Here is a 57,671-nt window from a genome sequence, read left to right on the forward strand (position 1 = left end):
ATTAACTCTAGGCCCTACCTCTGGTGGACTTTGATCATAGGCGATTGCAATATACGCTTCTACATTTTGGTTGAGAGCCGCAGCAACATCCAACTCACTTGAACCAAGAGTCAAATCAACATTTGTCCCGCCCACATAGTCACTGTTTATCATTCCTGCTGGCTCTGCTTTACCACTGAGCGCAATTATAGGTCTTTCCGGAACAGGATAGCCCATATTTTGATAGTATCGATACATTCGCCGACGTTGTTGCATTAAACGAACATCACGGTTAATACTTGAAATGTTCACTATATAGTCTGAACCATCAAATGCAGGTCTAGCTCCTAAATAAGGCGATGCAACCACCGGAGTCCCTGCGATATAAGTAACCACCCGTTCATCCGCAACCAAAGCTGTAGGATAAAGTCCAATGAATTCAGGATGTTCCTCTGGGGCATGTACGGTTAAGTTAGATGGATGATACTTGATCTTTTTCTGTTCTTGGGGCTGCTTTTTATTGAGCTTTTTACCAAAGCTTGATGTTTGTTTTTTTATTATTTTTCTATCGTTTTTAATCGAATTATTAGCCGTTTTAGCTGTTAATTGCTTTTGCAATGCATCGAGTTGAATTTGTAGTTTCTGTGCTTGTTTTTGCAGTTGTATGATTTGATGATCAACTTGTTGTTCCTCCCCAGCATAAAGCGTTTTTGAAAAACAGACTAAAGCCAATATCATTTTTTTGTACTTCATAGAGACCTCTACTTATTATTTTACTTCTACCTCAAGGCACATTAGTTATTTATTTGCAATAACAAGAGAATGCGCCATACACCGTTAAAAACTAATTGACTAATTCCTTCGCTAAAGTAAACAAAATATTTCTGGCTTCAATTTGTCCAGGAAATACTTGTAGAACAAGATGTTCACTAAAAACTCTCTATCTGAGGTTATTCTAAAGATAAGTATGCTTGTTAAAGTAGCGAATCCTAACACAAATGATATTGATAATCATTCTCATTTAAAAAAATAAATGATATTTTTTGTGCCCCAATGATGTAATGTTGAGCATAATAAATAAATTTATAACATGAGCGCACTCTGCATAACCAGTAAGAGTGTGCAAGTTATCCATGGAGAGGCTTTCAAAAAATTAAGGTTGTTGGAAAAATTACCCAAAAGCCGATTGTTGAGCATTAAAACAATGTTATTATTTTAATATTAAAGTATTTGCATAAGGATAATTCTTAAATGGACTTTCCGGGCATTACAAGAATTCAAATAGAAAATAAGCTTATAGCTGAGTCATATAAGAATTTTTATGTTTTAATTATTGCTGATTTTTTTGCAACCCTTTTATTTGTCGCTCTAGTCTGGAGTCAAGTAAATAACAAGCTTTTGGTAATAATATGGATTTTGTTGATGTTTGTTTTCAATCATGTGCTAAGAAGTTTATTTTTATTTCATTATTATCGTCGAAAAAAACAAAATAGTTTATTTCACCCAACATTTTGGAAAAACTATTTTATAGTAAATAACCTTCAATCAGGTATTTTGTGGGCTTTAGGGGGATCGCTGTTTCTCTATATAGATAATCCACTGCATCGTATGGCAATTTTCGTCTATCTCATTGGTTTGCTTGGAGCACCTGCCGCTAAACTGTTAATGATGCATAGCGCTTACATCGCGTTTATGATGCCAATTTGGTTGCTCTTGATTTTTTTATCAATATCTATTACCCCTTCACTATCATTTATCTTGCTTATGGCGGTATTGCTTTATGTAGTTATAGTAATCTATGGAACGAGGGATGCGAATCAATTTTTGATGAAATCAATATACCTGGAACTATATAGCTCAAATCTTTTATCTGATTTAAGGCGCAGCGAAGAGAGTTTTCGCAATACTATAGAAAATGCCCCGATTGGCATGGCTATTGTCTCACCCGAAGGAAAATTTATCCATGCCAATCGTATATTGCAAGAAACTCTGGGCTACACTGACGAAGAGTTGCTTAACAAAAACATGATTGCAATCACTTATCCTGATGATATTTCTATGACTCAAGATGCAGTGAATAAACTTCTTCAAGGTGAATTGCGTATTTCTCATATGGAAAAACGTTATATTCGAAAAGACGGCAGTATTATCTGGGGAATGGTTAGTTCAAGCCTAATACGTGATGAGCAGGGAGATCCGATTAATTTCATTATACAAATGAAGGATGTAAGTGATCGCATACAAAATGAAGAAAAAATGCGACAGTTAAATAAAAAAACGGTCGAAACTTTAAATGAATTGAAACTATTAGAACATGACGAAAGTTTATTAAACAAACTAAATCGTTCACTACAAATTTGCATTACAACGGAAGAAGCTTATCCGCGAATTAATTTAATTGCTCAAGATCTATTTCCTGACTTAAGTGGCGGTCTATCAATTTACAATAAAACGATCAAGCAAATGGAAACTGTAGTAGAGTGGGGAAAAGAACTATTATTACCCAAAATATTTCTCCCTATAGACTGTTTTTCAATCCGTGAGGCAACTACTAATATAGTGGATGATCCCAATAAATCAGTGCCTTGCGCCCATTATAAAACGCCTCCGCAAGGAGGATATATGGCGTTACCGCTTATGGTACAAAATGAGTTAATTGGCGTTATCCACCTGTTGGCGCCAAAAGACAAGAGATTAACCACACACCAACAAGAAATAGCTCATTCTTTTGGAAATATTGTGAAACTTGCCATTGCCAATATTAATCTGCGCGTGTCATTGAGTGAATTGTCATTACATGACCCATTAACTAATTTATATAATCGACGTTATTTAAATGATATTTTGTCACGAGAATTAATTCGAATCGCTCGGGAAAAAAAGACATTATGCGTTGCGATGCTAGATATCGATAATTTCAAGAAATTTAATGATACTTACAGTCACTTGGCTGGAGATGAATTACTCAAGGCTATAGGAAAATTATTAAACGACAGTTTCCGTGAAAGCGACGTTTCCGTACGTTTCGGTGGAGAAGAGTTTGTAGTCGTATTATTGAATACAACGTTAAACAATGCCGTGATTAAAATGGAAGAGCTTCGTGAAAAAATAAAAAATATATCCATATATTTTAAAGGCAATTTGCTAAATAACATTACCATTTCAATTGGTGTAGCAGAAGCATTAAAACATGGTGCTTCCATTGAAGAAATAATAAAAGCCGCTGACCATGCACTTTATGCGGCGAAACAAGCAGGTAAAGATAATGTAAAAGCCTACAGCCATAACACATAGTCATCTCATTTAAGTAGTTTCTAATTTTTGAGCACCAAACTGCCAAGACCTTAATTAATAAGTATTTGTGACTGATTTATTTGAATTAAATATTTTGAACCAATTACTGTTTCACTTGCTCCTAGGAATGGAATCTTCATGATTAATTTATGGAATAATACTTATTTATAGCATTTGCCTTAAAACCTAAGTAAAAAATACAAATAATTCAAGTTACTATCCTAATGCAAAAAATGAACGTACTTGTTTATTTTTATATTAAATGATAATTATAATGATTCATTGTGTCATAATATGGGGCAACTACTATGGACAGTAAAATTGAAAATCAACCATTCACACTTACAATACTAGGAACGTTGACTGACTTTTTTCCTGACTTAAAAAAGACCCCCAAACCCACTCCTTATACAAAAGGAGCCAAAGTAAAAGATTATCCTAAAGGGGAATCGTTAAGTGTAGTTTCTTCTTTAATTAAAACAAACACTCCTGCTAAAACGACAAAAGTAGACGCCAAAAATCCTTATCCCTTTCAATCAGATGAAATTACTGTAATTAATGGACCTAAAACCGATGGTGCTAATGTAGGAGAGAAGATTGCCCTCGGTCTTGCAGCACTACTAAAAGCGGTAAGCCGTGAGCAAACACAAATCAACATAATTGCTCATAGTAGAGGAGCTGTTGAGTCGATTTTGATAGCCCATGAATTAGAAGCCATCCAAAAAATTAGTGCAACATGCACTACTTTCGACGAAGTATTAAAACAGCTGGCGGAGCAACAAACTAAAAGACACAAGGGAACACCGACTAATAATACACCAGATATCATTGAGCCTCTTAAATCGCAAATGAATCTAATACCCAAAGAAGAACAAGAGTCGTGGTTTAATAAGCTAAAAATATCATTGCCTAATACCTCAATAAACTTTTTTGGTATAGACCCTGTCCCAGGTGATTGTTTCCCAATTACTTGGTATGACGAACGCTATTTCATATTGCCTGAAATTATAAAAAATACCGAATTAATTTATTATGCAAACGAACATTCTGATTGGGGATTTACTCCGATTTTTCCTGAAGTAGTTTCTAAAGAGAAACAAAATTTCGTTCGTTACTCCATGCCTGGACATCATGGAACAGGATCCAGTGGGAATAATGGCTCCCAACAAGGAATAATTGTTTCCCCTGACGATTATAAAACCACCCATGTCCAAAAATTAATAATCTATAAACTACTTCATTTCTTAAGCAAGCAGCATGTAGAATTTAATGATGGTATCCAAATATTTAATCAACACAGCGCATTAGGCAGAAAATATTTGGAGCCCCATATCGAAACAGACTCAATTAATGTATCTGCGCTCGATTTTCCTACTATTTTACGAACCCTTTATGCCGCCATTGCCAAGAATCAAATAGGTTATGATGCATATAACTCAACCCATTATTCCTACATGGGTCTCATCAAACAACGCAGAACATTACTTAAAGGGCATACCTATGGTCTTTTCAATGATATCTTCACCACCTACTCCGGCTATGTGAATGAAGAGCATGCTTTGTTAATGCAAGCGCATTTTTTTAAAATTTTTGGCCTCGATACTCAAAGAAAAAATCTTGCGGAGATGATCAATACCGCAAGCTTAGTCTTAGAAGAAAGCATAAAAAAAATCGATTATAAGGAGGCATCCATCCTGGATTCTGAAATTACTCGCAAAAATGTATTAGAAACATTTAGTATAGTAATTCGTCAAGTAAGCCAGCAATATTTGACCGAGGATTGGTGTTCTATTGAAAAACAAAAGGAAAAAGAAATTCTATATCAAGCAATTATTGATATCTTGACTAAATTTAAAGAACTCTCCGCCTCCGATAATCCAACAATTCAACAGTTTGTAGCAGAAATTCTCCTCTTAAGTTTCACTAGCATAAACCATACACTGATCGCTCAATCTCAAGGTTTGGAAAAAGATTTTAATTACTTACAAGAGTCAACGGATAATCGCTTAACTCATTTTTTTAATGCATTACTCATGCAATTAAATCACCTTGAAAATAGCTCCTCAGTAACTCTGGATGAAATTATAAATTCCGAAGAATATAAAATACTACCCAACCATCCGGCAGCAATCAAAATAACGCACATCTATACAAAACTGACTGAAAAAGGCCTAGAGAAATACACTATAGAGCAACTCACTAAAAGCTACGAAGAACAATTCGCTGATACTATTGATGATTTTGCCAAACTTTACCAACAAATTCAGACTTTTATTTATGACTTAGCTGCCTTACGAAGTATAGTTCCTAGTGATAAAATTGAAGTTGATGAACTGGATTTACTAAAACTAGCTAATGGATTAATTGCAACAGCTGCAGAACGATTTTACAAGGACAGACCTCAAGCACTTCCTCCCGTTGCTGAAACAGATTCATTCTTAAAATTGGCAGAGCAACACGCTATTGAGCATTTTGGTGTAGTTGATCGCAGCAAAGAAAAAAATGAAGAATCAGAAAAAGTAACTGTGGAAACCAGTGGTGTCTTTTCAAGAACGCTTTCTTTCTTCTGGAGCCCGGTGTCAAGAATGATATATGGCACTCAAGTTACTGCGCCTACTAACGGAGAAATCACCCCCAAAGAAAATAGTACGCCCAGTCCTAGATAGTAATAAGTGGTCAGACTTTAGGAGTTACATTTATCACCACGTAAAAATTTTGTGCAATTCTATTTGAAAATAGGATTGCACCTATTGAAAAACTTCTAACTAACGTTCGTTATTCCGTAAAATGCGCAGCATTTATACGGGATCCAGTTCTAAATAAAAACAGTTCGATATAAAAAATCACTTTATTTTTTATATCGAACTCACGTTAATTATCATTATATTGATTTATTTTGGAGACAATTGCCCGTACAGACCATTTTCCATTTCCTCCACTTCAGGAATAAAAGGAGCTTTAGCGAGTGTAAACAGAGTGAATTGGGATTGAACGCCTACTGCTTTTCTTACCGAATTAGTGGCACTAATAAATACATTAGCAAATGATTTTAAAAGATTGGTTAAATAATCTCCCCACCCTAATTCTTTTTCTAATAAAAGCTTGGCATTATTTATTACAGTAGTGCACGTATCCATAAATAATGTTTTTGCATGCTCCTTTGTCATCGCTGAATTTGCTTTATTGCTTTTATAAGTGTCAATCGCCTCGGCTAACTGAATTCTTAATTGATCCGCTAAGCTTAGCGCATTTAGATTTTGTTTAGAAGTATTCCGCAAATTAGCCACTTTTTGGGCAAATGTACTATGGATTTTTAATAATAAATCATGTTCCTTATCTTCCTCAAAGACTTCATTAATTGGTAATGATTGCTCCGACTCTTCTGCAGGAATCAATCGAATTGGAGGTAACGGTTGATTTTTTTCTAATAATTCAATCATATTCGGAGCAAGCTTGAAATCTTCAGAACTTATTCCTCCTCGTCTATTTCTATACGCAATTACTTGAGTAACTAGCTCATCAAAAGCCTTGGCTTCTCTCGGTATTACTAAAGGTAAAACCTCATTGCGTCGCTCTCTAAGAGCTGTTAGCTCTTCTTTGATATGGCTTAATGCTTCTGAATAGGGATCGTCTCTCTCAAGTTTAGGTATTACTATTTCTTCTAAATAACGTAAGCAATTTAATCCCCACTTGATTGAGTCTTCTAGAGGTCTAAAATGTCCTGCGAATACAGCACTGGTCATATGCACCAAACTTACCAAGTGTCCTTTTGCTGCACCTTTTTGCAGATAATCGAAGCTTCGTTGCGAAAGGATTCGATCATTCCTGGAAATTAAATAAAGTGCGTAAAACTCGCCTCCAGTAGTGGCTAGTTCCTCAATTCGAGAAAACAGATAAAATTGTTTGTTGATTACATCTACAGTTACAAACGTGCCTTTATAAATTTTACTCAGATCTAGAGCTATTTGTTCCAAACTATCATGAACTTCTAAAATAGGAACGTTTTTCAAATCTACAGAAGATGCAGGCTTATTTAGTCGATTTAATCGATCAATTAATTCGTCTAATTGACTACTTTTTATATTGAGCTCTTCTAACAAAATATCAATATCTGAATAAACAAAGTTGATATCAAAAGCAAATTCTACCCTTTTGTCCAATAAGTATTGCTGGCGTTTAATAGGATCTGACAAAACTTCATAAGCTTGCTGTATTCTCTGAAATACTATTCCAGCACGTACACTGCCTCCATTTTTATCGGGGTGAAACTCTGCAGCTAATTTTTTCCATTGGCTTTTTAACCCATTCAAACCTAATTCATTAAAAGAACCCTCACTTATTTGCAAAGCTGCAAAATGATCCATACTTTTAACTTCATTATTGTCTTCTAAGTAGTAACTAAATTTATCGGTCATGATTAATCTTTAAAATTAAATGAGCAATAATTATACTCCTGCTGATCATTAATAGCAAACTATGTCTTATTTTTACTCTTTAAAGATTTATCGTAATCTCACGTCATCCCAAGCACATACTGTCTCTTGATCATTAACTACATCCGCGACATATCTGCGAGGTCCAGTGTTTTGGCAGTGCTCCTGAATTCCTCGGATATGCCGCGGAACATTGAAGCAAGAACTGGACTTTTAGAGATGGGTAGAAGACTCAGGTTTTAGCTAGGGGCAAGCTTTAGAAAATAATATTCGTTTAGCGACAGCTCACGTTAATTTAAAAGCAACCTGTGTCCATTAACCTGTTCAATTTCACCATCTTGTATTGATTGACCTATCTGACCTACAATACCCAGCGACGCTTTAGTTAAATTCTCTACTTCTTTAAGACCATTTACTGTCTTAATTGCCCAATTTCCTGTTACACCAAGTGTTACAAGTTGGGTTGCAATCGTACTCAATCCTGCTGTCAATAAGCTGGTTGCGATAAAAGCAACTCCAATTAACTCTCCTGTCGATGGAGCTGCTCCAAATCGAAACAGGTTATAAAGCATCGTTCCCAAATTTTTTAACGCAAGGGGAAAGCCAACCAATAAAGACACGTAGGATGAAGCTAACGAAATAGGGACCATAACCGAAGCTAAGGGTGGAATAAATGATAAAGCAGTTGCACCTATGGCAATAATGGTTGCGGCTAAAGCTACTTTAGAGCCGTAATTTTGTACTGCATTCACTAATGTAGAAAAACTTCTTGATGGTTTTTGTGCGTATTTGAAATTCAAGTCGTTAATTTGATAATAAAAGATTTTAGTCTTGGCTAAACTCTCTTGTAATCTATGAGCATTGACTCGTTCGCTTGAAACTTTATTGACACCGAGCTTGAGTTGTTGCTGAATTTCAGAAAACAGTTCATCAAATTTTTTGCGACGACGAAGCACTTCGAATCGAGATGATTCTATGGCCAAACTTTCTTGTTCAATCAATTTGTTAATATCAGTAAGTATCTCTGTAATTTTTGGAGAAATTGATGTTCTTTTGCATTCTTTAAAAAAATACAAACATGCTGATTGGGAAAACAGCAATTGACCAAAAAGAATAATGCTCTCGAACTGTTGTAGCTTTTGTTCCCGAATAGTTTTGTCTTTTTCTTTTTTAATTTCTTCTCGGAGATGGGCAACAGCTTTCTTCTCAATCTCTTCAAAATCTACTTTAGTTTTTAGGGTAGATATCCTTAGCGGGTTGGCAAGAATTTCAGGACCAAGCACAGAATGAATTACAGAGGAATTTGTTTGAGGAAAGAGTTTTTGAAGTTGAAAAATAACTTCTTTTGCAATGGCATTATATTCATTTCTGTTCAATTTTTCGTGCATATTGATAGGAAAAATTAGAATTTAGTTAATATTAATCAAATTGATCAATTAATACAAGTTGTTGTATCAATTTCATTATTCCACAATCTGAGAAATTGTTACACGGTAAAGAGTGGCACAACAGTCACCGCCATTTTTAAAGTTTCTTTAAAATGGATTTTATATTGCTAAGAAATAACCGCAATCTTATAATTTACTTTTAATTAAGTAACGTGAACTCGACCTATAAATTCATTTTATTTTTATATCGAGCTCACGTTAAATAGGAAAACAAAACACAATGGGGCAGTTAAAATCCTATTTCCTACAAGGCACCACACTTAGAACCGAAATCATCGCTGGAATTACTACTTTTTTAACGATGGTGTATATAGCATTTATTAACCCAGCGATACTCCACGATGCCGGTATGGACCAAGGTGCAGTATTTACTGCTACTTGTCTTATTACTGCCTTTGCATGTTTACTCACAGGCATCATCGCTAATACCCCCATAGGCATTGCCCCAGGCATGGCCTTAAATGTCTTTTTCTCTTTTACGGTGGTCAAAGGGATGGGGATACCATGGCAACAAGCTTTAGCCATTGTATTTCTCTCGGGAGTCTTATTCACGTTCGTATCACTTACACGCTTAAGAAGACTGCTTATTGAAGCGATTCCTTATAATTTACAAATCGCTATCTTAATTGGCATTAGTTTGTTGATTGCCCTTATTACCTTAAAAAACAACCAAATCATTATCACTGATCCACATCATTTGATGCATCTTGGTGCAATGAATCGCCCAGAGAGTGGCTTATTTTTTTTGGGATTTTTGCTCATACTGACCTTAGATTATTTTCTGATACCAGGCGCAATTATTATAGGTATTCTTAGCATCACGGCATTAAGCTTATTGACAGGATTATCTACCTGGCAAGGATTGATGTCTTTCCCTCCTTCGATAATGCCCACATTTTTAAAACTCGATTTTTCTGGCCTAAACACCATTTTAGCAATGAAAGCAATGTTTACCTTTTTTTTAATTGCCGTATTTGATGCTACAGGAACTTTAATTGGTTTACTAAATCCTACATTATTCAAACAACAAAAAAACTATGCTAGACGTCTAAGTAATTGTTTGACTGCCGATGCAGTGGCCTCAGCGGCAGCAGGATTATTAGGCTCAGCAAGCACTTCTCCTTATATCGAATCTGCAGCAGGAATAGAAGCGGGTGGACGTGGCGGATTAACAGCAATAGTCATTGGGATTGGTTTTATTCTCATGCTATTTTTCTCACCTCTAGCGAAGATGATCCCTAATTTTGCCGTAGGCCCTGCGCTCTTGTATGTGGCTTGTTGTATGATGAAACATTTAACTGACATGAAATTGCCCGATATAAGTGAAACTGCTCCTTCTATGGTGACCATCATGATGATTCCATTTACCGCATCCATAGCTGATGGAATTGGCGGTGGTATTATCCTCTACACGCTATTAAAATTATTGACCCGACAAAAAATCAATCTTTTACTCTTTATGTTAAGCATTGTTTTTATCATATTCTTTCTTATCAGTTAAAATGCTTAACTTCTACGCTGTAACTATTTATTATTTAACATAACCTTAATCCCTATTTAATTAGGTCCTGGCTGTTCGTTATTGGTCTCTCTCCCCCATTAGGATATTTTAAAACAACGAATTCTGGCCGACTTGTCCAAATAAAATATCGTATTGGCCATGGAGTTGTTGACGAAACAACTCTATTCGTGTAGAAATTGCGTTAAGTGCGTTACTATTTAACAACAAACACTCCTAGAAAAAGTAGTTGGGCCCGTAGTGAGCTAGTAAAAAGTGCTGCGCTGCTGGATTTTTTAGGATTATAGTAAACACTAAGAGACTTTTAAATGGAGACCATAATGAAATTTTTTGATAGCAAATCCAAGACATTATTTATTACTGGAGGAAAAACAAGCGTAACTGATTTATCAAATAATCCATTAATACAAATAGTCGAACCCCAGGAGGGAGTACCATCATTTTATAAACTTCGTCGGCAAAATGCAGGTTTAGGTAGCCATCTCGAAAAACACTATATTAGTAATAGCACCCACCAAGAGTTCAACGGTAATTATGATTTAAATCATTCTAGTAATACTGATCTTGAAGAAGTTCAAAACATTATTTATTGTCCTTAATTATAGAAATTCAGACCATTATTTAACCCCTATTCTGCAGTAGAGGATATTTTTGTTTAATCAAAATCATTTTTAAAGAAAAATAGCCTACTGCATATGAGATTTAATCAAGAGAATCTGGTTTCTATCCTCTCATTGGAGTGATTCCAGCCTCCATCTCAAACGATTCAAAGTAAAGCCACATTCTCTTCTACGAAACTCACGTTCAATTAGGAAAAGAAATATATACATTAAGAGAACTATTTGCATATAATGCAGGATGATGATATTTAAAATAGACAAATTTAAATCATCATTCTCTTTGTAGTTGAAATAAAAAATTAACTCTTTATTCTTATAAGGATAAACTATGAAACACGTATCAACTTCAGGAAATACTCACACCCACTCAACAACAACTCACGTACATACTCATCAACCTACAATCGTTGTACATGCGCATACGCCCACACTCGTCGTACATGCGCATACGCCCACACCCGTCGTACATGCGCATACGCCTACACCCGTCGTACATACTCATACGCCTACAACCAATACAGCCGTTATAGTGACACAACCATCACAAACAACAGTTCAAGTAACCCCAAACCCCTATGCTTTTTTTACTCCTTCTTATCAAGTGCAGCAGCATCATCACTACCATACGCCCACTACTAGCCAGTATCCTGATCCAAATACACACACTCATTACCGATAGTGGAATCAATGCCGCCTATTCAGCGGCTTGTTCTAAAAGACCGTCACAAAATTTATACTGAAGAATTCAGTGCTGTTTCAAAATACCTTAATTACTCATCAAAAAAACTATGGTAAGTTAGTAATTTTAGTTATTATGTTACTTACTTATGATTTTGCGGTTTTTCAATGCGCTCTATAGTTATTATTTTTTTAATATTTATTTGCTCTACATTTATTCATGCAAATGAAATTAATATTTCCACAACAACTAAGAATGGAAATACTATTTTTTTTCTGCAAGCAGGAGCCTTCAATTTAGAAAAAGATGCACAACAACGTCAAAAAGAACTTTCTTCTCTTGTGAATGAGCCTGTAGAAATTAAAAATTTATCCGATAAAAAACTTTATCTTGTACAAATTGGCCCGATTAGTGATTACCTCGCCGCGCGAGATTTGCAAAATAAATTATCCAAAAAAGTAAATTCGAGCACAAATCAGCAAAATACTTCCTTAGTCCCACAAAATCAAACTGGAACTACTGAAGAGCAAGCTCAAACATCATCTGTTAACAGCAAATTATGGAACTTAAGAAATGCTGATGTTCGGGCAGTCATTGCGGAAGTATCGCGGGTTACCGGCAAAAATTTTGTCATCGATCCTCGAGTCCAAGGAAAAATATCTATTATTTCTTCAACGCCAATGAATAATGAGGAGCTCTATCAAGTTTTTCTCTCGGTATTGCAAGTATCTGGCTATGCAGCTATCCCAAGCGGTGCTGTTATTAAAATTATTCCGAATATCGATGCTAAAACACAATCACCTGATCTTTTGAGTGAAATGAAACATCCCCCTAAAGGGGATGACATGATGGTTGCTGTTGTACCTGTTCACTACGTCCCATCAGAACAATTAGTTCCTGTTCTACGACCATTAATGCCTCAGTGGAGTAGTATTTCTGCATATGCCCCTTCAAATATGCTTATTTTATCAGGACGAGCCAATAATATTCATAGCCTTGCCGATATCATCAGACAAGTAGATAACTCATCTACAAGTGGCATCGATATGGTCCATTTACGACATTCATTAGCCATGGATATTGCAGCTACCTTGAAGGACCTTATAAAATCGCAACCCAATATGGGTGGATCTCGGACACAGATGACTATCGCTGCTGATGATCGATCAAACTCCCTTCTAATCAGTGGCTCCAAAACAGACCGGATACGAATTAGGATGTTGATCTTAAAACTGGATAGGGAAAGCTCCGAGGGTCTTAATGCGAATACTCAAGTCGTCTATCTTAATTATCTCAGAGCAGAAGATTTAGTACCTATTCTTGCGGGTATCGCACAGGCAAATTTCAGTGGTAATGTTGGCACAACTATAGGAACAATAACACGTCCTGCATTAGACAGCACAAACCCCGCCTCCAATCTTGCCAACAACAGTAATAACGCAACCACACAAAGCGCTACATCTCTTTATCCGGTATCTGGTGGTTCATTAGCTTCATCTGAGGCAACTGCAAATACTACATCGGCAACAACTCAAAATGAAGGAACAACCAAGCCTACAGTACAAATTATTGCTGAACCTAATACAAACTCAATAATTCTCAATGCCCCGGCATCGGTAATACGTATTCTAAAACGAGTCATTGTACAGCTGGATATTAAACCCGCACAGTTACTCATCGAAGCACTTGTAGCTGAAATTAATCAAGATGACATCAATGACTTAGGCATAGAATGGGGTAGCAATCAGCAAACAGGTAAACCAAGCAGCTTTAAAAATGGTTTTGCAATCATTAATAGCAAAACGCAACTTGAAGATTTCCAAGCACAAATCTATGCTTTAGCAAGAGCTCATAAAGCCAACATTTTATCTACACCCTCTGTTGTAGTTCTTGATAATCGCCAAGCAAAAATTTTGGTTGGAAAACAAGTTTCTGTTGCCTCCACGAACTATCCTAATAATGCGGGAGGTACCACACCTGCAAGCCCCTATACGACTTTTGATCGAGTAAATGTTGCCTTGCATTTGTATGTCAGACCTCAAATTACACGCGGAAATGGAATCCAACTGCAAATTGACCAAGGCAATGATACTCTGGACCCACCGGTTGTTTCAGAAAGCTCTGTTACCCCTACTTTTAGAATCAGCAGTATCGTTACCTCTGTTCATGTTGAAAGTGGCGACATTGTTGTTTTAGGAGGATTAACTCAAGACAGATTAGATAATGACAATAACCGATTACCTATTCTAGGCGATATACCTGGGGTTGGGCGTTTATTCAAGCGCAACACAAATAGCCGAGAAAAACGAGTGCTCATGGTGTTTATTAAACCTATTATCTTACGTAATGAACGAGAAAATATGTATATGACAGGGCAAAAATATAATAATGTTCGTCAATATGAGTTAGATTGGCTAAGATCACAAGATGCATATGTACAAAGTAATAATGCAACGGTTATGCCTGCATTAAAACGGGCTGAGTTACCTAAACCGTTTAGTCGTCCACCTTTATTAGTGACCAAGTAATGGAACATGAAGAAAGATCACTACAAATCCCTTACAGTTTTGCAAAAAACAATGGGATTGTAGTGGCTAATGAAATGACCAATAATCAAGCTACTGTTTATTATTTATCGCATACATCACTGCAAGCTCTAGCAGAAGTGAAACGTTTATTACAATGCGAGTTTTCTTTAAAAAAAGTTGATGAGTCTGTTTTTCAACAAGAATTGGCTCACGTTTATCAATCCAAATCCTCCATATTAGATGCTGCAGGAGGCATGGAAGAAGATATGGATCTTTCATTACTCGCCAGTCAGCTACCTGTTAGTGAAGATTTATTAGAAAATCAAGATGATGCGCCAATAATCCGTTTGTTAAACGCTCTATTTACTCAAGCAATCAAGCAAAAAGCATCTGATATTCATATTGAAACGTATGAAGATAGAGTCTTGGTACGTAATCGTATCGACGGTGTGTTGCATGAAGTTTTAGAAATTCAACGCGCCATTGCCCCTCTGGTAATTTCCAGAGTTAAAGTAATGGCAAAATTAGATATTGCGGAAAAACGCATACCACAAGATGGACGTATTTCATTACGCATTGGTGGGCATAATATCGATGTCCGGGTCTCTACTCTTCCTTCTAATCATGGCGAACGTGTAGTTTTGAGGATCTTGGATAAACAAGCAGCCCAATTAGATTTAAATCTATTGGGGATGCCTGAAGCGCCCCTAAAAGCAATGCGGAAGATGATCGCAGAACCTCATGGTATTATTTTAGTTACTGGGCCAACGGGTTCAGGAAAAACGACTTCATTATATGCCATGTTGACTGAATTAAATCAAGTCACACGAAACATTCTTACTATTGAAGATCCTATAGAGTATGATCTTGAAGGTATAGGACAAACTCAAGTTAATACTAAAGTACAAATGACCTTCGCTAAAGGTCTAAGAGCGATTCTGAGACAAGATCCTGATGTAGTCATGATTGGCGAAATTCGCGATCTAGAAACCGCCGAGATTGCAGTTCAAGCCAGTCTTACTGGACACTTAGTACTGTCTACGTTACATACAAATAGCGCGTTAGGCGCTTTAACTCGCTTACGCGATATGGGTGTAGAGTCTTTTCTTTTATCATCCAGTATTGTTGGGCTTATCGCCCAACGTCTGGTTCGAAAATTATGTTCCCATTGCAAAACCCCGCATCAGTTAAGAGATGATGAAAAGGAACTCATGGGCCTTCCCTCGAATGCAGACATATCCAAAGTTTTTGAGCCTAAAGGTTGTGACTTATGCAATCACTTAGGTTACAAAGGGAGAACTGGTATTTATGAACTTATTACCATCGATGAAGTATTAAGAGGAATGATCCATCGTCATGAAGATTTACAGACCATGGAAGAATACCTACGACCAACAAGTCCTAGTATTCGAGATGATGGTTTTAAACGGGTACTAGCTGGAGATACCTCGCTTGCAGAAATACTTCGAGTAACAACGCAAAATTAAAGAGATCATATCCTAAGCAATTTAGAATGTGTCAAGAAGACTCCTAAGATTTTATATTGAAAATCTCTATTGAAACCCATACGTGAGATCCAAATAAAATTCAATTTGGTCTATAATTATACCATTAAAGCCCAAATATTAAATAGGAGATTATGTTATGTCTCGATCACGAACTGAAATATTACAAGATATTGGAAGTGTTAAAGAATCCACGGCACAAAGACGTGTAGGAAGAGTTTCCAAAAAGGCGCAATTATTAGAAGACAACAATCGAGAAACAAAAGAAATCTCTAGGGCGGTAATGAGACACCCTGACACTGAGGTGATACAACAGCTTGAATTTACTCGTCAAAGAATGGCTGAAGAGTTTGGCAATATGTCAGACGAAGCGCTTACATGGCTCTTGGGAGGATCATCTGAAATGTCTAGAGGTGGTTTTCAAGACAGCTCAACAAAAACGGCAGCACAAAAATTTAGAGAATTCTTAGAGGCTGATCCAGGTACCATCCCTCCACAAAGATTAATTACTGGAATTGAAACAATTGGAACAGCCATGGGCTATAGAGCAATTCATGCTTCCTGGGTAGAGCCGCCATTTACTCCTCAAACATCTGATCAACAAATGATGGATGACAAAATTCAAGAGATCATGAAAGATAAACTAACTAGGCCTATTGGAGATATTTATACTGCTCGTGGCAAAGATGATATTGCTAAAGAGCTCACTAAACCTACCCCCTCATACGAAGGTCATATAATTACAGGAGAGCAAGAAGATGTGTCCTCTGCGAGTGAAAATGAAGAAGAAGATCAATTACCTAGAAAATCATTAGACTCAAGGAAGTTTAGAAGCGAAGTTCGTAAAGGTTTTCCCTCATGGATAGGTGCAGCTGTGGAAGGTGGAATAGAAATCAGGGGTCATACCTCAGGGACTTGTCCATTAACGCTGGCTGCAATTGATGGCTTATGTTCCTCTGGAAAAGGACCAAGAAGTACGTGGTTAGATGATAAATCTAATTTTGAGTCACTTGCAGGAGCTCTCACTGTCGCTCCCTTTCAACGTGGTGATTATCATACTATTGCGGAAACAGCTGCGGGAGTCAACCACTATTTAGTTGAAAGAGCAATAAAAAAAGGAGAAGATATCGAGAATACTCCATTACAACCATACGACGCATTTAAGTATGGAATGTCCATGTTAGTAAAAGCATCTTCAAATGATAAGGCATTACAAACTGATAATTTATCAATACGAGAAGCAATTCAAGAGCAGTCAGAAGTAGTCATTTCTCGTACTAAGAAAATAGACTCGAAAATGAAAGAATATAACCCTCAAAAGCCACAAGAGTTTTATGAGGATGCCCCTAAAAAATCACGTTCCTTTAAGTCTAAACTAATAGAGGTCGTCGGCCATAAAGAAAAGGACTATGAGGATGGTTATGAAGCAGATGTGGAAAAATCACATTCCTCTCGTTTTTCGGGTTTTAAAGAAAAACTGAAACAAACTTATAAAGAACGTGATAATAGTCATAAAGTAGATCTTGATGATGGATATGAAGCAGATAACGAAAGACATTCTTATTAGATTGTGCAGACTCTAATGTCTGCACAACTTATTTTTGATAATTCTTGCCAGTGAATGCTACCGAAGCAGAATTATAAGACTCTGTAGCTAAAATTTTATTGATTTTAGCTGAAAGTTTTGATCCTACAGCATCTTGATAATTAAGATAATTATTCCAACAATAATCCGTTAATTTTTGTAAAATTTGCTTATAATTGTCTTTTGATTCAGCTTTATCAACAATTAATTTAATACATCTGTAATCTCCTGATGATGGGTCAGAACGCCTATCTTTCAACAAAAGATCCACAGTATCTACATGACCATTATAACAAGCTTGTTGCAATCCAAAAGAATCAGTGATACTTGGCGAAAATGAATATTCTATGGCTTGGATAGAAGGAGATGTTGGATCTACTCTATTATCGTTTAAAAAAAGTTCTACTAAATTACTGTAACCTAAACTACAAGCCTCCTGAAAAGCTTCATTTATTTCTTTATCTTCAAAGTAATTTTTTGATAATCTATTTTTAACTTCATTAAAGTTATTAGAACGTACATAATCAATTAACTTCATAAAATTTCCTTTTATGTAGAAATGGAGAACAATTATAACATTGAAAAGATCAATTTGTAACTAATATGAGCAAATTATTGTCTATTTTAATGGGGCTCTGCATTTAAAAAAATAAAAATATTGGTCTTCTTAATCAACTCTAGTCTAGAATTTTTATTCTCTATCTAAAGAACGTAATAAAAAAAGTTACCTATTTAATCTACTGTAATAGAACAGTTATCTCCAAGAACTACCAAAGTTACAGTACTGTCTTTTGTTAAAGTCGTAGAACCACAGATGATATCAGCACCAAAGGGAGTGTGTTTTCTATAACCAAATACATATTTCTTATTTGAAGGCCCTTTACCGGAATAAGACTTTCCTGCAGTACCCGATTTTTTTCCTTCCACAACAAAACCCAATGCAGCAGTCGTTTTTTCATTTGTTTTCACATGAACTCTAATAGTATCATTGGCAAAAATCTCAGTTGAAGAAAAGAAAATTGTAAGACTGCTTAATGTTATTAATGAACTCCTTATCATAATAGCTCTCCTTATAATTATGATATTTTACTATAGCTCATTTTTTGCAATGTAAATATTAAATACCATCAGTTCGACATAAAAAATCACTTTATTTTTATCTTAATGTCGTTTAGCTCTTAAATTTAAGCCCATTGGTAATTTTGATATGCAATTTTTAATTTCATTGATATAGTAAAAAAATCTAATCCATGGAGCATTTAGTGATAAAGAATACATTAAAAAGTTTTGGTACTATGACCAAACTAGTGCATTGGCTGATTTTCATTCTGATTACTTTTCAATTTTACTTAATATGGATTAGTGTTCCTAACGATCCTTCTAGGCAAGCATTCTATATAATGCTCCATAAGTCCATTGGTATTACTGTTCTGCTGCTCGGTTTATACTTTATAATATGGCATATAATCACTACAAAACCCCTACCTCCAGAAACTCAACCTTATTGGCAACACATAACAGCTAAGATAGTTCATTATCTACTTTTTATTCTTTTAATCGCCATGCCAATCGTAGGTTATTTATTAGTATGTGCTAATGGTAAAACGGTGAATTTTTTTGGTTGGTTTAATATTCCCTCTCTCATTTCTCAAAATAAACATCTTGGTGATATCATGTTTTCTATCCATCAAAAACTTGGTTATTTAATAATAGCTTTGGTTGGCGTCCATGTTTTTGCTGCTTTCTATCATCAATTCATCATAAAAGACAATGTACTAAGACGTATTCTTCCATTCAACTCAAGAGATCAGAGGAAAGAATAGCTTAATAGCGTATTTACGAATATCATCGAGTTATATAGTTTAAATAAAAAGAAAAATTGAAGTTCCAGATAACATCAAATAACAAATTTGCTTATTAACGTAAGTTCGACATAAAGGCATAGAAATACCTTTTATGTCACTAAACGAACGTCATCCTGTACAGACATGCTGAGCAGTATGATCTAGTCTTAAATAAAAACAATTCGATATAAAAAATCACTGTATTTCTTATATTGAACTGACGTTTATTAATAAACTTAATGCCTCACAATTTTGGCATAATTCATTAAACTTTTTACATACAAGTCATAATCCATCATTCCATAGCTTGCTTCAATCTGTTGAATCAAACTATCTTGCTGCTCACCATCTAAATCACTCAACTTTCCATCATTAATGTGTTTTAGTTTTACTATTGCATAATCGCCATTAGGTAAAACAAAACCCTCTCTACTTTCTGGTCGCAACAAATTAAATGCTTTATCGTTTATTTCCACATCTTCTTTATCATTATCTCTAGTTGCCTTTACCACAGATTTCCAGGCTAGGTGATTCGAATTAATGAGATCATGCTGCTGCTTATCTTCAACCGGATTTAATAAATTCATTCCAATTTCTTTAGCTTTAGATTCAGCAACTTTTTTCACTAGAATTTTATTAATTTGATCTTGCACTGCTTCTAAATCCTGTTCCTTTTCAGCCCAGTGCTGATTAACTCTTATTACTACAACTGAATCATTATCAAGCTGTATTGGGTCGCTATTATTTCCTAAATCAAGAACATCATGGCTAAACGCAGAATTAATTACTTGCTTATTTTTTGTAATATTATCATCTTTATTGCCCTCTCTAGAAAAAGGTTGAGTCCTTTCTATTTTTAATTTCAAAGCATCTGCAACAGGTTTCAGTGAATCTGGAGATTGATAGCTTAAATCAGATAATTGCTCCATGGCTTGTGTATATTGAGTCTGAGCCATTTCCACAATTAACTGCTCTTTAATTGAAGCCTCCACCTCAGATAACTGTTTCGTTGAAACGGGTTTGTAGTCAATTAATTTAAAAATCTCATATCCATGTTTCGTCTTTTCAGGAGGTAAAATTTGTCCTGGTGTAGTTAAGTTAGATAAGAATCTACTGTATTCATTTTGTCCTGCTGTAATCCATGGAAGGACACCATTATCTGCGATAGAAAGTTTATCATCTGACAATTTTGAAACCAGCTGGTCAAATTGTTTTGGATCCTTCTGTAAAAGATCATAGGCAGAGTTTGCTTTATTTTGAATTTTTTCTAATTCATCTTTATTTGCATCTGGCGAAACAGCAAATAGAATATGAGCAACTTGCCATTGTGCTGGAGATAAATAATTATTTTGATTTTCATCATAATAACGTTTCACGTCATCATCAGACACTTTAACTTGATCTTTAATAGCGCGTACAGATAAAGTGACATACTCCAAACTGACTTTTTCGGGTGTCATAAATTCATTTTTATGCTTTTTATAATAATCAGCGATAGCCTCTTGAGAAACGTGCACATCTTTTTCAAAGTGAGATACAGGGACAATTAAATAGTCGTAATCTCTGCTTTGCATATACAAACTCACAAAGCGGTCAATTTCATTGGGTAAAGCAAAAGAATTTCCCATAAATGCAAACCGTTGTTGATTCAGAAGCATTCCTTGTTTTACTTCATTTTGAAAACTTGATTGCGTAAATAATGCTGCATTTAACGCTTGTTGATATTTTTGAGCTGAAAAATGTCCATCTTCTTGAAATTGCGGGATATTCAAGATTGCTGCATTTGCTTGCTCTGCACTCACATTAAAACCATTTCTACGAGCCGCTTGTACGAGAACTTCATTAGTAATCATTTGATCTAAAACTTGGTTTTGTAATTTTTTCTCATCTGCAGCAGTCATTTGTGACATATCTTGCATCGCACGAGCACGTCTGTAATTAGTATCAAATGCTTGTAAGGTAAGCGGTTGCTCATTAACTATAACTTTGGCGTTTGTTGTTTGGCGTGATTGCAAATAGTAATCCACACCAAAAAGTGTAAACGTAATACCGATTAAGATGACTACCAACCAAGCTACAACACCCTGTATACGTTCATTTAACTTTTGCAACATATCCGATGATCCATTTTATATTAATAAAACTGTGAATTTTTGAGGCTGATTATATCTCAATAGGATAAAGAAAAAAACAAAAACCAACACTCCGTTGTTGTAAGAAGTTCATTTTACTTAACTTGATTTCCAATATTGATCAAAAATAAAAACAGAACCTGGTTAAAAAAAGGCTCTCCATCAATCATGATAAAAAGTAAAATGACAAATTTTTGTTCTTGATGATGACCGTAGGAATAAACAAATTATTGAATTTTATTTAAAAAAAACGCGTCTTTCGACGCGTTAATCTGGCGGAGTGGACGGGGCTCGAACCCGCGACCCCCGGCGTGACAGGCCGGTATTCTAACCAACTGAACTACCACTCCATTTCTTGGTGGGTGCTGTAGGGATCGAACCTACGACCCTCGCCTTGTAAGGGCGATGCTCTCCCAGCTGAGCTAAGCACCCTGAAATCTTAAGCTTCTTGGACTGCTTCTTTCAGGTTTTTACCCGCTTTAAACTTGGCTACTCGTGACGCTTTAATTTGTATAACTTTTCCAGTTTGTGGATTTCGACCGGTACGTGCTGAACGGTTACCTGTTGAGAAAGATCCGAAACCAGGTATTACTACTTGATCACCACTTTTTAACGCATCAGTAATAGTACTAGTAAAGGTTTCCAGCACTCTACTTGCATCAGCTTTGGTTAAACCAGAACCACTTGCTATAGCATCAACTAATTCGCTCTTATTCATTGCTTCCCCTATACAGTTAATCTTCCATACTTCTAAGCTAATTTAACTTTAATAATCAAATTAACCGGTCAAGTAGTTACATCCTTGCAGAGCCCGCTATCGGCGGGCTACGAAACGAACTATACCCTGTATTAATGGGTATGTAAATCATTATTTTTAATTTTTTTTGATCGCTTACTCACTACTTTGCCAGATTGTTCATTTGTTGCCTTTTCTACCCAAGGACTACGTTGTAAAGCGAGTTCTAGCACTTGCTCAATAGTCTTAACAGGATGAATAGTTAGCTTGCGTAGCACATTATCGGGTATCTCTTCTAAGTCCTTAACATTCTCTTCGGGAATAATGACATGTTTAATTCCACCACGATGAGCTGCTAATAACTTTTCTTTAAGGCCACCAATAGGTAACACTTGCCCTCTTAGCGTAATTTCACCTGTCATGGCAACATCAGCCTTAACAGGGATTTGTGTTACTACAGAAACTAAAACAGTACACATACCAATACCTGCGCTTGGCCCATCTTTAGGAGTAGCACCCTCTGGAACATGAACATGGAAATCGTTTTTATCGTAAAAATCATCTGCTAAACCAAATTTTTTAGCTCGACTTCGAACCACAGTCATAGCAGCATGAATAGACTCTTGCATCACCTCACCCAGTTGACCTGTATGCGTTACTTTGCCTTTACCTGGCATCATTGAGGCTTCAATAGTAAGCAATTCCCCACCAACACTTGTCCAAGCTAATCCTGTAACCTGACCAACTTGATCAAATTGTTCCGCTAAACCATACCTAAATTTTTTCACACCAAGATATTTTTCAATATTGTTGAGTGATACAGCCATTTTCTTGACTTTTTTATTGGATAAAATTTCTTTTACGACTTTTCGGCAGACACTAGCAATATCTCGTTCCAAATTCCTTACACCTGCTTCACGCGTATAATGACGAATAATTTCTCGAATAGCTCCTTCACTGATATGAATTTCATCATTATTTAAACCATTTAAGACAATTTGTTTGGGTACTAGATATTTTTCAGCAATACTTACTTTTTCATCTTCGGTATACCCTGCAAGACGAATTACCTCCATCCTATCTAATAATGGCGCTGGTATTTCCAGAGAGTTAGCTGTGGCAATAAACATCACATCACTTAAATCATAATCAACTTCAAGATAATGATCGTTAAACGTATGATTTTGTTCTGGATCCAATACCTCTAATAATGCTGCCGCCGGATCGCCACGGAAATCCATAGCCATCTTATCCACCTCATCCAACATGATTAATGGATTTTTTACACCTGCTTTACAGAGTTTCTGGATAATTTTACCTGGCATAGATCCAATATAGGTTCTTCTATGACCCCGAATCTCTGCTTCATCTCGAACACCACCTAAAGCAATACGTATAAATGTTCGTCCTGTAGCATTAGCAATTGATTGTCCTAATGAAGTTTTCCCCACCCCTGGAGGCCCAACAAGACATAATATTGGTCCTTTTAGGCGTTTTACCCGTTGTTGAACAGCAAGATATTCAATAATACGTTTTTTAACTTGTTCTAATCCGTAATGTTCTTTATCTAATAATTTTTCTGCTTTTAATAAATCAAATTGTATTTTTGTTCTTTTCTTCCACGGAACATCAAGCATCCAATCAAGATAATTACGAATAACCGTAGCTTCAGCAGACATAGGTGACATCATTTTTAGTTTATGGAGTTCGGCGAGCGATTTCTCTTTTGCTTCTTTAGGCATACCTGCTTTATTAATTGATTTTTCTAGTTGTTCAATTTCATTGCCTTCTTCGCCTAACTCACCTAATTCCTTTTGAATAGCCTTCATTTGCTCGTTGAGATAATACTCACGTTGACTTTTTTCCATTTGACGCTTCACTCGACCTCGCACACGCTTCTCTACATGTAATAGGTCTATTTCATTCTCAATTGCAGACATTAAGCGTTCAAGACGAGTTCCCACATCTAAAGTTTCTAATAGCTCTTGTTTATCATCAATTTTTAAAGTGAGATGAGCCGCAATAGTATCGGCTAAGCGCCCCGGCTCTTCAATGCCCGCTAAGGGGGATAAAACCTCAGGGGGAATTTTTTTATTAAGTTTAATATATTGCTCAAATTGTGACATGAGAGAGCGCATTAAAATGCTGATATCCGGTTCAGGCATGAGTGCATTTTCGTCCTCCATCACCTCAAGCTCCGCTTCTAAATACCCTTTCAACTGGTGGTATTCTTTAGCTTTAGCACGTTTTTCTCCTTCAACTAAAACCTTCACCGTACCATCTGGTAATTTTAATAACTGAAGTACACTTGATAATGTACCTACATGGAAAATATCCGCCTCGCCAGGATCATCATTTGATGATTTTTTCTGTGCTACTAAAAAAATTTGTTTATTATCGACCATAGCCGCTTCTAAGGCTTTGATTGATTTTCCTCGACCAACAAAAAGAGGAATGACCATATGAGGGTAAACCACTACGTCTCTTAATGGTAATACTGGTATATTGGACATTCTTTCAGTCTCAATCGAATTCTCTTTATTTTCAATGGACATAATGAACCCTTATTTAAACAGAAAACTTAAAATTAATATTCATGACTACTAACTTATAATTTAAAAGGAAGGGAGTGTTATTGCAAGAAATCAACGCTTTATAATTAAGGAAATCCCTTATAAGAACTTCTCTCCCATACTATGTACGGGAGAGATACAGAGCAGAAAATCCTATTCTTGGCCACCTGCCGCACTCTTTATCCCATCTTGTTCATAAATAAGAATTGGTTTTGACGTGCTAGTAATCACACTCTCATCTACCACGACTTTAATTACTCCTTCAAGGGAAGGTAATTCATACATTGTGTCTAAAAGAATATTTTCAAGTATTGCACGCAAACCTCGAGCACCCATTTTTCTTTCTAAAGCTTTTTTAGCAATTGCTACTAATGCTTCGTCCCTAAACTCAAGCTCTACACCTTCCATTTTGAAAAGAGATTGGAATTGTTTCGTCAATGCATTTTTAGGATTAGTTAAAATATCAATAAGAGCGGATTGATCCAATTCTTGCAATGTAGTAACAACAGGTAATCTTCCAACAAATTCTGGAATTAACCCATACTTAATAAGATCATCAGACTCTAGCTGGCTCAGCACCTTAGAAACTTCATCACTTGTATCTTTTTTGTTTTTCAGCTGAGCAGAAAATCCAATGCCCGATTTATCACTGCGTTCTCGGATTACTTTTTCTAAACCAGCAAATGCTCCACCACAAATAAATAAAATATTCGAAGTATCTACTTGTAAAAACTCTTGTTGTGGGTGTTTACGACCACCCTGAGGTGGAACAGAAGCGATTGTTCCCTCAATTAACTTTAAAAGTGCTTGTTGAACACCTTCACCTGAAACATCGCGAGTAATAGAAGGATTGTCAGATTTTCGTGAAATCTTATCAATTTCATCAATATAAACAATGCCATGCTGCGCTTTATCTACATCATAATCACATTTTTGTAACAGTTTCTGTATAATATTTTCTACATCTTCACCAACATAACCTGCTTCAGTAAGTGTAGTTGCATCCGCCATAGCAAAAGGAACATTTAAAATACGAGCTAATGTTTGTGCTAAAAGAGTTTTTCCACTTCCTGTTGGACCTATAAGTAAAATATTGCTTTTTCCAAGTTCAACACCATCTTCACTTTTATGTTGTAATCGCTTGTAATGATTATAAACTGCTACAGACAAAACTTTTTTTGCATGTGATTGCCCGATGACATACTCATCTAAGAAACATGAAATTTCTTTAGGTGAGGGTAAACGCACCTCGGCTTCTTCATGTGTATCATGTGTTTCTTCGCGAATAATATCATTACATAACTCAACACACTCGTCACATACAAATACGGAAGGACCAGCAATCAATTTTTTTACTTCATGTTGGCTCTTTCCACAAAAAGAACAATACAAAACTTTTTCACCACTTCCGTTACCGGATTTACTCATAACCAAACCCCTTCTTACAACGATTATCGGAAAAAAAGATAATATATGTAAAATATTAGTCAATCAGAAAAAGATATGCCACTGTAACTCATATAAACTATAGTACTCTAAAAAACGTGAGCCGCATATGTAGAAGCTAACAAATTTAAGTATAAATAGTTTTAGCTCCTTAGCAAGTGCGGCTCAGTTTTCTAGTCTGTTTACAATCTTACTATCTAGGTCAAAAATGCCTTGACTTTCTGCTCTATAATGCTCACATACTTCATAGGTACTGTGTTTCTTTACTCAAAATCAAGGTATTTTGAATGCTAGCGAATGATAACAGACTCTAGCTTATCAAAAAATAATTACTCTGCTTTGCTCACTGACTCTCGATCAAAAAGCACTTTATCAATAAGACCATATTCAACAGCTTGTGTAGCACTCATAAAATTATCACGCTCTGTATCGCGCATAATTTGATCGGGCGTTTTTTTAGTATGTTTTGCCATTATGTTGTTGAGTCGCTCTCTTACTGCTAAAGTCTCACGTGCATGAATCTCGATATCAGTTGCTTGCCCACGATAACCACCTAAAGGCTGATGAATCATTACTCGTGAATTTGGCAAACAAAATCTCTTTCCATCGGCTCCAGCACAAAGCAATAAAGCAGCAGCACTTGCTGCTTGCCCTATACATAAAGTACTTACATCAGGCTTTATAAACTGCATGGTATCGTAAATTGCCAATCCAGCCGTAACTACTCCACCAGGTGAATTTATATACAAAGAAATATCTTTTTCGGGATTTTCAGACTCAAGAAACAACAATTGAGCAACCACTAAATTAGCCATATGATCTTCAACTTCGCCTAAAAGAAAGATAATTCGTTCCTTTAATAATCTTGAGTAAATATCATATGAACGTTCTCCTCGTGAGGTTTGTTCAATAACCATGGGAACTAATCCACTGGCATTGCGAATGATACTCTCTGAATAGCCTGACATATACTTACTCTCCTTTATTCTCTGCCACTTCAGGCGCTGGTTTAGGATTCATTACTGAATCGTAGTCCTTTGATTTATATTCAATTTTTGCATCTTCAGCGATTTTATCTGCAACCATTTCTTCTAAAACAAGAGCTTCAATTTCAGCCATATGCTCTTTACTATTTTGATACCAAGTGCGTAACTCATCTGGATTTTCATAAGCACCAGCAAATTTCTCGATCACAGCATTTACTTTATCTTTATCGGGAACAATTTGATGTTTTTTAACATATTCAGAGAACAGTAAGCCAAGATGAACACGACGCTTTGCTTGTTCTTCAAAAAGCTCACGCGGAAAATCAGGAATTGTTTCATTCTCATGATGCTCATGTCCAAAAATACGATGGTACATATCATGCTTTAAATGCTCAATTTCTTTGTCGACTAAAGCTAATGGCAATTGAACTTCATTAATTTCCATTAACTTATCAAACAATTTTTCCCGGTTCATCATACTTACACGACGCTCTAATTCACGGGTCATATTTTCTTTAATATCTTTTCTGAGAGCATCTATACCCCCTTCTTTAATATTAAATTTCTCTGCAAATACATCATCAAGCTCAGGTAAATTTCCTTCCATTACATGATGAATTGTAATATTGAAAACAGCCTCTTTACCTGCTAATTCTTTATGGCCATAGTCAGCTGGAAAAGTGACTTTAATATCGAATGGCTTATCTTTTTTATTGCCAATGATCTCTTCTTCAAAGCCAGGGATCATTGCTCCTGAACCAAGAATTAACTCGTGATTCTCCGCACTACCTCCATCAAAAGGCTTGTCATCTAGGAACCCTTTAAAATCAATAACTACTTTATCACCTTTTTTGGCAGCACGAGAAACATCACTCCATGTTTTATTTTGTTCACGAAGTTTATCCAGCATTTGCTCAACGTCTTTATCAGTGACTTCTGAACGAGATAATTCAACAACGGCTTGATTTAATTCAGCAATTTCAAATACAGGCATTATTTCAAATGTTGCGCTGTATTTAAAATCTTTGCCTTTTTCAAGTTGTTCGGGTTCGACATAAGGATAACCGGCAGGAACTAATTCATTTTTTTGCAATGCTTCATATAAAGTAGATTGCACCATATCTCGAGCAACTTCTTCACGAACACTACTCGAATAACGGCTTGTAACTACATGCAAAGGCACCTTACCGGGACGAAAACCATCTATTTTAACTTTGCGAGCAAGATTCTTGAGACGTAAGCTCACTTCTTCCTCAACTTTTTCTGAAGGCACTGAAACTGTTACCTTCCGCTCCAAACCTTTTAGGGTCTCAACCGAAACTTGCATTAATTTCACCTCATGGAATTTATAATGATAATGGTGCGAAAGGAGAGACTCGAACTCTCACGGGTCGCCCCGCTGGAACCTAAATCCAGTGCGTCTACCAATTCCGCCACTTTCGCAAATCAGGTTGGATTATCAATCAGTAATTCAGTCTTGTAAAGACTGAAATAAAATCTTTAGTGTTAAAACCATTTGTCTTCAAATGGGGTGAACGATGGGACTCGAACCCACGACAACCGGGATCACAACCCGGGGCTCTACCAACTGAGCTACGCTCACCATAATTTTTCACCAGAAATTCTTATGGAATGATCTGGGCTGGCACGCCCGGCAGGATTCGAACCTGCTACCCTCGGCTTAGAAGGCCGATGCTCTATCCAGATGAGCTACGGGCGCAAAAAAATTGGTCGGGGTGGAGGGATTCGAACCCCCGACATCCTGCTCCCAAAGCAGGCGCGCTACCAAACTGCGCTACACCCCGAAAACCCGTCCCAAGGACAGAGCGCAGATAATACTAGCTGCCGTTATGAAGGTCAATATCCTAAACCATTAAATTTCCATTAATTTTAATTTACATTACCGAATATTTATTTTTCATGAACAAGTAGAGTTTTTTTAAAACATTTAGCTACAGCCAAGCACATACTTATTAACTCGCTACTCGTATCTTATACATTTTTCAGCTAGCATAGGTTAATTATTAATTTGCTCATTGAAACCTATGAAATTTAAATTGTTGCCTATTTTTGATAACATCAATTATTTACATAAGAATCAGGAACATGTTCTACTTCCTGATATAAGGTTTCAAAATGACTTTAACTACACATTAAACTTCCTTAAAAGCTATACAGGTAGCCAAGGTACGTTCAATAGTTATCGAAGAGAAACTGAACGCTTATTGCAATGGACTTGGCTCATTAAAAATTCTACTGTAGAACAGTTAAAACGAGATGATATAGAACACTACATTCGTTTTTGCCAAAATCCACCTAAAACTTGGATAAGTTTAAAAAAGGTGCCTCGATTTATCGAAAAAGAAGGTAAACGAATCCCTAATGACGAATGGAGGCCTTTTGTAGTAACTTTGAGTAAAGCAGCACTAAAAAAAGGTCAAAAACCAACGCTTGACCAATTTAATTTATCACAAGGTGCCATCCAAGAAATATTTGCGATTTTAAGTACCTTATTTAATTTTTTAATCGCTGAAGAGTATTTGGTTTCTAATCCAGTAGCCTTAATTCGCCAAAAAAGTAAGTTTATTCGTAAAGCACAACATAATGCGCCTATACGCCGCTTGAGTCTAGTTCAATGGGGTGCAGTATTGGATGCTGCTGAATACCTCGCAAAAGACTCACCCATGAAACATGAGCGAACTCGTTTTATGTTAAGTATGCTCTTTGGGATGTATTTACGTATATCCGAGCTCGTCGCTAGTGAGCGCTGGATACCCTGTATGAATAACTTTGCTAAAGACAGCAATGGTCATTGGTGGTTTACCACCGTTGGAAAAGGGAATAAAGAACGACAAATCGCAGTAAGTGATGCAATGTTAGAAAGTTTAATGCGATGGCGTAGCTTCCTAGGATTAACTCCACTTCCTTCATCAGCTGATAACACTCCACTTCTTCCTAAAATCCGCGGTAACGGCCCAATGAGCGACACTGCCCCTATTCGTAGAATTATTCAACAATGTTTTGACTTTGCTGAGGAACAATTGCGAATAAAAGGTCATAATGAAGAAGCAGACAATTTAGCTGCAGCAACAGTACATTGGCTAAGACATACTGGAATTTCTGAAGATGTGAAAATTCGCCCACGTGAACATGTACGTGATGATGCAGGCCATAGCTCCAGTGCAACCACAGATCGCTATATTGACATCGAAAAAAAGGCTCGATACCAATCAGCCCGGAAAAAAACTATAGAGCCAGAACCAAGTTGACTGGATTTATGATAGAATTCATAAATTGAAGCACGCTTTTGAGCAATAGTATCATGCTTACACTTCGTCAAATTACTTTAAGCCGCGGCAGTAAAATTTTATTAGATAAGGTCAATGTTACTCTCTATGAGAAACAAAAAATTGGCCTTATTGGTCATAACGGCTGCGGCAAATCAACACTATTTGATTTTTTACTAGGAAATTTAACTCCTGATACAGGCGAATTTTTAATTAATCCTCAGCTTACCATCAGCCATTTATCACAACAATCGCCGGATAGCGATGAGCATGCTTTAGATTTTGTATTGGGTGGTGATGATGATTACATTAAGTTACGCCAGCGTTTACAAAAAGCAGAGACATCAGGTAATGATGCTGAAGTGTTGTTATGCCATGAAGAATTAAATCATACTGCTGGCTATAGTAAACCTGCGCTTGCAGCTGCAATTATGTCGGGTTTAGGTTTTAATGCGGAACAGCAAAAAGCTTCGGTCAATAGCTTTTCAGGTGGTTGGCGCATGCGCTTAAGTCTTGCGCGTTGCTTAATGAAGCCCGCTGATTTACTTTTACTGGATGAACCTACCAACCATTTAGATATGGAGGCAATTTTTTGGCTAGAGCGTTTTTTAAAACAAAGCCCAAGTACAATTATTCTTATTTCTCATGATCGTGAATTCCTTGATGCTTTTGTTACTCATATCTTGCATATTGAGAAACAAAATCTGTCACTTTATAGTGGTAATTACAGTTGTTTTGAAAAAACTCATGCCCAACAATTAGCATTGCAACAAGCCATGTATGAAAAACAACAAGCTAAAATTAATCATATGATGTCTTTTGTAAATCGTTTCCGAGCAAAGGCTACTAAGGCCAAACAAGCACAGGGTCGTCTCAAAGCAATAGCACGAATGGAAATTATTGCAGCTGCACAAATGGACTCTCCTTTTTCTTTTGATTTTTTTCCATGTCCGCGTGCGGGAAATCCTTTAATACAATGCAACCTGGTGGATGCTGGTTATCAGTTTGAAAAACCTATCTTAAAAAAAATAAATCTCTCTCTTAATCCTGGAGATAGAATAGCCTTGCTTGGACCTAATGGTGAGGGAAAATCAACGCTTATTAAAACATTAACCGGATCCTTACCTATTTTGAAGGGTACAATTCATCGTTCTACACATTTGAAAATTGGTTATTATGCACAACATCAATTAGAACAATTAGATTGCAAACTAAGCCCGGTGGAAACAATCCAAATACTTTCTCCAGAGGTGCGTGAACAAGCTATTCGTGATTTTTTAGGGGGCTTTAATTTTACGGGTGATATGGCAGTACAACCTATTCATCACTTTTCCGGTGGAGAAAAAGCACGTCTTGCCCTAGCTAAGCTAGTGTGGTTAAAACCTAATTTACTTTTGCTTGACGAACCTACAAACCACTTGGATCTTGGAATGCGCGCTGCAATTGAACTTGCATTACAAAGTTATGAAGGTGCATTAATTCTGATCTCTCATGATCGTCATATGCTAAAAACCAGCGTGGATAATTTTTATTTGGTTTATCAGCAAAAAGTCCAAGCTTTTGAGGGAGATCTGGATGATTATTATTCTTGGTTACAAACCAAAGATACAATTAAAGAAAACATCTCTTCTTCTACTGCAAATGACTACAAAGAAAAAAAAGCGTTACAAAATCGACTTAAAAAATTAGAACAATTGATGGAACAATACCAAGATGAAATAGTTCAACTCGATACTCAACTTAGCGATACACGTCTTTATGAAGACAGTAAGCAACAAAATAAATTAAATCAGCTCTTGCAAAAGCGTACTTTCACTCATTCCTCTTTAAATCAAGTCGAAGAAGAATGGTTAGAGATTGGCAGTAATTTGGAAGAGTTGACTTAGGACAGCTGTTACAGTTTGATTGAACGCAATTGTTCTAACATTGCTTTTGCTGCTAACTGCTCTGCTTTACGTCGATTAGAACCTTGACCAAAGGTTTTTTGTTTCATTCCATTAACAATACAAGTAATATAAAAAACTTGATTGTGTTCATCACCTTCTATTTTAGTTAATATGTATTCTGGAAGAGGAATTTTTTCAGCTTGCAAATATTCCTGCAATTGAGTTTTTGCATCTTTTAGACAGTCATTTAAATTAGGATCTTCAAGTCGGAATCGATATAATTTTAGAATCACTTCTTTTGCAGAATCTATTCCTCCATCCAGAAAAACAGCAGCAAAAACAGCTTCGAGCGCATCAGAAAGAATCGAAGCGCGACGAAAGCCCCCGCTTTTTAATTCTCCTTGACCTAAAAAAAGAAAATCACCAAGATCAATTTCTTTAGCTAATTCGACCAGCATCTCACCTCGCACCAGAAATGAACGTAAACGACTTAATTGCCCCTCACTTTGTAAGGGAAATCGATGAAACAGTTCATTTGCAATGACAAAGCTTAAGATCGAGTCGCCTAGAAATTCAAAACGCTCATAGTTTTCGCTACCCACACTACAGTGAGTCAATGCTTGTTTAAGATATGCACTATTTTTAAAGTGATAGCCTAATCGTCGGCATAACCTCTCTAGATCAATTTTCACTACCCGGTACTACCTCTTCAGTATGGTTAAAATCAAATAATAAACTCACGTTGTATACTAAAGGCTTAATTACTTGATATTTTAATCGGACCATGAATTTATTAGTCCCAATAGGTTCAATAGTTAATTGATTTCCATTTAAACTTTTTATTCCATTAATATCAAGATGCTTATCCAAAACACTTCTCAATTCATTAATATCCTGCATCGAATCACCGGTCAAACTAGCTATAGGTATTGCATTTAATTCATCAACCGACTTTATTATGGAGTAATACTGCAAGTAAACAGGTATAACGCGCATGATTACTGTTGCTGCCATAACAATTGCTACTATAGTGAGTAATACTCCTATGAAAGTCATTCCCTGTTGCTTATGCATAAGTAATTCCTTTTAAGGGATTAATTTTCCAATTTTAGACCAACGCACATTGTCTGTCTTGCCATTCCAACTCATCCAAACCAAAAATGCTTTTCCTCTTAAATAAGATTCAGGTACAAATCCCCAAAATCTACTATCCGCACTATCATCCCGGTTATCACCCATCATAAAATAATTTCCTTCAGGAACCACAATGTCAAAATCTACAGCAGGAGCATCCATTCTAATAAAAATATCATGCACCGTTCCATTCAAATTTTCTTTATACTTAGAGACTGCTTTTCCAGAACTCTCATCAATTGTATACTCAACAAAAGTTTGCTTCGCTATTTTTCCATTAACTGTTAATACCTTATTGTGATAACTGATTTTATCACCAGGAATACCAATTACTCTTTTAATATAATCATACGAAGGATCTGGTGGCCAGCGAAATACAGCAATCTCTCCTGTTTTAGGATCGGATATAGAAATAACTTTCTTTTCCCATACCGGAAGCCTTAGTCCATAAATAAATTTATTCACTGCCACAAAATCACCAACTAACAAAGTAGGCTCAAGCGATCCAGAAGGAATACGAAAGGGCTCGATAAGAAAAGAGCGTAAGATCAAAACAATAAAAAAAACAGGAAAAAATGAACGTGAATATTCAATTATCTTATTGGGTTTTTGATCTTCTCCACGTTTTTTTGCCCAAAATAGTACATCGAGCAAATAGATAAATCCGCTGATACACGATAAAACAACTAATATTAAAGCAAAGTTCATAACTTAATATCCTAGAAAGTATGCTTATTTCTTTTTATCTGTTTGAAAAACAGCCATAAATGCTTCTTGCGGTATTTCCACATGCCCTACTTGTTTCATACGTTTTTTGCCTGCTTTTTGTTTTTCCAATAGTTTTCGTTTACGTGTCACATCACCACCGTAACATTTTGCAGTAACATTCTTACGTAAGGCTTTAACTGTTTGTCGCGCAATAATATGACTTCCCAGGGCTGCTTGAATTGCCACATCAAACATTTGCCTTGGAATCAAATCGCGCATTTTTTCTGCAATTAACTTACCTCGACTATGTGCCGAAGAACGATGAACAATAACAGAAAGAGCATCAACACGCTCACTGTTAATTAAAATATCCATTTTTACTAAATCTGCTTCCTGAAAACGTAGAAAATTATAATCCAATGAAGCATAACCACGACTTACTGACTTTAATCGGTCAAAAAAATCTGAAACCACTTCGCTCATAGGAATATCATACGTCACAGAAACCTGTCGACCACTATAAGTCATATTCACTTGTACACCACGTCGCTCGATACACAAATTGATAATAGATCCGAGATAGTCTTGAGGCACTAATATATTGGCCCTTACTATAGGCTCATACATTTCTTTAATCTGTGGAATCGGTGGAAGAAGAGATGGATTATCAATAAGTAAGGTCTCATCTTTTTGAGTCACTATTTGATAGACTACCGTAGGAGCAGTAGAAATTAAATCGAGGTTATATTCCCTTTCCAGACGTTCCTGGACAATTTCCATATGCAGCATTCCCAAGAAACCGCAACGAAAACCAAATCCTAAAGCTTCTGATGATTCAGGTTCGTAAAATAATGAAGCGTCATTTAAACTTAATTTAGCTAATGCCTCTCGGAAAGCCTCAAAGTCATCAGCACTAACAGGAAATAAACCCGCATAAACTTGAGGTTTAACCCGTTGAAATCCAGGAAGTTCTTTATCTGCAGGATTTTTTTCTAAGGTCAGTGTATCACCAACAGGAGCCCCTTGAATCTCTTTAATTCCAGCAACAACATAACCCACTTCACCTGCATTAAGTGCATCAAGTTTAGTGCGCTTTGGGGTAAATATACCTACTTGATCAACCTCATAAGATCGACCAGTAGACATCACTCGCATCTTATCACCTTTACGTATCGAGCCATTAACGATACGTACTAAAGAAACTACACCAAGATAACTATCAAACCATGAATCAATAATTAATGCTTGCAAGGGTGCGTTGATATCACCTTCTGGTGGAGGAATATGTTTGACTAATGCCTCAAGGACATCCTCAACCCCCAAACCAACTTTGGCACTTACTCTTATTGCATCATGTGCGTCTACACCAATAATATCTTCAATTTCCGAAATAACACGTTCTGGTTCTGCTTGTGGTAAATCAATTTTATTGAGCACTGGTAACACAGACAATGATTGATCAATTGCCGTATAACATACCGCTACAGTCTGTGCTTCCACGCCCTGAGCAGCATCGACGACCAAAATAGCGCCTTCACAAGCTGCCAATGAACGAGACACTTCATAACTAAAATCCACATGCCCTGGTGTATCGATAAAATTTAATAAATACGCTTTACCGTCTTTTGCAGTATAGTTTAAAGAAACACACTGAGCTTTAATTGTGATTCCTCGCTCTCGTTCAATATCCATAGAATCGAGAACTTGTGCACTCATTTCACGTTCAGTTAATCCCCCACAAATTTGAATAAATCTATCCGCTAAAGTTGATTTACCATGATCAATATGGGCAATAATTGAAAAATTACGAATTCGCTTTAAATCACTCAACTGTAATAACCTTTCTGCAAATAGCGCATTTTAGCTTAAATATGCTCGGCCTGAAAGTATTTGCTAATGCTTCATATTTTTAATAAAATTTGTTCCTTCGTTTTAATATATATAGAGTATGCTATGAGACGAGCACATCGTTTGGGGTTTGTTGCAGTAATACTGTTCTTTTTCTCCTTTTCAACTTATTCAGATACTGCCTTTACTCAAAGAAAGGATGTCCAACTTTTTATTAAAAGTATGGTCAAACAATATCATTTTAGCACTAAAGAACTTACTGCAACGATGAATCAGGTAGTAATTCAACCTCAAATTATCGAGTCAATGGAAAAGCCCTATGAAAAGAAAAATTGGGATGTTTATAGAGATATATTCTTAACTCCAGCACGTTTACAAAGTGGGCTAAGTTATTGGGCAGCCAATAGAAATGCTTTAGAGAAAGCACAAAAAAAATATGGTGTTCCTCCAGAAATTATTGTTGCAATTTTAGGCGTAGAAACCTTATATGGAGAGAAACAAGGTGAATATCGGGTACTTGATGCCTTAGCAACACTGGCGTTCAACTATCCAAAGCGTGCGCCCTATTTTACTAAAGAATTAAAAGAATATTTACTTCTTTGTCGGGAACATGGAGTGCCTGCAACCCAATATAAGGGCTCTTATGCTGGTGCTATAGGTCAACCTCAATTTATGCCGAGCAGTTATCGCAATTTTGCTGTTGATTTTAACAATACCGGTAAACGTGACCTAGTCACCAATAACGATGATTCTATAGGAAGTATTGCAAATTACTTCTATCATCATGGTTGGAAGTCAAATGATGGAGTTGCACAACATGCTACATTGAAAGGAAATCATTATAAGTACATTCATATGAATCCTAAGACAGCGAATTATGCCTATTCACAATTAATAGCAAATGGTGTCAGACCTGTAACAGCTGCGCACAATCATCCTTCACGTGCAGGTTTGATTGAACTGACTACCGCTCAAGGAAATGAATATTGGATCGCTTATCCAAATTTCTTTGTCATTACTCGATATAATTCAAGTCCTCAATACGCACTTGTAGTTTATTTATTAGCACAACAACTAAAACAGCAATGGACAGCAATGAATCTAAAAAAACATAGAGCTTATACCTAGGAATGGACACCCTTTTTCTATTCACAAAACATCTTGATGAAAGCGAATGTTTTTGTCTAAAAGTTGATGCAGATGGAATATTAACCGTTCCACCTGCAAAACGCCATTTTACAGAAATTAAAACATTGCAAAAAGACTGCAAAACTTTAGTCATTGAAACAAGCGAACACGCAAGTTTTTTTAATCTGGAGTTATCTTGGCTACCTGAGCGAAAAGCAAGAGCTGCAATTCCTTATGCGCTGGAAGATAAATTAGCGCAACCAGTAGATGAACTTCATTTTGCATTTGATAGAACAAGGTATCAAAATAATCAGTACTTGATTACTGTTATCAGTAAGCAACGAATTCGTCACCTGATGCACGTGTTTCATGAACACGACATCGAGTTTCTTGGAATTACGTTGGATTGGTTTGCTTTAGAGCCAAATGAACTTTGTTTTAATGAAGCAACTTTACTGATTAATACAGATGAATTTAAAGGTGCTCTTAAAGAAGAGCTGATTGATATCTATCTTAAAACTCACCCTGATACACAACCTCTATTTTTTAAAGACAGCCCATCGGTTTATTCTGATCTTCCACAAAAACAGGAAAGCTCCTATGTATGGATTGCACAAAGAATATTAAAAACTAAATTAATGAATCTCTGCCAAGGAGAAATGCAACATGGGGATAAAGCAAATTTACTGAGAAAGAAATATCTACTTACTGCTGGGCTTTTTTGTTTTTGGCTGATATCGCTTTTATTAGTGAATGCAATCCAATTACACTCATTAAATAAGCAAACCCAAAACATTGATGATCAAATTGCAGTGATTTACCATGAATTTTTTCCTAATGCCAAGCAGATAATCAGCCCTAAATTTCGTATTACACAACTTTTAAAAAGTGATAATTCAGAAGAGCAAAATCGTTTTTGGTTTTTGATTAATCAATTTGCCAAAGTAATGAATAATGATCGAATTACCCTAGAGCAATTACGATTTCAAAATAAAACGCTATCTGTAACACTAATTAGTACTGACTTTGCCAGTTTGGAAGAGTTGGAAAATGAATTAAAAAAACTTCAATTGAAAGTAAAGCAGACTCAAGCATCTACACATGAACAACAAGTCGTTGCAACTTTGGAGTTAACATGAAATCTTATTTAAGTACGCTTAACGAACGAGAAAAATGGATGCTCGTTGGAACAGCGCTGTTTCTTATTCTCTATGTATACTATCTTTTCCTATATACTCCATTGAATAATCAAGTAAACCAAAAATCGGCACAATTGATTGATAAAATGAATACCCTACAGTGGATGAAAAAGATAAGGCAACAAAATCGTACAACACAAACAAAGCAAATAGTGAATAACAGTCAATTATTGACTGCATTAGCAACACAACTTAAAAATGACCCTACTTTGAAATTTCCCTATCAATTGCAACAAACTGGTTCTGGTGATATTCAACTTACTTTTGATGCAGTTGCATTTAACTTGTTTATTGCCTGGCTGGAAAAAATTAATCAAAAATACGCCATCACAGTGAAGCAATTTGAAGCCGAGCGCACAAAAACATCAGGCGTTACTCGTTTAATGATCCTCATTAGCTCCACAGCAAAAACAACATAAAAAAGCGCGATGAAAAACTAAGTCGTTTTTTAAAGGTCCTCTGGGTGTGGAGAATGAGCGAGTAAAGCAATTAAGGAAACTGAAAAAACAACTCTTGCGATGAGTAAATATGTAGGATTTGTTGCCTTATATGCAATAAAACCGGAAACAATACATACAATTAGATAAACATAAGTATGTAAGAACATTTTTTTCCCCTCAATATACCTGATTAATCAAACTGTATGAATCTATTGTTGCACACTACTCCAATTAATCACCGAGGCACCATTTTTAATTTCAGGTGGTAATGCATTGAGTGCTTTTTGAGCTTCTTCAGCGCTACCGTAGGTGCCATATACTCCTTTATAATGAGTTTTACCATCACGCTCATATTTTACTTGGGCCATACGATCATTTTTTGGGGTTTTATAAAGAACTTGCGCAACCTGAGATGCTTTATCTCCCTCCATCAATTCAATGGTATAACCGTGAGGATTTTGGCTATTTACCCAAGTTTGATCTCTATCCTTAAACGATACCGGGGAATGAAATTCTCCTACATGGTATGAATCAGGAACCACAACTTCTTGTTTTTGCCGATAGCTGTAATCATAATTAATCGTATTGTAATTATTTAACGTATAAGGTTGTGCAGGATCATAAGCATAAGTTGGATAATTTGGATATTCGCTATCCATCATGGCGCAAGATGAAATACTAAAAGCACAAATCCCTATAAGTGTTACTTTAAATGTAGCATTCATGATCAATCCCCTAGTTTATAATTCTTCTTATTTATTCGTGACATCGTGAGCTCAAGTCTTGCATTCACCTTATGGGTATTTACAGTTCTTCTTGATTACTATATCTACATATTTAGAAAAAACTTTAGGTTTTTGTGTTGTTCAAGAACAAATTATGGCTTACAGTAAGTAATTTATTAGGGCAACAACCATGTGGACACACAGACGTTCTGGACAAACCAATCAAAGAGGATCTCAAGACCATCGAGATCCCTATGAACGAGATCGAACCCGTGTAATCCATTGCCCTGCGTTTAGAAGGTTACAAAGAAAAACACAGATTTTAGGAACGGATGAAGGAGATTTCCATCGTACTCGCCTCACTCACTCTTTAGAAGTAGATTCGATAGGTCGCAGTATCGTGCATAATCTGTTGATAGCCCAAGAAAAGCATTTAGTACTTTCTGGTTTACTACCTAATGATGATCTTATCTCAGTTATATGTTTACTTCATGATATTGGTCATCCGCCTTTTGGTCATGGAGGCGAAGTAGCACTGAACTATATGATGCGCAATTATGGTGGTTTTGAAGCAAATGGACAAACGCTAAGACTGCTTACTAAAGTTGAAAATAGCTATGGGATTTATGGTCTTGATTTAACGCGACGTGCACTTCTGGGTATTCTAAAATACCCAGTGAAGCGCTCATCTGTGGTTGCCCCTCAACAACCTCCAGTCCATGAATCCATTCATAAAACCATCAAAATTAACGATTGGTTGCCTCCTAAAGCTTATTTCGATTGCGAACAACCCGAAATTGAGTGGTTGCTCTCTCCTTTCTCAAATAATGATAAAGAATTATTTCAATCTCTAACACAAATCCCCCAAGGAACAAAAGCAGGAAAATCGGCTTATCATAGCTTTGATTGTTCCATCATGGATATCGCTGATGATATTGCTTATGGTGTTCATGATCTCGAAGATGCTATCCATTTAAGATTAATCAACCCTTCTCATTTGGATACTCAAGAATTTAGGCAACTTTTAAGCGATACCTCATTAAATCATCAGAAAACTAATCTCATTAATTCTTTATTTTCGCAAGATTTATATTCAAGAAAACAAACTATTGGTGAAATGGTCAACTATTTTATAACTTCCACTCAGATTATTATCAACAATGAACATTTTGAAAATAATTTACTCAAATATAATCTTGCGTTAATTCCGGAGGCAGACGCACTTCTCAATTATTTAAAACAATGCATCTATAACAGTGTCATTGACTCCCAAGAAGCACGTACTTTTGAATATGGTGGACAAACAGTGGTACTTAGATTGTTTGATGCCATCAGCTCAAATCCTGGCAGTTTATTAGATAATAAAAATAGGATCTTGTTTAAAGAGGCCGAAGATGAAACTACTGCGTATCGAATTGTTTGTGATTATCTCGCCAATATGACGGATGAATATGCTTATAGAATGCACGAGCGATTGTTTGGATTTAACACAAGGACCATTTTTGAAAGGCTCTAATGTTGCCCCCGATTTTGATAAGAGCAAGCTTTATTGCCACTAAATTGAGCTATGGCGTCCCCAAGGGGGTTCGAACCCCTGTTCCCGCCGTGAAAGGGCGGTGTCCTAGGCCTCTAGACGATGGGGACCTGGAACATTTTTCCCATCAACATCCAAGATGTTGATGGTGGAGCTAGGCGGGATCGAACCGCCGACCTCTTGCATGCCATGCAAGCGCTCTCCCAGCTGAGCTATAACCCCAAAATTAGGTTCGAAGTTTAATGAGCTCCCTAAGCGCTGTCAAGTAAATTTTACACTTTTCATAAATAAGATACTTTTTAATAGACTTCTTCGGAAACTCGCTACAGTGAGAGAAGTGCGAGGAGACATGGAGCACAGAACCGGAGTGTACCCGTAAGTACATGAGGGTTCGAGCACCGTATCGACGAAGCAATTCTTCGCTGGAGTAGAGTTTCCGAAGAAATCTAATCTAAAAATTACAGATTTATTACTACCCGAAAAGAGTCAGAATTCCGCACTGTACAACATACATCCAATTGAATTAAAAAAGATTTTTATGCATAATTAATTAACATTATATGCTTTGTACAATCTTTATTTTTCATTATAATACGATCACATTTAATGAAAAAGAAACAGATTTTTTCTTTTTTGCCATACGCTTGCGGAGCAAAGCAGAAATATTGCTGCATATTTCTTTAATACTACAGGAGTTTTGCTGTGACTCAATCTTCAAAAAACAGATACATTCAATCGTTACTGGAAAACTTGATTACTTCATATGAAACTGAGATTAATTATTCCCCTATAGAAGTTGAACTTGATCAAACGCAAATCTCTGCAAAGGACATTGATGTTTTATTAGGTTTCGTGAGTGAGCCACGCAAACGTCTCTTTATTTTTAAAATCCCCGGACAGGAACAAGCCTCAAATCAGCTTGCCCTGATTGCTCGCCGAACAGTATTAAATAAAACAGCAGAAACAATACTCCAAAATATCTCTAGCGAGCCTAAAATTTATCCTTTAAAAAAGGCTTTAGCTACAAACTCCCAATCTGTTCGAGCTCGTATTCAAATTCAAAAAAGCTTTGTGCTACCTAAAGCCCCTAGCATTCAACAGGATACTCGAAATGAACATGTAGAACACATAGCAACAGAAGCCCCTATTTTAATTCCTATTGAATTACCTGAATTTCCAAGACTTACTCAACAGCTTAAAGCCCTAGGCATTAACTACTTACAAGAATCTGCTGTATTAAAGATTAAAGAATTTTCTTATGCATTTCTGGATGGAATTATTCCCAACAATCTACCCAAAGGATTTTATATTAACAAAGACAAACAAGCACTTTGTTATACTGATACACCTAGAAAGCTTCCGTCTCCATTAGCTCCTATCCTCAAAAAACAAGATCCACTTATTTTACTCTCTACAGAACTAGTAGCCAGTATAGTACCTAATATTCCGCAGAACACTCTGGCTTTACTAATGGAAACTCATTACTCAACAGCGCAAAAAAATGCTTTAATCAGTTTATTCCCTCAATATGAAGATGAAGTCAAAACGTTACTTCAAATCAATAAACCCAATGCTCAAGCGCTTATTTCGCAAAAACAAATTCAGTCTCTCGTGCCATTTTTATGCAAACAAGTGATACTTGGTGGCGAAGCACATACACTTTTATTAGTGAGACTGCTCAATACATGCTTAAACAAAAAAATTAGTCTTGATTTTCTTAAAAATCCAGGAGTACAAAATTCACTTTTGACTACCAGAGGGATTAAAAATCTTCAAAAATTAGTTCGTCTCCCTGCGGAACAGAAGGAATGGTGGAATGTTTTAGCCACCGCTCACCTAAACTATGATAAAAATAGTTTTGACTTTAATACTTTTTTTGAGGCATATACTCAAGTCTTTCTACCCAGAATTGCAGAAAAAAATCTGACTCTACCTAATCCATGCCCTATTGAATATAATGGTCATCTTCTCATCACATTAAACCGCATATTAGATGTTATCGAGCATGCAGAAAACCCTCAGGAACAATGCCTTTCTTTAACTCAGCTTAACTGGGGTCCAACAGGCGTTCACCATGCAATGACGCAAAAATCTGCTTCGGAACAATTCAAGCAAGTAGCTTCTTGCATGAAAATTGAAAATTCTGAAGATACCATTACTGATCCAGCGCTCATGTACCAACAAATCGAAAATGAACATTGTGAGCTTACTCCTTGGTTATTTCGATATATGGGACAACATTGGCATAAAGAACTCAGACTGTCCGATATCCAAGACCAACTGCATGAAATTGAAAAACTCCATTCTTGGACACCGATACAAAGAAAACAATTAATTTTTATCTTGACCTGCACTTTTGCAGACAAAACAACCGTTAGTGTCGAACAATGGAAAAAAAACTTACTCGGTTGTATTCACTCACTGCAACAATTGCATAAAAATCACCGCAGTGATTTGCTGCAGGCCTTTTCACGCTGCTTTACATTTAAACCCACTCCGTCTTTAGCACAAATAGATTTCTTATTGAAACAGTGCATGGACATTAAAAAGGTATTACCTAATAAAAATTTTAAAAATGATCTGCTTAATCCACTTATCTCTTGCTTGGAGAATGAAGGGTTTGATGTATTTAACACACTGCAAGAACGTATTCAAAAAACTACTCCATCACTAGATGACAATCTGTACTCGCCTTCAGTCATAAACTCGTTCACTACAATAATACAGGAGAATCGCCACAGTCTATCCTTTGATCTCATCAAGTTATTAACAAAACTTAATGAACCCATTTTAACCCAGTTAAATATTGATAATTTATTATTAGCCCTGCAACGATTACATACTCAAAAAGGTGATGAGTTCAGCAAAATCGTTGTGAGTACTTTAAGTCAAATCAATCTCTCTAAATCACAATCGTTGCCCAAAATTGAGCAAATTCAAACGCTCATTGAAACACTTACAAACGCCTCAGACTCTATTCCAACAGAACATAAAACGGTTGAAAAACAAGAGGCTTGGTTAAAAGAATACATCATTGAAAAAAATCTTTTACCGGGTTGCGTGATAGGCAATGGTGATATTTCTAAGCTTGATGATCTGATTGTCGATGCATTAGTTGACGCTATAAAAAAACGAAGCGCTGCGTTTAAAATCGATACCCTCAAAGCTGTGTTACAAAAAAATCTACAAAGTTTTATTGTACCGCAACAATTAAGAGAACAACTGAATCAAGAGTTAATACCACTTTTTGATGCAGTAAATGATCTGGTTACTTTATTACAAAGCCCCAACCCCAAGTTTCCAGATGTCATCGACAAATTACGTTTTTTTGAAGAGAAGAAACCTATATTACTGAATGGTATGTATGGAGTAGGTATTCTTGGAAAAACGAAAGGAGCATATATTTTAAGTTTCTTGCTTACCGGAAAAAGAAATGCGAACGACAATACAACAGGTTCAGCATTTGCAACTATTTTAAGTCAGCTGCATGGGTTGTTTATTTCTGAAATGAATGCCTTTTTTGGTAACCCTCAAAATAAACTTCTCGTTAAAGATTTAGACATCAATACAAGTCTTTCTTGGATGGCTGCATTTAATGACACACACTCTTTAACTTTCTTTTTCAAAGAAGAACTCATTCAGAAGAAAGTATTGCCCGCATTAAAGAAAACTCTGCAACAACTCAATACCCAAGATCCTGATTTTGAAAGAAGTATTCTTAATGAAGCTGCCCTACTTGTTGAAAACGCACCCTCTGATCAATCCTTACAAGATTATAAAAACAAAATTGAATCCATCGCCAAGTACCTCAATTTACTCATTGATATTCATGAACGGTTACCTGAACAATTTAATAAAATTTATAAACAACTAAATTCAGGCGCTTTAACTCGTTTAAATTATACTCAAAAACAAATTCTTATTAATGAGTTGATTCAAGACAACACCGCACATTTAGATCTCTATTTAAAATTGACAACACAAGCCTTGGAAGAAAATCCTGATGCAGATAGTGCTGCCATTGAGCGAGGAGTTAATGGTTTAGTTGAACTTTTCGAATTAACTGATCTTGATCCTGAAGCTCAAGTAATGTTCTTCAAAATGAGCATGGCCCATAATTTAAAAAGCACTAGCCCTTTTCCCTTAGCTGCATTAAATGAATTAAAAAAATCAAATCTTCCCGAAAACATTAAGTCATTAATTATAAAAAAAATAATTCATATTTTAACCGATCTTTCAGGAACAGCCTCCCCCGAGCTTGTACAAAACCTAGTACAGCAAACTCAATTATTCTTAACTCATAATCAAGATCAAGCAGAACTTTGTATTGCTTTATTAAACCGTTTTTCACCAGAAAATCCCGATCAGGATCTCAATGCTTATCCACTTATTCTTCAACAATTAGCTCAAATCAATCAGGAAAATAGAGCAAAAATTGCAACTATTTTAACTGGCCTAGCACAAAACAGAAAAGACTATACAGTCAACTTATTTGCTCTATTAGAAGTGACTAAGGGTTTAGGACGACGTTCCTCAGCAGATATCGATCAAGTTTTAAAATTATTTACCACTCCCCCCTATCCTAATACTCAAAGCTTAAACTCCGCATTACTCGCCCATGACTCAGAAAAACTTCGGGCTTATTGCTTAAGCTTTGATACGAATCCCTTTGCTAAAACAGGGGAACAAAGAGATTTAAGCAAGCAATTTGCAACAGATAGAGTAAAGGAGGCCTTAATAAGTTTACAAGATTTACTTTGTGAAACGGATTTGCCTCATTCATTGCAATTAAAACTTGCCAAGCAATTAACTTTTATCGAAACATTGGGTTATACCGATCCCTTAAATCCTTATGATTTTAAAACTCTAAAAAAATTAACTGCAAGTTCACGCCACGATTTAAAAGAACGAGCAAAAACATTACTTGACCAACTACGCTCAAAATCAATTGATCCAGAACAAATCGAAATCACCTATTTGGAACTTTTAGCTTATCTTAGAGAAATTTATTTTCGAACTACAGGATTATTCCCAAATACCACACAAATGCTAGTCCTTTTACTTGCGCTAAATGATCCATCGTCCAATTTACTAATGCGTATCAAAACTGGAGAAGGAAAAAGTATCAATACGCCAATGCTTTCTGTTTTGCAATGGACTCAAGGTGGAACCATTGATCAGTGTACCGCTAATCCACAACTTTTAATTCGCGATTTCGAAAATAATTGCGAACCATTCTTTAATTTTTTAGAAATTAAAACCGCACTTATCCAACGAGACAGCCCTCCAGAAGCGTATCAGCATGATGGAATCAACTGTTCTACTATTGAAGATATGGCTTTTTTTCGCTTATCAGCAAAAGAATCTAAAAAAGAAAAAGTACTTGAAACAAATGGACCAATTCATGTTGTTTTAGATGAATGTGATGATGCTCTTTTAGATCAAGTAACTCTTTATAAATTAGTCGCAGAAACTGAAAATCACGATAATAACCCTGCTGAGTGGATTTATCCACTTGCTTATCAATTCATTAACCTACCAGCATTTCGTAATATCGATCCCGAACAAGGCAAAGTTTGGGATGAAGAAGAAGATCTAGAGCAATTCCGTTTATTCCTAAATAAGGAAATCAATGAGCAATTCAAAGGCAGTGTTGAAAAACAAAATTATTTGATGGCATCAAGCAACACTCAATTGAAACAATGGATTCATGCCAGTTGTATTGCAGCAACACTTGTAGAAAACAAACATTTTATTATCCAACCGCTTAAAGAAAAAGATGAATCAGGACACGAAGCTACCAAAAAAATTATTTGTGTGCCATTAATACGTAGTACTCCTAAAACAGGATCTATTTTTACTGAAGCAGTACAACAAGCGTTACAAGCCCGTTTGAAAGCGGAACGCAAAGATCACGCTCAATATTTTGTTATTGATCCAGTTCCTGCCGTGCTGTCCAACCAATCAGCCCGAGGTTTAATCAAATTTTATCAACATACCAAAGGACGTTTGCTGGGAATTTCTGCAACACCAGGAGATAAGCGAGAATTAGAAAGTTTGGCCACCGCAATCGGTACGCAGGCAATTAGTGTTGCTCCCTATGCAGGCGATAAACGTATTAACCACGAGCCTGTTTTTACTTTAAATCGTGAAGAAACCATTCAAGCAATCCATAAAACTCTGAACAAGATTAAATGTCCTATTACTAAACCTACAATGGAAATCAATCCTGATGCTGAAATTCAAACTTATGCAGAACGTGAAGCATTAATTACACAAACTAAAAGCGCTATTGAAAAATGGAGTCATACCCAAACTCAACCCATTCTTGTCATTAGTGAGGATTTTGATGAAGCACAGGCACTTAGTTCGAGTTTAAAAACATATAAAGAACAAGGCTTTAAAATTCAAACTATTACTGGAAAGGAAAGTCCTAGTGAGTTGGACCGCATCATTAAGCAAGCTGGACAAGTCAATACCATTACTGTAGGTACGGCGATGCTTGCCAAAGGTATCGATATAAACACAGGAGATCACCCTAAAGGTTTATTCGTCGTTCAAACATATCCCGATACAGAAAGAATGACTACTCAAATTGCTGGGCGTGCTGCTCGAAATGGCAAGCCAGGTGAATGGCTTCCTATCTACCAAGTTAAACCACCTAAAGATTTATTAAGTCAATTTTTTTATTATGTTATACCCTGGAGACGCCAGCGCATTAATGAACGCACTGTTGAGCTATTAAAAAATAAAATCAAATCACAAGCCACTATTGATGGACTATACACTCAGGCGATTGATGAGGCTCAACAAATATTAATGCAACAAATTGAGGCCTGGGAAGGTTTACTCCTAGAACTGTACCCAAATGATCCCAAGATACAATTTGAATTCTATCAGTGGCGTGAAGCACTTTTAGGTGAACTGACCCGCTCTCAAGAAACAAGTATCACCGAGAGTACTCTTGCTGCAAGTATTAACCAATTTAAAAACGCCGCCTGTAAACTTTGGGAAATTGCTCGCGAAGAAAAGTGGACAGCTAAAGCAGAAAAAGCAACACACATCACGAACGAACAAAGTTTAAGGTTAAAATATTTAAAACAACTAGACTTCGCTCAAGAATTAAACGTACAAACACAATTACAGCAAAAATCAAAACCATTTACAGACGCTACCAAAGCACTCATGCAGCAAAATCTTGAAACCATCATTGCTGATAAAGCTGGAGCTGTGCTTGACTATACAAGGCCTGTTGGTCAGATGAAAACAGATTTGGAGCTTGCGCAAAGTAAACAAATTCTACCGCGACTAATTGGAGAATTCTGTACTGCTTGTCCAGAGGCCATAGAAAAATTTTTCCCAAATCATTCACAAAACTCCTCTTTTATACCTGAAATAATCACCCAAGTGATTAACAAAGTGATCGAGAAAAAAAATAAAATTTTGTATAACGAGGAAAAGGAAGAAATTACTGAAAGTATTATCCAATATTATCAAAAGAAATTGATGAAGGCAGACAGTAACAAAGTCAAAGAATTGTTGTCTCAAATGAAGCCACTAATGCTCCATCACTGCCAAGAATCAACACGGTTTTCAATAGTTGAACAATTTAAAATTCAAGGCCTAGTTCTTAATTTTTGCACTCTATATCAAAATTCGGGCTTACCTGCAGATACCCATTTAAAAAATCTACAAATCCATTATAACGAAGAAATAATGAAACAACTGGCTCAACGTCTTTGCGCCGAGCTTTCTTGGATAAAAGAAAAGCCTGAACCTTTTCACGCCTTGTTTGAACGTACTGTAGCCAAAGAAGCAGCCTTAGCTCTTTATAATCTGGCTGAGGATGTAATCACGTCATGTCAAGACCAAAATAAAATTCAGGCTCTCTATACTGGACTTAAAAAACACCAAGCTATTTTAAAAGATAAATATTTATTTTCGGTAGGTCACTCATCTCCGCGCACTATTATCAATGATGCCGTGCATGCAATAGATTCATTAACTCATCCCCTACATTGTGATCTTAATTTTCGACAAAACTGTCATGATAAAGTGGTTTCAGAATACCATATCACTGCATTTCGCCATTATTTGGCAAAAACTTCACCTTACTTCTTCAAAACTTATGATCCCATCTGGAATCATCTACAAGAGACGTTGCTCAACATAAGTCATCAAAGTCAGGATAATCCAAACCACATTATACAAGAACTCTACGAAGCCACAGAGCGCTTTAGTACTTACGAAGCATACAAACCTTATTTAGGTCAACTTAAGGCCTTGAAAAAAAAGCTACTTAACTCGATTAAGGAGTTCAATAAAACTGATGGACTGCATCAAAACACACTAGAAAATTTATTGACCCAAAAAACAACTCGATTAGCACACTTATTGAATGTAAATCCTGAGCAAATTCGTATTCAAAATGGCACTGATGGAATTCAGTCCTACATAGAAATACAAGTAGCAGATGCTCCACTAAAAGAAGGATTTACAGGATATCAATCCTCCTTTTTAACTCGAGTAGAAAATGAGCGAAATGAGCTAAAGAAACTAAAAACAGCACTTGAGGAGAATAAAGAAGCCCTGCTCAACTTATCTGATAAAAGTGCAATTGAAATCCTCCCTCTACCTAAACACGCAGAATTTGAGAAATTATTTAGATTAAAAGCCCTTTTAACTGAGGATTGGAATAGCATTAATATTGATCGCTCGGAACTTCCCGAATTCATTCAAAAAAGGCTCACACAGATTGATGAAATGAAATTATGGGATTGGACCAAAAATCCAGTCGATCTCAATCAACTAAAAACAATGTTACATAAAAATCCAGATGAGCTTTTTAATGAGCTCATTAAAGAGCAATCAAGGATAGATAAAAATATTGAAGATGCTCGAAGTAAAATACGAAATACTGAGGAACAAATCCGTATACAAGAAAAGGAAGTATTAGAAATAGGAACTAAAATTAAAGCAGCACAAGAGCGGAGACAACAGTCTAACTGTGGCTATATTGAAAGCGCTTCTTTAATGAGTCAAATCCTTTATCATCAAGGAAGAATCATTTACATCAATCAATTAATCGCACAATATAAGCGGCTCATACAGGAAACTCAAAAGGAAGAAATTGAATGTATCGACGAGTTACGAAGTCATAATCAATTACTTGATGATAAACGAATCGAGCTCATAGCCGAGCACTTGCAGCAAACAAAATATGAGCTTATATCCTCTCTACAAGAAACCTGTAAACAACAAATTATTGAGATACAAAAAGAGTTACAAATCACAGAGCCCGCTATTGAGGCATTAGAAAAAACAGAGCACCAAAAATCACGCTATCAAACGCAGCGCTTTTTCAAAACAAGCGAGCTCTTAAAATATGAAGCGAGTTTATCACATGAAGAAGAACTCATCCCTAAAAAAACATCGCTACAAAGCGTGCATTCGAGCCAGTCTAATCTAATCAATGAAGAAGAACATCAAGTAGCTACTTTAACTTGAGACCAGTTATCCTAGAAAAAGCAGTTGCGTCCTACTGCTTTTCTAGGATTATGATAACTCATTATTTGGCTGCAAATACCAAATGTTATTTGCAGTATCCCACTGCGTGGCTTAAACTGTTCATAAAGAAATGATGTTGCTATTTTCTCCTGTATAATCATCGCAACATCTACTAACTTTCGCTGCCTCTTCAAGATAAAATATATAGGGAATTTATTTTATGAAGGTATTATTAGCGTTGCTTCTATTTATAACGAACTCAAGTTCATTTGCAGAAAAACTCATTATTGGTACATCATCCTTTAATCCCCCCATGGAAATGCTAGCAACCAAAAACAAAGTATTTACAGGATTTGAAATAGATCTCCTTAATGAAATTTGTCGTCGAATTAATGCAACTTGTGTTTATGAGCCCATGACATTTGAAGCTATTATGAAAGCCGTAGCAGAAGGAACGGTTGATTTAGGCATAGACGGTTTTTTTATTACTGAAGAGCGACTTGCTTATTATCTATTTAGTCTACCTTATCTACAAACCCAAGCTCAATTACTCACAACGATTGATTCGAACATTAATAATACTAACATTAATACAGGCAAACGGATCGGTGTTGAAGCAGGTACCGTATTCAAATCTATTTTAGAGAAAAAATACGATAACATTGAAGTGGTTAGCTATGATAATCAGCAAAATATGTTAAGAGACTTAGCAGATCAAGAAGTTGATCTTATTATGCTTGATTTTATCGGCGCAACTTATTGGGTACATAACAACCCAGACAATTTTAAGTTAGTTGACAAGGCAATACCTTTTGGTATGGGTTATGGCATTCTAGCAAATCGCAATCAAGGCGAACTTATCTCTAGAATCAATAATGCATTACATGCTATGGAACAAGATGGTACTTATACAAACATTTACTCGCGTTATTTTTAGAACAAATAGGATACGTTGACAAAAACTAAATAGCCATGGTAGAAATAAATTCAGTTTAATGAATCAGTTCGAGAAATGTTAAAATTTTATACGTTTATTAGTTTAAGTTTAATTGCTGGGATAAGTTTTGCTAAACCATGCATCCATCATAGAAGCTGTTTGACACTGGAAAATAAACATTCACAATTTGCTTCGATTACATGTAATTGGCTAAATGCAGTTACTGCAGATGGAAATTCGCAAGGATCCACCCAATTGGATTTAGGTTATGGTGATGGCCTGGGAGCTCCTGAGCCGAGAGGGCTTTATTGCTCATTAATAACCGCACAAACGCAACACGATTTTAATTTTTATAATCCTTACTGGGGCTCACGCATTGAATTCAATCTCATCTCAGAAAAACAACTTGATGTGCGTGTTATTGATGGGTGGAGCTCTAGAGACACAAAATATAAATTTAAATGGTAAAATTTAGGTATATTATTTTTTATAATACAAGTGGGTCTTGACGGTAAAATTGGACTAGTAACTCATAGACTTCTGCATAATAATGTCGGATAACATCGGGCTTTTCAAAGAATAACTCACTAAATACAGCAAAAAACTCGGCTGGAGATGTGGACGCATAATGATTAATTGGGATGTCGTCATTGTGTTGGATGCGATTTGCAAAATCATTATACGCATTATTAAATTCAGCAGCCCACCGCTGAGCGGACATACCTTTATGTAGTGGAGGAAATCCATTTGCTCTGCCATTTTGCATATCTAATTTGTGTGCGAATTCATGGATCACTACATTACGCCCATCAGTTCCACCATGATGCAGCACATCATTCCAGGAAAGAATGACTGGGCCACGTTGCCATGATTCACCACTTAAATGAGCATTTCCTAGATGTTCGATACCGTATTCATCAACCACTCTATCTTGCCGCGAATAAGATTCAGGGTATATTATGATGGATACCCAATCATCATACCAATCTAATCCAAGATTCAAAATAGGGAGACAGGCTTGCAAAGCGATGCTTAATCGCATTGTTGTAGTAACCTGAAAATCATTACTCCCTTCCAATGATTTGTAATGAAGAAATAAAATGGCTAATTGCTTAAGCTTTATTTTTTCTTGTTCATTCAGGCGCTGAAGCAAAGACAAACGTTGAAATGCATGACGCCACTCAGCATCAGAAATAGGAGAATGTTGAACAATCCGTTTTTGCCACCACTCTTTCAGCCATTGGAACATGACTCTAGCCTTTTATGTTACACGATCCTATTTTTCAATTGAATCAAATAATCAACCGCATTAAATGCTGATGTATACGCTGAAAGACAAGGATCAGGACTATTCACTTTAGCAGATAGATCATCCAAATTGCTGCCAGAAATAATTCCATTTCCTACAATGACATCATTTAACGCAAATTGGGTAAAGCAAGTATTGATATGAGACATAATGTAATTATAGTGATCTCTATTTGAATTCAAAAGCAGCCCTAATGCAATGTAGCCATCGAAGGGATTTTTTTTCTGAAAAGTATTAATAACAAAAGGAATCTCATAAGTACCTGCTTGAAATGATTCAATTTGATATTCATAACCAGAGTTTTTAATAACCTCTACGCAGTACGAAAGTTGCTGCGTAGATAACTCCTTATGGATGCACGATGAAATAATTAAAATTTTCGCCATAACTTAACGTTTATTCTTAGTAAGTTGCAGGAGATAACTCATTGCTTGAAAAGCTTCTCTAACTCTTTCGCCATTCTCAACGCGTTCACTCAATAATTCCATACTCGGAGCAGAAATAATACCATTGCCAATCATTAAACCATTCATGGCAAATTGAATAAAACACTCTTTTACATGCTCCCAAATAAACTCATAATGATCCGTTTTTCCTTTGAGTAATAAGCTTAAGGGAATGTAACCATCAAATGGATTATGGCTATGATAATAGTTTATAACGGCTGGAATTTCATAGGTTCCAGCATTTACTGTTTCAACTTGATATTCATATGCAGATGATTTTAACAAATTCAAGCAACTTGCTAATTGTTTTTCAGCGAGCTCTTCGTAATAATTTGACCAGACAATAAGAATTTTAGCGTTAGACATAGTTTAATTCACAACATAATGAGGCTCTAAATGAAACAAAATGGTACTTGAAAACAGAGTCTAATTCAATTCTAGGTTCAATAACCTAAACAAAATGTATCGTAAAAAGCGTTAAATTCTCAATAGTGCAGACTGAGCTTCTTCGAGTTTTTTAATTTTTTTTATAGAATCTGTATCACAATGAAAGAACAAATGCTCTCCATGAGTCCAAGCATAATTAATTCCTAGAGCGGCAACATATAAAATCCCTAAACCAAGAATAGCAGCACTCACATTAAGTAAGACATCTCCCCAACCACGATGATTTTGTAGTTCTTTAGAGGCTTTTTTTATAGCTTGTTTACAATTGGAACGAAACAACTCATATTTTTTTGCATTTTTGTTATTGAAGTAAGTTCTTGCTTCATTTTTTAAGGTGTCATAAAGTTCTTCAGCCGCCTCTGCAGCTTTTTGATAGGCTTTGGGATTAGTTTTAGCCTTTTCATTTAATTCAAGTGCTTTTAGCTGAACTGTTGCCAACTCATCATAAAATTTCGTAACCGCATCTTGACTTGCCTGTATAAATGCAATGAAACAATCTTCCTTTTCCTTCCTATCAATTATGTCTTTCTCAACTAATATAGTTAAAAACACGTCGAAATCTTGAATACTAATGTTTCTAGTAAATTTCATATGGAAATGAGTAATTTCCCTGTCCAATGCATCATCATGATAATATTCATGATCGGGATACTCGCGATGAACCGGTTGTACTGGTGATAACCTTTTAACAAAAGGATCTTCAGGATCAAATGGATTATATATCCGTAAAGGCCAAATGGGTTTTAGTATAGAGTTATTGGTAGGATCATAATAATTTGATCGCATCATTTGTTGGTACAAAGAATACCAGGGTACTGTTTTTGGTACATATAGAGTCACTGTATTATGAGCTACACTAATATGAACATTCTTACATAAACGTGTAAACGCTGGCACAACCCCTCCATACATTTAAATTAAACGTGAGTTAAGGATAAACCATTACACCCGCTCGCGCTAAGGAGGCGTTTACGCCGCCTTAGTATAACCTCCTGTTAAGGCTTCGAGACATGCTAGCGCATCTCCTCAGACCAAACGAAACCAGGAGGCACGGGATCAAATAAAATCCTTATCCCGAACTCTCGTTAAATTATTATACTTTTTAGAAAGAGATTCTTTGTTGCAGTTCTGCTGCCAATACCCCATCATTCATGCATTTACTAATCTCTGAGCCGACTGTAGCCAGAGTACGCGTTCCCAAAGAAACTAAGGAACAAGGAATACTAAGAATCGCTAATAAAAAACTTGCTGTAGATAAAACAAGTGCATACGCTGTAACATATAAAGAAAGAGCAGCAACTTCTAGAGCATTTTCACTGAGTTCTGAGGCACCAAAAGCAGCAGTACCGAGTGCAAAAAGCAGACTTCCCACGCAAATAGCCGGCGCAATGGCGACAGCAAGTGCACCCATGGTACCTAAGGTAGTCAATCCAAGTGGATAAATCATTGGTGCAAGTATGCCACCAGCAAATTCTTTGGCATTTTGATACGGCTTAAAAAAACTCGGCCTTTTTTTATAAGTTTCAACATACCGTCTTAACTCACCAGAAAAACAGATGTCTTCAGGAAGATCATTGCTACTATCTAATACATAGGATAGATCATCTAAGGTTGCTAATCCCAGCATAATTCCCTCATTATGAGTAATTAATGCTCATAATATCCGGTAAATAACCTGAAGTCAATTATTTTAGTCAAAGGTAACTAATAAAAAATTTTTATTTTTCAATGCATTACTGAGTAGTATCTCCATATATGACCGACTGTTTACCAGGTACGGAGGACTTTGTATTCTTTACTTTAGGAGGTATGGTAACATTTACTACCCACCCCCCCCCGAGTGATTTAATCAAACCTACAGCTGATGCCATTTGTAAGCCGTCTACTTGTACCGCTGTTTGCTCTGCAGCAAGTGCACTGATCTGAGCGGTAAGTATATTAGAGTAAGGCACCGTTCCTGCCTTATATTGATTTTTTGTGAGCTTCAGTACATAGAGCGCATCAGCTGCAGCTTTATCTTGCACGATACTTTGCTGTTCCAGAAGACGCAATGAAATAAGATTATCTTCAACGTCTTGAAATGCAGTGAGTACCACCTGACGATAATTTGCAACCTGAGCTATATATTGTTCCTTTGCTATCCGCACCCCTGCTTTACGGAATCCTCCATCAAAAATTGTTTCTGCTAATTGCATACCCGCAGACCAACTGAATACTGGTTGGTGAAACAGTTCATGTAAACTATTCCCTGCAAGACTTGAAGTGCCTGTTAAGCTCAAAGTTGGAAAGTACGCTGCAATAGCCACTCCAATCAAAGCACTCGCTTGCTGCACCAAACGCTCCGCTTGTGCGATATCCGGCCTACGTTCAAGCCATACGGAAGGAACTTGTAGAGGAATTGGTGGCGGCTTCAATCTTACAACTGCAGGCTTTAATGAAAAATAAGCAGGCGGTCTTCCCATAAGCACAGCAATAGCATGTTCGTATTGACCCCGTAAAATACCATTATTAATTGCTGAAGCCTTAGCTGATTCAAGCTGGATTTGTATCTGCACTACATCAGCGCGAGAAGCAACGCCAGAGGCATATTGATTGCGTGTGAACTGTAATAATTTTTGATAAGCAATTACGGTTTCATCTAAATATTTTTGACTTCTATCCAATGCACGAAGTTCAAAATAGTACTGAGCTAAGGCACCTTGAGCAGATAAACGTATTACACCAATTAAAGCTTCATTAGATTCTGCTAAAGAGAGATTTGCTTCGATATTGCGACGAACAGCACCCCAAATGTCTGGCTCCCAATTTGCATTCAAAAATCCAGTATAAATACTAGTTGTTGCCGCTCTAGGCGTAATATTAGTTGTTGCAGTACCTGCTGTCCCTCCCGACGCGCTGATAATCGATGCCGATCCCCCTGCTTGACGCTGTCTGAATGTACTAACCGCGCCTACTAATGTTGGATATAAGCTGGAACGGGCTTGATCAACAATCGCTAATGATTGGCTGAAATTTGCTTCAGCCTGCACAATGTTTTGATTGTAATGATACAGCTGATCTTCCAAAGCATTTAATACAGGATCATTAAATATTTTCCACCATTCACCACGCTCTATATCATCCTGAGGCTTAATAGGTTTCCAATTCTTACGCGTGACTTCTATTACTTTTTTATCTTGGGCCTCTTTAAATTGTGGTGGCACTACAAGTTTTGGCGGAACATAATTAGGACCAACCATACATGATGAAAGTAATAATACTAAAGTTAAGATCATATACTTTAATAAAAATTGCCTGTTCGGAGTAACATAGACTCTTGGTGAGTACGCTATTCTTGGGTTGAATTTCGCTTCTTCTCGGCTATACAGATTATGAGCGTCCATAGGCACCTCTTAATTTTAACCGTTTCATGAAATTGCGAACCCGTATTCCGGCGGTGTCCATTGTCAAATAAATTACTGGTGTAGTATAGAGTGTTAACAATTGACTCATAATTAACCCCCCCACAATCGCGATCCCTAGTGGACGACGTAATTCAGAACCAACACCAAACCCAATGATTAAAGGCATAGCACCTAATATAGCGGCCATTGTAGTCATCATAATTGGCCGAAAACGCAATAATGCGGCTTCATAGATTGCATCACGTGGCGACTTATTCTCCAGACGCTCCGCTTCCAAAGCAAAATCAATCATCATAATGGCATTTTTTTTCACGATTCCAATCAGAAGAATCATCCCAATAAGAGCAATGATGCTCAGATCAGAGTTGAATAATAATAATGCCAATAAAGCCCCAACCCCTGCTGATGGTAAAGTAGACAAAATC

General features: G+C 36.3%; 41 protein-coding genes, 8 tRNA genes and 1 pseudogene (1 of these 50 only partly in view). 18 read left to right on the forward strand and 32 right to left on the reverse strand.

Annotated elements, in window-relative coordinates:
• Positions 1 to 732: pseudogene (locus Lgra_RS05975) on the reverse strand (hypothetical protein); the annotation flags it as partial.
• A 498-nt stretch (positions 733 to 1,230) separates the two neighbouring features.
• Here Lgra_RS05975 and Lgra_RS05980 point away from each other — a divergent pair.
• A complete protein-coding gene (locus Lgra_RS05980) occupies positions 1,231 to 3,273 on the forward strand; it encodes a GGDEF domain-containing protein (RefSeq protein ID WP_058498355.1) in 2,043 nt (680 codons plus the stop codon).
• Between the two features lie 308 nt (positions 3,274 to 3,581).
• Complete coding sequence (locus Lgra_RS17940) at positions 3,582 to 5,939, forward strand: hypothetical protein (protein WP_058498356.1); 2,358 nt, start codon at positions 3,582 to 3,584, stop codon at positions 5,937 to 5,939.
• Positions 5,940 to 6,164: 225 nt separating this feature from the next.
• Here the strand turns inward: Lgra_RS17940 and Lgra_RS05990 are convergent, their stop codons facing one another.
• Together Lgra_RS05990 and Lgra_RS05995 are read right to left on the reverse strand one after the other, a co-directional pair.
• Positions 6,165 to 7,688 carry a J domain-containing protein gene (locus Lgra_RS05990; RefSeq protein ID WP_058498357.1) on the reverse strand — a complete coding sequence of 508 codons (1,524 nt, stop codon included), beginning with the start codon at positions 7,686 to 7,688 and terminating at the stop codon, positions 6,165 to 6,167.
• Between the two features lie 308 nt (positions 7,689 to 7,996).
• Complete coding sequence (locus Lgra_RS05995; protein ID WP_238584373.1) at positions 7,997 to 9,082, reverse strand: hypothetical protein; 1,086 nt, start codon at positions 9,080 to 9,082, stop codon at positions 7,997 to 7,999.
• Between the two features lie 292 nt (positions 9,083 to 9,374).
• Between Lgra_RS05995 and Lgra_RS06000 the strand changes: the two genes are divergently transcribed.
• The 6 genes from Lgra_RS06000 (at position 9,375) to Lgra_RS06025 (ending at position 17,572) form a co-directional block, all read left to right on the forward strand.
• On the forward strand, positions 9,375 to 10,655 hold the full coding sequence (locus tag Lgra_RS06000) for an NCS2 family permease (protein WP_058498359.1): 1,281 nt from the start codon (positions 9,375 to 9,377) through the stop codon (positions 10,653 to 10,655).
• 338 nt (positions 10,656 to 10,993) lie between these two features.
• The gene (locus tag Lgra_RS06005; RefSeq protein ID WP_058498360.1) at positions 10,994 to 11,272 is read left to right on the forward strand and encodes a hypothetical protein; all 279 of its coding nucleotides are present in this window, start codon (positions 10,994 to 10,996) and stop codon (positions 11,270 to 11,272) included.
• Positions 11,273 to 11,621: 349 nt separating this feature from the next.
• Positions 11,622 to 11,972: a hypothetical protein gene (locus tag Lgra_RS06010; RefSeq protein ID WP_058498361.1), complete on the forward strand. Its 351-nt coding sequence runs from the start codon at positions 11,622 to 11,624 to the stop codon at positions 11,970 to 11,972.
• A gap of 167 nt (positions 11,973 to 12,139) precedes the next feature.
• Positions 12,140 to 14,500, forward strand: coding sequence for a GspD family T2SS secretin variant LspD (lspD, locus tag Lgra_RS06015; protein ID WP_058498362.1), 2,361 nt, complete (start codon positions 12,140 to 12,142; stop codon positions 14,498 to 14,500).
• Entirely contained in the window at positions 14,500 to 15,987 is a 1,488-nt protein-coding gene (gene lspE / locus Lgra_RS06020) for a GspE family T2SS ATPase variant LspE (protein WP_058498363.1), read from the forward strand. Before lspD ends, lspE begins: the two co-directional genes overlap by 1 nt.
• Before the next feature lie 157 nt (positions 15,988 to 16,144).
• Positions 16,145 to 17,572: a hypothetical protein gene (locus tag Lgra_RS06025; RefSeq protein WP_058498364.1), complete on the forward strand. Its 1,428-nt coding sequence runs from the start codon at positions 16,145 to 16,147 to the stop codon at positions 17,570 to 17,572.
• 28 nt (positions 17,573 to 17,600) lie between these two features.
• On the opposite strand, the gene Lgra_RS06030 is transcribed toward Lgra_RS06025, so the two are convergent.
• Together Lgra_RS06030 and Lgra_RS06035 are read right to left on the reverse strand one after the other, a co-directional pair.
• Positions 17,601 to 18,128 carry an ankyrin repeat domain-containing protein gene (locus Lgra_RS06030; protein WP_058498365.1) on the reverse strand — a complete coding sequence of 176 codons (528 nt, stop codon included), beginning with the start codon at positions 18,126 to 18,128 and terminating at the stop codon, positions 17,601 to 17,603.
• A 194-nt stretch (positions 18,129 to 18,322) separates the two neighbouring features.
• Positions 18,323 to 18,649 (reverse strand): hypothetical protein, encoded by a 327-nt coding sequence (locus Lgra_RS06035; protein ID WP_058498366.1) that lies wholly within the window; start codon positions 18,647 to 18,649, stop codon positions 18,323 to 18,325.
• 203 nt (positions 18,650 to 18,852) lie between these two features.
• On the opposite strand from Lgra_RS06035, the gene Lgra_RS06040 reads away from it, so the two are divergent.
• Positions 18,853 to 19,413: a cytochrome b gene (locus tag Lgra_RS06040; RefSeq protein WP_238584374.1), complete on the forward strand. Its 561-nt coding sequence runs from the start codon at positions 18,853 to 18,855 to the stop codon at positions 19,411 to 19,413.
• A 257-nt stretch (positions 19,414 to 19,670) separates the two neighbouring features.
• Here Lgra_RS06040 and Lgra_RS06045 read toward each other — a convergent pair whose 3' ends face one another.
• The 12 genes from Lgra_RS06045 to Lgra_RS06100 all read right to left on the reverse strand — a co-directional run bounded on the left by Lgra_RS06045 (position 19,671) and on the right by Lgra_RS06100 (position 29,112).
• Positions 19,671 to 21,548 carry a SurA N-terminal domain-containing protein gene (locus Lgra_RS06045; protein ID WP_058498368.1) on the reverse strand — a complete coding sequence of 626 codons (1,878 nt, stop codon included), beginning with the start codon at positions 21,546 to 21,548 and terminating at the stop codon, positions 19,671 to 19,673.
• A gap of 291 nt (positions 21,549 to 21,839) precedes the next feature.
• Positions 21,840 to 21,916, reverse strand: a tRNA-Asp gene (locus Lgra_RS06050).
• 6 nt (positions 21,917 to 21,922) lie between these two features.
• Positions 21,923 to 21,998, reverse strand: a tRNA-Val gene (locus tag Lgra_RS06055).
• A gap of 7 nt (positions 21,999 to 22,005) precedes the next feature.
• Positions 22,006 to 22,284 (reverse strand): HU family DNA-binding protein, encoded by a 279-nt coding sequence (locus Lgra_RS06060; RefSeq protein WP_058498369.1) that lies wholly within the window; start codon positions 22,282 to 22,284, stop codon positions 22,006 to 22,008.
• Between the two features lie 131 nt (positions 22,285 to 22,415).
• Positions 22,416 to 24,857, reverse strand: a complete 2,442-nt coding sequence (gene lon / locus Lgra_RS06065) for an endopeptidase La (protein WP_058498370.1) — start codon at positions 24,855 to 24,857, stop codon at positions 22,416 to 22,418.
• A gap of 171 nt (positions 24,858 to 25,028) precedes the next feature.
• Complete coding sequence (gene clpX / locus Lgra_RS06070) at positions 25,029 to 26,303, reverse strand: ATP-dependent Clp protease ATP-binding subunit ClpX (protein WP_058498371.1); 1,275 nt, start codon at positions 26,301 to 26,303, stop codon at positions 25,029 to 25,031.
• A gap of 347 nt (positions 26,304 to 26,650) precedes the next feature.
• Positions 26,651 to 27,289 carry an ATP-dependent Clp endopeptidase proteolytic subunit ClpP gene (gene clpP, locus Lgra_RS06075; protein ID WP_058498372.1) on the reverse strand — a complete coding sequence of 213 codons (639 nt, stop codon included), beginning with the start codon at positions 27,287 to 27,289 and terminating at the stop codon, positions 26,651 to 26,653.
• 4 nt (positions 27,290 to 27,293) lie between these two features.
• On the reverse strand, positions 27,294 to 28,634 hold the full coding sequence (tig, locus tag Lgra_RS06080) for a trigger factor (RefSeq protein WP_058498373.1): 1,341 nt from the start codon (positions 28,632 to 28,634) through the stop codon (positions 27,294 to 27,296).
• Positions 28,635 to 28,665: 31 nt separating this feature from the next.
• Positions 28,666 to 28,750, reverse strand: a tRNA-Leu gene (locus tag Lgra_RS06085).
• An 84-nt stretch (positions 28,751 to 28,834) separates the two neighbouring features.
• Positions 28,835 to 28,910, reverse strand: a tRNA-His gene (locus tag Lgra_RS06090).
• A gap of 40 nt (positions 28,911 to 28,950) precedes the next feature.
• Positions 28,951 to 29,027 (reverse strand) — tRNA-Arg (locus Lgra_RS06095).
• 8 nt (positions 29,028 to 29,035) lie between these two features.
• Positions 29,036 to 29,112 (reverse strand) — tRNA-Pro (locus Lgra_RS06100).
• 240 nt (positions 29,113 to 29,352) lie between these two features.
• Here Lgra_RS06100 and Lgra_RS06105 point away from each other — a divergent pair.
• Complete coding sequence (locus tag Lgra_RS06105) at positions 29,353 to 30,576, forward strand: tyrosine-type recombinase/integrase (protein ID WP_058498374.1); 1,224 nt, start codon at positions 29,353 to 29,355, stop codon at positions 30,574 to 30,576.
• A gap of 53 nt (positions 30,577 to 30,629) precedes the next feature.
• Positions 30,630 to 32,480 (forward strand): ABC-F family ATP-binding cassette domain-containing protein, encoded by a 1,851-nt coding sequence (locus Lgra_RS06110; RefSeq protein WP_058498375.1) that lies wholly within the window; start codon positions 30,630 to 30,632, stop codon positions 32,478 to 32,480.
• 8 nt (positions 32,481 to 32,488) lie between these two features.
• Here Lgra_RS06110 and rnc read toward each other — a convergent pair whose 3' ends face one another.
• Genes rnc through lepA form a run of 4 tightly spaced genes read right to left on the reverse strand, consistent with a single transcriptional unit; the run spans position 32,489 to position 36,152 of the window.
• Positions 32,489 to 33,172 (reverse strand): ribonuclease III, encoded by a 684-nt coding sequence (gene rnc, locus Lgra_RS06115; RefSeq protein ID WP_058498376.1) that lies wholly within the window; start codon positions 33,170 to 33,172, stop codon positions 32,489 to 32,491.
• Complete coding sequence (locus Lgra_RS06120) at positions 33,162 to 33,554, reverse strand: DUF4845 domain-containing protein (protein WP_058498377.1); 393 nt, start codon at positions 33,552 to 33,554, stop codon at positions 33,162 to 33,164. Before Lgra_RS06120 ends, rnc begins: the two co-directional genes overlap by 11 nt.
• A gap of 12 nt (positions 33,555 to 33,566) precedes the next feature.
• Positions 33,567 to 34,322 (reverse strand): signal peptidase I, encoded by a 756-nt coding sequence (lepB, locus tag Lgra_RS06125; protein WP_058498378.1) that lies wholly within the window; start codon positions 34,320 to 34,322, stop codon positions 33,567 to 33,569.
• Between the two features lie 24 nt (positions 34,323 to 34,346).
• Complete coding sequence (lepA, locus tag Lgra_RS06130) at positions 34,347 to 36,152, reverse strand: translation elongation factor 4 (RefSeq protein ID WP_058498379.1); 1,806 nt, start codon at positions 36,150 to 36,152, stop codon at positions 34,347 to 34,349.
• 123 nt (positions 36,153 to 36,275) lie between these two features.
• On the opposite strand from lepA, the gene mltB reads away from it, so the two are divergent.
• From mltB to lspM, 3 genes are read left to right on the forward strand one after another with little or no spacing between them, the layout of a single operon-like run.
• The gene (gene mltB / locus Lgra_RS06135; protein ID WP_058498380.1) at positions 36,276 to 37,298 is read left to right on the forward strand and encodes a lytic murein transglycosylase B; all 1,023 of its coding nucleotides are present in this window, start codon (positions 36,276 to 36,278) and stop codon (positions 37,296 to 37,298) included.
• A gap of 2 nt (positions 37,299 to 37,300) precedes the next feature.
• Positions 37,301 to 38,437 carry a type II secretion system protein GspL gene (gene gspL, locus Lgra_RS06140; RefSeq protein ID WP_058498381.1) on the forward strand — a complete coding sequence of 379 codons (1,137 nt, stop codon included), beginning with the start codon at positions 37,301 to 37,303 and terminating at the stop codon, positions 38,435 to 38,437.
• The gene (gene lspM, locus Lgra_RS06145) at positions 38,434 to 38,916 is read left to right on the forward strand and encodes a GspM family type II secretion system protein LspM (protein WP_058498382.1); all 483 of its coding nucleotides are present in this window, start codon (positions 38,434 to 38,436) and stop codon (positions 38,914 to 38,916) included. The genes gspL and lspM overlap by 4 nt, the downstream gene beginning before the upstream one ends.
• A gap of 29 nt (positions 38,917 to 38,945) precedes the next feature.
• On the opposite strand, the gene Lgra_RS17755 is transcribed toward lspM, so the two are convergent.
• Together Lgra_RS17755 and Lgra_RS06150 are read right to left on the reverse strand one after the other, a co-directional pair.
• Entirely contained in the window at positions 38,946 to 39,104 is a 159-nt protein-coding gene (locus tag Lgra_RS17755; protein ID WP_157068258.1) for a hypothetical protein, read from the reverse strand.
• Positions 39,105 to 39,146: 42 nt separating this feature from the next.
• Positions 39,147 to 39,662, reverse strand: coding sequence for a hypothetical protein (locus Lgra_RS06150; RefSeq protein WP_058498383.1), 516 nt, complete (start codon positions 39,660 to 39,662; stop codon positions 39,147 to 39,149).
• Positions 39,663 to 39,852: 190 nt separating this feature from the next.
• Between Lgra_RS06150 and Lgra_RS06155 the strand changes: the two genes are divergently transcribed.
• Positions 39,853 to 41,178 (forward strand): anti-phage deoxyguanosine triphosphatase, encoded by a 1,326-nt coding sequence (locus Lgra_RS06155; RefSeq protein ID WP_058498384.1) that lies wholly within the window; start codon positions 39,853 to 39,855, stop codon positions 41,176 to 41,178.
• A 52-nt stretch (positions 41,179 to 41,230) separates the two neighbouring features.
• On the opposite strand, the gene Lgra_RS06160 is transcribed toward Lgra_RS06155, so the two are convergent.
• A tRNA-Glu gene (locus tag Lgra_RS06160) sits at positions 41,231 to 41,306 on the reverse strand.
• Between the two features lie 36 nt (positions 41,307 to 41,342).
• Positions 41,343 to 41,418: transfer RNA gene (locus Lgra_RS06165), tRNA-Ala, on the reverse strand.
• A gap of 480 nt (positions 41,419 to 41,898) precedes the next feature.
• Between Lgra_RS06165 and Lgra_RS06170 the strand changes: the two genes are divergently transcribed.
• From Lgra_RS06170 to Lgra_RS06180, 3 genes are all read left to right on the forward strand, one after another.
• Complete coding sequence (locus tag Lgra_RS06170; protein ID WP_058498385.1) at positions 41,899 to 50,703, forward strand: preprotein translocase subunit SecA; 8,805 nt, start codon at positions 41,899 to 41,901, stop codon at positions 50,701 to 50,703.
• Positions 50,704 to 50,923: 220 nt separating this feature from the next.
• Positions 50,924 to 51,640 (forward strand): transporter substrate-binding domain-containing protein, encoded by a 717-nt coding sequence (locus Lgra_RS06175; protein WP_058498386.1) that lies wholly within the window; start codon positions 50,924 to 50,926, stop codon positions 51,638 to 51,640.
• Between the two features lie 75 nt (positions 51,641 to 51,715).
• The gene (locus tag Lgra_RS06180; RefSeq protein ID WP_058498387.1) at positions 51,716 to 52,108 is read left to right on the forward strand and encodes a hypothetical protein; all 393 of its coding nucleotides are present in this window, start codon (positions 51,716 to 51,718) and stop codon (positions 52,106 to 52,108) included.
• A 19-nt stretch (positions 52,109 to 52,127) separates the two neighbouring features.
• Here the strand turns inward: Lgra_RS06180 and Lgra_RS06185 are convergent, their stop codons facing one another.
• From Lgra_RS06185 to Lgra_RS06215, 7 genes are all read right to left on the reverse strand, one after another.
• Positions 52,128 to 52,889: a M90 family metallopeptidase gene (locus tag Lgra_RS06185; RefSeq protein WP_058498388.1), complete on the reverse strand. Its 762-nt coding sequence runs from the start codon at positions 52,887 to 52,889 to the stop codon at positions 52,128 to 52,130.
• Between the two features lie 17 nt (positions 52,890 to 52,906).
• The gene (locus Lgra_RS06190; protein WP_058498389.1) at positions 52,907 to 53,335 is read right to left on the reverse strand and encodes a 6,7-dimethyl-8-ribityllumazine synthase; all 429 of its coding nucleotides are present in this window, start codon (positions 53,333 to 53,335) and stop codon (positions 52,907 to 52,909) included.
• Positions 53,336 to 53,338: 3 nt separating this feature from the next.
• The gene (locus Lgra_RS06195; RefSeq protein WP_058498390.1) at positions 53,339 to 53,761 is read right to left on the reverse strand and encodes a 6,7-dimethyl-8-ribityllumazine synthase; all 423 of its coding nucleotides are present in this window, start codon (positions 53,759 to 53,761) and stop codon (positions 53,339 to 53,341) included.
• 111 nt (positions 53,762 to 53,872) lie between these two features.
• On the reverse strand, positions 53,873 to 54,739 hold the full coding sequence (locus tag Lgra_RS06200; protein WP_238584375.1) for a hypothetical protein: 867 nt from the start codon (positions 54,737 to 54,739) through the stop codon (positions 53,873 to 53,875).
• A 205-nt stretch (positions 54,740 to 54,944) separates the two neighbouring features.
• The gene (locus Lgra_RS06205; RefSeq protein ID WP_058498392.1) at positions 54,945 to 55,469 is read right to left on the reverse strand and encodes a hypothetical protein; all 525 of its coding nucleotides are present in this window, start codon (positions 55,467 to 55,469) and stop codon (positions 54,945 to 54,947) included.
• Positions 55,470 to 55,575: 106 nt separating this feature from the next.
• Positions 55,576 to 57,225: an efflux transporter outer membrane subunit gene (locus Lgra_RS06210; RefSeq protein WP_058498393.1), complete on the reverse strand. Its 1,650-nt coding sequence runs from the start codon at positions 57,223 to 57,225 to the stop codon at positions 55,576 to 55,578.
• Positions 57,212 to 57,671 carry the end of an efflux RND transporter permease subunit gene (locus Lgra_RS06215; protein WP_058498394.1) on the reverse strand. 2,639 nt of this gene lie beyond the right edge of the window, so only the last 460 of its 3,099 coding nucleotides appear in the window; its start codon lies beyond the right edge, outside the window; its stop codon occupies positions 57,212 to 57,214. Before Lgra_RS06215 ends, Lgra_RS06210 begins: the two co-directional genes overlap by 14 nt.

Origin of the sequence: Legionella gratiana, assembly GCF_001467695.1 — a bacterium.
GTDB classification, from domain to species: Bacteria; Pseudomonadota; Gammaproteobacteria; order Legionellales; family Legionellaceae; genus Legionella; species Legionella gratiana.

What these genes read in the sequence shown, in the direction of transcription:
- Lgra_RS06195 (WP_058498390.1), bottom strand. Translation starts at nt 53,761, where the DNA reads ATGTCTAACGCTAAAATTCTTATTGTCTGGTCAAATTATTACGAAGAG.
- Lgra_RS06105 (WP_058498374.1), top strand. Translation starts at nt 29,353, where the DNA reads ATGAAATTTAAATTGTTGCCTATTTTTGATAACATCAATTATTTACAT.
- Lgra_RS17755 (WP_157068258.1), bottom strand. Translation starts at nt 39,104, where the DNA reads ATGTTCTTACATACTTATGTTTATCTAATTGTATGTATTGTTTCCGGT.
- Lgra_RS06060 (WP_058498369.1), bottom strand. Translation starts at nt 22,284, where the DNA reads ATGAATAAGAGCGAATTAGTTGATGCTATAGCAAGTGGTTCTGGTTTA.
- Lgra_RS06190 (WP_058498389.1), bottom strand. Translation starts at nt 53,335, where the DNA reads ATGGCGAAAATTTTAATTATTTCATCGTGCATCCATAAGGAGTTATCT.
- clpP (WP_058498372.1), bottom strand. Translation starts at nt 27,289, where the DNA reads ATGTCAGGCTATTCAGAGAGTATCATTCGCAATGCCAGTGGATTAGTT.
- lspM (WP_058498382.1), top strand. Translation starts at nt 38,434, where the DNA reads ATGAAATCTTATTTAAGTACGCTTAACGAACGAGAAAAATGGATGCTC.
- Lgra_RS06000 (WP_058498359.1), top strand. Translation starts at nt 9,375, where the DNA reads ATGGGGCAGTTAAAATCCTATTTCCTACAAGGCACCACACTTAGAACC.
- Lgra_RS06005 (WP_058498360.1), top strand. Translation starts at nt 10,994, where the DNA reads ATGAAATTTTTTGATAGCAAATCCAAGACATTATTTATTACTGGAGGA.
- Lgra_RS06045 (WP_058498368.1), bottom strand. Translation starts at nt 21,548, where the DNA reads ATGTTGCAAAAGTTAAATGAACGTATACAGGGTGTTGTAGCTTGGTTG.
- clpX (WP_058498371.1), bottom strand. Translation starts at nt 26,303, where the DNA reads ATGAGTAAATCCGGTAACGGAAGTGGTGAAAAAGTTTTGTATTGTTCT.
- lspE (WP_058498363.1), top strand. Translation starts at nt 14,500, where the DNA reads ATGGAACATGAAGAAAGATCACTACAAATCCCTTACAGTTTTGCAAAA.
- Lgra_RS06110 (WP_058498375.1), top strand. Translation starts at nt 30,630, where the DNA reads ATGCTTACACTTCGTCAAATTACTTTAAGCCGCGGCAGTAAAATTTTA.
- tig (WP_058498373.1), bottom strand. Translation starts at nt 28,634, where the DNA reads ATGCAAGTTTCGGTTGAGACCCTAAAAGGTTTGGAGCGGAAGGTAACA.
- Lgra_RS06010 (WP_058498361.1), top strand. Translation starts at nt 11,622, where the DNA reads ATGAAACACGTATCAACTTCAGGAAATACTCACACCCACTCAACAACA.
- Lgra_RS06030 (WP_058498365.1), bottom strand. Translation starts at nt 18,128, where the DNA reads ATGAAGTTAATTGATTATGTACGTTCTAATAACTTTAATGAAGTTAAA.
- lspD (WP_058498362.1), top strand. Translation starts at nt 12,140, where the DNA reads ATGCGCTCTATAGTTATTATTTTTTTAATATTTATTTGCTCTACATTT.
- Lgra_RS05990 (WP_058498357.1), bottom strand. Translation starts at nt 7,688, where the DNA reads ATGACCGATAAATTTAGTTACTACTTAGAAGACAATAATGAAGTTAAA.
- Lgra_RS06175 (WP_058498386.1), top strand. Translation starts at nt 50,924, where the DNA reads ATGAAGGTATTATTAGCGTTGCTTCTATTTATAACGAACTCAAGTTCA.
- Lgra_RS06205 (WP_058498392.1), bottom strand. Translation starts at nt 55,469, where the DNA reads ATGCTGGGATTAGCAACCTTAGATGATCTATCCTATGTATTAGATAGT.
- Lgra_RS17940 (WP_058498356.1), top strand. Translation starts at nt 3,582, where the DNA reads ATGGACAGTAAAATTGAAAATCAACCATTCACACTTACAATACTAGGA.
- Lgra_RS06035 (WP_058498366.1), bottom strand. Translation starts at nt 18,649, where the DNA reads ATGATAAGGAGTTCATTAATAACATTAAGCAGTCTTACAATTTTCTTT.
- Lgra_RS06150 (WP_058498383.1), bottom strand. Translation starts at nt 39,662, where the DNA reads ATGAATGCTACATTTAAAGTAACACTTATAGGGATTTGTGCTTTTAGT.
- Lgra_RS06120 (WP_058498377.1), bottom strand. Translation starts at nt 33,554, where the DNA reads ATGCATAAGCAACAGGGAATGACTTTCATAGGAGTATTACTCACTATA.
- gspL (WP_058498381.1), top strand. Translation starts at nt 37,301, where the DNA reads ATGGACACCCTTTTTCTATTCACAAAACATCTTGATGAAAGCGAATGT.
- lon (WP_058498370.1), bottom strand. Translation starts at nt 24,857, where the DNA reads ATGTCCATTGAAAATAAAGAGAATTCGATTGAGACTGAAAGAATGTCC.
- lepB (WP_058498378.1), bottom strand. Translation starts at nt 34,322, where the DNA reads ATGAACTTTGCTTTAATATTAGTTGTTTTATCGTGTATCAGCGGATTT.
- Lgra_RS06185 (WP_058498388.1), bottom strand. Translation starts at nt 52,889, where the DNA reads ATGTTCCAATGGCTGAAAGAGTGGTGGCAAAAACGGATTGTTCAACAT.
- Lgra_RS06180 (WP_058498387.1), top strand. Translation starts at nt 51,716, where the DNA reads ATGTTAAAATTTTATACGTTTATTAGTTTAAGTTTAATTGCTGGGATA.
- Lgra_RS06155 (WP_058498384.1), top strand. Translation starts at nt 39,853, where the DNA reads ATGTGGACACACAGACGTTCTGGACAAACCAATCAAAGAGGATCTCAA.
- mltB (WP_058498380.1), top strand. Translation starts at nt 36,276, where the DNA reads ATGAGACGAGCACATCGTTTGGGGTTTGTTGCAGTAATACTGTTCTTT.
- Lgra_RS06210 (WP_058498393.1), bottom strand. Translation starts at nt 57,225, where the DNA reads ATGGACGCTCATAATCTGTATAGCCGAGAAGAAGCGAAATTCAACCCA.
- Lgra_RS06025 (WP_058498364.1), top strand. Translation starts at nt 16,145, where the DNA reads ATGTCTCGATCACGAACTGAAATATTACAAGATATTGGAAGTGTTAAA.
- Lgra_RS05980 (WP_058498355.1), top strand. Translation starts at nt 1,231, where the DNA reads ATGGACTTTCCGGGCATTACAAGAATTCAAATAGAAAATAAGCTTATA.